55 protein-coding genes (2 of these 55 cut by a window edge) are annotated in these 57,671 nt (G+C 35.6%); 19 read left to right on the top strand and 36 right to left on the bottom strand.

Annotated elements, in window-relative coordinates; all coding sequences use genetic code 11:
* The 5 genes in view from JR347_RS13010 to JR347_RS12990 are tightly spaced (at most 33 nt apart) and all read right to left on the bottom strand, a layout consistent with a single transcriptional unit that may run on beyond the window.
* Positions 1–533: the 5' portion of a hypothetical protein gene (locus JR347_RS13010; protein WP_205721031.1), read on the bottom strand. It extends 316 nt beyond the left edge of the window; only the first 533 of its 849 coding nucleotides appear in the window; it begins with the start codon at positions 531–533; its stop codon lies beyond the left edge, outside the window.
* 33 nt (positions 534–566) lie between these two features.
* Complete coding sequence (locus JR347_RS13005; RefSeq protein WP_205721030.1) at positions 567–2,279, bottom strand: hypothetical protein; 1,713 nt, start codon at positions 2,277–2,279, stop codon at positions 567–569.
* Positions 2,276–4,228: a hypothetical protein gene (locus JR347_RS13000; protein ID WP_205721029.1), complete on the bottom strand. Its 1,953-nt coding sequence runs from the start codon at positions 4,226–4,228 to the stop codon at positions 2,276–2,278. The genes JR347_RS13005 and JR347_RS13000 overlap by 4 nt, the downstream gene beginning before the upstream one ends.
* The gene (locus tag JR347_RS12995) at positions 4,229–5,002 is read right to left on the bottom strand and encodes a tyrosine-type recombinase/integrase (RefSeq protein ID WP_205721028.1); all 774 of its coding nucleotides are present in this window, start codon (positions 5,000–5,002) and stop codon (positions 4,229–4,231) included.
* Positions 5,003–5,021: 19 nt separating this feature from the next.
* On the bottom strand, positions 5,022–5,645 hold the full coding sequence (locus JR347_RS12990; protein WP_205721027.1) for a hypothetical protein: 624 nt from the start codon (positions 5,643–5,645) through the stop codon (positions 5,022–5,024).
* Between the two features lie 238 nt (positions 5,646–5,883).
* On the opposite strand from JR347_RS12990, the gene JR347_RS12985 reads away from it, so the two are divergent.
* Entirely contained in the window at positions 5,884–6,831 is a 948-nt protein-coding gene (locus JR347_RS12985; protein WP_205721026.1) for a hypothetical protein, read from the top strand.
* A 137-nt stretch (positions 6,832–6,968) separates the two neighbouring features.
* Here the strand turns inward: JR347_RS12985 and JR347_RS12980 are convergent, their stop codons facing one another.
* Positions 6,969–7,715, bottom strand: coding sequence for a DUF2971 domain-containing protein (locus JR347_RS12980; protein WP_205721025.1), 747 nt, complete (start codon positions 7,713–7,715; stop codon positions 6,969–6,971).
* Between the two features lie 52 nt (positions 7,716–7,767).
* On the opposite strand from JR347_RS12980, the gene JR347_RS12975 reads away from it, so the two are divergent.
* Together JR347_RS12975 and JR347_RS12970 are read left to right on the top strand one after the other, a co-directional pair.
* On the top strand, positions 7,768–8,520 hold the full coding sequence (locus JR347_RS12975; RefSeq protein WP_205721024.1) for a DUF3800 domain-containing protein: 753 nt from the start codon (positions 7,768–7,770) through the stop codon (positions 8,518–8,520).
* A 192-nt stretch (positions 8,521–8,712) separates the two neighbouring features.
* Positions 8,713–14,511, top strand: a complete 5,799-nt coding sequence (locus JR347_RS12970; protein ID WP_205721023.1) for a carboxypeptidase-like regulatory domain-containing protein — start codon at positions 8,713–8,715, stop codon at positions 14,509–14,511.
* Positions 14,512–15,163: 652 nt separating this feature from the next.
* On the opposite strand, the gene JR347_RS12965 is transcribed toward JR347_RS12970, so the two are convergent.
* The 8 genes from JR347_RS12965 to JR347_RS12930 all read right to left on the bottom strand — a co-directional run bounded on the left by JR347_RS12965 (position 15,164) and on the right by JR347_RS12930 (position 21,053).
* Positions 15,164–15,529, bottom strand: a complete 366-nt coding sequence (locus JR347_RS12965) for a DUF6527 family protein (protein ID WP_205721022.1) — start codon at positions 15,527–15,529, stop codon at positions 15,164–15,166.
* 25 nt (positions 15,530–15,554) lie between these two features.
* Positions 15,555–16,721: a ThiF family adenylyltransferase gene (locus JR347_RS12960; protein ID WP_205721021.1), complete on the bottom strand. Its 1,167-nt coding sequence runs from the start codon at positions 16,719–16,721 to the stop codon at positions 15,555–15,557.
* On the bottom strand, positions 16,696–16,956 hold the full coding sequence (locus tag JR347_RS12955; protein WP_205721020.1) for a multiubiquitin domain-containing protein: 261 nt from the start codon (positions 16,954–16,956) through the stop codon (positions 16,696–16,698). The genes JR347_RS12960 and JR347_RS12955 overlap by 26 nt, the downstream gene beginning before the upstream one ends.
* A 264-nt stretch (positions 16,957–17,220) precedes the next feature.
* Positions 17,221–18,228 carry a type II TA system antitoxin MqsA family protein gene (locus JR347_RS12950; protein WP_205721019.1) on the bottom strand — a complete coding sequence of 336 codons (1,008 nt, stop codon included), beginning with the start codon at positions 18,226–18,228 and terminating at the stop codon, positions 17,221–17,223.
* Positions 18,228–18,584 (bottom strand): hypothetical protein, encoded by a 357-nt coding sequence (locus JR347_RS12945; protein ID WP_205721018.1) that lies wholly within the window; start codon positions 18,582–18,584, stop codon positions 18,228–18,230. The genes JR347_RS12950 and JR347_RS12945 overlap by 1 nt, the downstream gene beginning before the upstream one ends.
* 305 nt (positions 18,585–18,889) lie before the next feature.
* Complete coding sequence (locus tag JR347_RS12940; protein WP_205721017.1) at positions 18,890–19,327, bottom strand: NUDIX domain-containing protein; 438 nt, start codon at positions 19,325–19,327, stop codon at positions 18,890–18,892.
* A gap of 116 nt (positions 19,328–19,443) precedes the next feature.
* On the bottom strand, positions 19,444–19,998 hold the full coding sequence (locus JR347_RS12935; protein ID WP_205721016.1) for a hypothetical protein: 555 nt from the start codon (positions 19,996–19,998) through the stop codon (positions 19,444–19,446).
* Between the two features lie 122 nt (positions 19,999–20,120).
* Positions 20,121–21,053 carry a DUF2797 domain-containing protein gene (locus JR347_RS12930; RefSeq protein ID WP_205721015.1) on the bottom strand — a complete coding sequence of 311 codons (933 nt, stop codon included), beginning with the start codon at positions 21,051–21,053 and terminating at the stop codon, positions 20,121–20,123.
* Positions 21,054–21,083: 30 nt separating this feature from the next.
* Between JR347_RS12930 and JR347_RS12925 the strand changes: the two genes are divergently transcribed.
* Complete coding sequence (locus JR347_RS12925) at positions 21,084–21,269, top strand: hypothetical protein (RefSeq protein WP_205721014.1); 186 nt, start codon at positions 21,084–21,086, stop codon at positions 21,267–21,269.
* Here the strand turns inward: JR347_RS12925 and JR347_RS12920 are convergent.
* From JR347_RS12920 to JR347_RS12905, 4 genes are read right to left on the bottom strand one after another with little or no spacing between them, the layout of a single operon-like run.
* A complete protein-coding gene (locus tag JR347_RS12920; RefSeq protein WP_205721013.1) occupies positions 21,266–21,769 on the bottom strand; it encodes a hypothetical protein in 504 nt (167 codons plus the stop codon). The genes JR347_RS12925 and JR347_RS12920 overlap by 4 nt on opposite strands.
* Before the next feature lie 15 nt (positions 21,770–21,784).
* On the bottom strand, positions 21,785–22,480 hold the full coding sequence (locus JR347_RS12915) for an ABC transporter ATP-binding protein (RefSeq protein WP_205721012.1): 696 nt from the start codon (positions 22,478–22,480) through the stop codon (positions 21,785–21,787).
* Positions 22,477–23,736 (bottom strand): ABC transporter permease, encoded by a 1,260-nt coding sequence (locus tag JR347_RS12910; RefSeq protein ID WP_205721011.1) that lies wholly within the window; start codon positions 23,734–23,736, stop codon positions 22,477–22,479. Before JR347_RS12910 ends, JR347_RS12915 begins: the two co-directional genes overlap by 4 nt.
* A gap of 2 nt (positions 23,737–23,738) precedes the next feature.
* The gene (locus JR347_RS12905) at positions 23,739–24,854 is read right to left on the bottom strand and encodes an efflux RND transporter periplasmic adaptor subunit (RefSeq protein ID WP_235689672.1); all 1,116 of its coding nucleotides are present in this window, start codon (positions 24,852–24,854) and stop codon (positions 23,739–23,741) included.
* Between the two features lie 308 nt (positions 24,855–25,162).
* Here JR347_RS12905 and JR347_RS12900 point away from each other — a divergent pair, with 308 nt between their 5' ends.
* Together JR347_RS12900 and JR347_RS12895 are read left to right on the top strand one after the other, a co-directional pair.
* Positions 25,163–27,133, top strand: a complete 1,971-nt coding sequence (locus JR347_RS12900; protein WP_205721010.1) for a DUF3352 domain-containing protein — start codon at positions 25,163–25,165, stop codon at positions 27,131–27,133.
* A 37-nt stretch (positions 27,134–27,170) separates the two neighbouring features.
* Positions 27,171–28,808 (top strand): ABC-F family ATP-binding cassette domain-containing protein, encoded by a 1,638-nt coding sequence (locus JR347_RS12895; RefSeq protein WP_205721009.1) that lies wholly within the window; start codon positions 27,171–27,173, stop codon positions 28,806–28,808.
* A 58-nt stretch (positions 28,809–28,866) separates the two neighbouring features.
* Here JR347_RS12895 and JR347_RS12890 read toward each other — a convergent pair whose 3' ends face one another.
* From JR347_RS12890 to JR347_RS12880, 3 genes are read right to left on the bottom strand one after another with little or no spacing between them, the layout of a single operon-like run.
* Entirely contained in the window at positions 28,867–29,337 is a 471-nt protein-coding gene (locus tag JR347_RS12890; protein ID WP_235689671.1) for a DUF2061 domain-containing protein, read from the bottom strand.
* Positions 29,337–29,735, bottom strand: coding sequence for a hypothetical protein (locus JR347_RS12885; RefSeq protein WP_205721008.1), 399 nt, complete (start codon positions 29,733–29,735; stop codon positions 29,337–29,339). Before JR347_RS12885 ends, JR347_RS12890 begins: the two co-directional genes overlap by 1 nt.
* 58 nt (positions 29,736–29,793) lie before the next feature.
* A complete protein-coding gene (locus JR347_RS12880; RefSeq protein ID WP_205721007.1) occupies positions 29,794–30,366 on the bottom strand; it encodes an RNA polymerase sigma factor in 573 nt (190 codons plus the stop codon).
* Between the two features lie 110 nt (positions 30,367–30,476).
* Here JR347_RS12880 and JR347_RS12875 point away from each other — a divergent pair, with 110 nt between their 5' ends.
* From JR347_RS12875 to JR347_RS12860, 4 genes are all read left to right on the top strand, one after another.
* On the top strand, positions 30,477–31,103 hold the full coding sequence (locus tag JR347_RS12875; protein WP_205721006.1) for a hypothetical protein: 627 nt from the start codon (positions 30,477–30,479) through the stop codon (positions 31,101–31,103).
* Between the two features lie 71 nt (positions 31,104–31,174).
* Entirely contained in the window at positions 31,175–32,272 is a 1,098-nt protein-coding gene (locus tag JR347_RS12870; RefSeq protein ID WP_205721005.1) for a L,D-transpeptidase family protein, read from the top strand.
* The gene (locus JR347_RS12865; protein ID WP_205721004.1) at positions 32,269–32,913 is read left to right on the top strand and encodes a L,D-transpeptidase; all 645 of its coding nucleotides are present in this window, start codon (positions 32,269–32,271) and stop codon (positions 32,911–32,913) included. Before JR347_RS12870 ends, JR347_RS12865 begins: the two co-directional genes overlap by 4 nt.
* Positions 32,913–33,689, top strand: a complete 777-nt coding sequence (locus tag JR347_RS12860; protein WP_205721003.1) for a hypothetical protein — start codon at positions 32,913–32,915, stop codon at positions 33,687–33,689. The genes JR347_RS12865 and JR347_RS12860 overlap by 1 nt, the downstream gene beginning before the upstream one ends.
* Before the next feature lies 1 nt (position 33,690).
* On the opposite strand, the gene JR347_RS12855 is transcribed toward JR347_RS12860, so the two are convergent.
* Both JR347_RS12855 and JR347_RS12850 read right to left on the bottom strand, forming a co-directional pair.
* The gene (locus JR347_RS12855) at positions 33,691–34,155 is read right to left on the bottom strand and encodes a hypothetical protein (RefSeq protein ID WP_205721002.1); all 465 of its coding nucleotides are present in this window, start codon (positions 34,153–34,155) and stop codon (positions 33,691–33,693) included.
* A 23-nt stretch (positions 34,156–34,178) separates the two neighbouring features.
* On the bottom strand, positions 34,179–35,114 hold the full coding sequence (locus JR347_RS12850; RefSeq protein WP_205721001.1) for a TerC family protein: 936 nt from the start codon (positions 35,112–35,114) through the stop codon (positions 34,179–34,181).
* Between the two features lie 104 nt (positions 35,115–35,218).
* Between JR347_RS12850 and JR347_RS12845 the strand changes: the two genes are divergently transcribed.
* The gene (locus JR347_RS12845; RefSeq protein WP_205721000.1) at positions 35,219–36,877 is read left to right on the top strand and encodes an SLC5/6 family protein; all 1,659 of its coding nucleotides are present in this window, start codon (positions 35,219–35,221) and stop codon (positions 36,875–36,877) included.
* 93 nt (positions 36,878–36,970) lie between these two features.
* Here the strand turns inward: JR347_RS12845 and JR347_RS12840 are convergent, their stop codons facing one another.
* Positions 36,971–38,077 (bottom strand): hypothetical protein, encoded by a 1,107-nt coding sequence (locus tag JR347_RS12840; protein WP_205720999.1) that lies wholly within the window; start codon positions 38,075–38,077, stop codon positions 36,971–36,973.
* A gap of 172 nt (positions 38,078–38,249) precedes the next feature.
* A complete protein-coding gene (locus JR347_RS12835; protein WP_205720998.1) occupies positions 38,250–38,498 on the bottom strand; it encodes a hypothetical protein in 249 nt (82 codons plus the stop codon).
* Positions 38,499–38,591: 93 nt separating this feature from the next.
* Here JR347_RS12835 and JR347_RS12830 point away from each other — a divergent pair, with 93 nt between their 5' ends.
* Positions 38,592–40,628 (top strand): glutamine--tRNA ligase/YqeY domain fusion protein, encoded by a 2,037-nt coding sequence (locus JR347_RS12830; RefSeq protein WP_205720997.1) that lies wholly within the window; start codon positions 38,592–38,594, stop codon positions 40,626–40,628.
* 6 nt (positions 40,629–40,634) lie between these two features.
* On the opposite strand, the gene JR347_RS12825 is transcribed toward JR347_RS12830, so the two are convergent.
* The 6 genes from JR347_RS12825 to JR347_RS12800 are packed head-to-tail and all read right to left on the bottom strand — an operon-like array spanning position 40,635 to position 45,709.
* Positions 40,635–40,895, bottom strand: coding sequence for a hypothetical protein (locus tag JR347_RS12825; RefSeq protein ID WP_205720996.1), 261 nt, complete (start codon positions 40,893–40,895; stop codon positions 40,635–40,637).
* 52 nt (positions 40,896–40,947) lie between these two features.
* Complete coding sequence (locus JR347_RS12820; RefSeq protein ID WP_205720995.1) at positions 40,948–41,676, bottom strand: DUF1295 domain-containing protein; 729 nt, start codon at positions 41,674–41,676, stop codon at positions 40,948–40,950.
* A 23-nt stretch (positions 41,677–41,699) separates the two neighbouring features.
* Positions 41,700–42,107, bottom strand: a complete 408-nt coding sequence (locus JR347_RS12815) for a DUF2177 family protein (protein ID WP_205720994.1) — start codon at positions 42,105–42,107, stop codon at positions 41,700–41,702.
* Between the two features lie 45 nt (positions 42,108–42,152).
* Positions 42,153–43,016, bottom strand: a complete 864-nt coding sequence (locus tag JR347_RS12810) for an MORN repeat-containing protein (protein WP_205720993.1) — start codon at positions 43,014–43,016, stop codon at positions 42,153–42,155.
* Between the two features lie 13 nt (positions 43,017–43,029).
* Complete coding sequence (locus JR347_RS12805) at positions 43,030–43,851, bottom strand: DUF2490 domain-containing protein (RefSeq protein ID WP_235689670.1); 822 nt, start codon at positions 43,849–43,851, stop codon at positions 43,030–43,032.
* The gene (locus JR347_RS12800; protein ID WP_205720992.1) at positions 43,844–45,709 is read right to left on the bottom strand and encodes a hypothetical protein; all 1,866 of its coding nucleotides are present in this window, start codon (positions 45,707–45,709) and stop codon (positions 43,844–43,846) included. Before JR347_RS12800 ends, JR347_RS12805 begins: the two co-directional genes overlap by 8 nt.
* Positions 45,710–45,993: 284 nt before the next feature.
* On the opposite strand from JR347_RS12800, the gene JR347_RS12795 reads away from it, so the two are divergent.
* Together JR347_RS12795 and JR347_RS12790 are read left to right on the top strand one after the other, a co-directional pair.
* Complete coding sequence (locus tag JR347_RS12795; RefSeq protein WP_205720991.1) at positions 45,994–47,034, top strand: helix-turn-helix domain-containing protein; 1,041 nt, start codon at positions 45,994–45,996, stop codon at positions 47,032–47,034.
* A gap of 76 nt (positions 47,035–47,110) precedes the next feature.
* A complete protein-coding gene (locus JR347_RS12790; protein WP_205720990.1) occupies positions 47,111–48,187 on the top strand; it encodes a type 1 glutamine amidotransferase domain-containing protein in 1,077 nt (358 codons plus the stop codon).
* Between the two features lie 44 nt (positions 48,188–48,231).
* Here the strand turns inward: JR347_RS12790 and JR347_RS12785 are convergent, their stop codons facing one another.
* The gene (locus JR347_RS12785; RefSeq protein WP_205720989.1) at positions 48,232–48,621 is read right to left on the bottom strand and encodes an Hsp20/alpha crystallin family protein; all 390 of its coding nucleotides are present in this window, start codon (positions 48,619–48,621) and stop codon (positions 48,232–48,234) included.
* A gap of 162 nt (positions 48,622–48,783) precedes the next feature.
* Between JR347_RS12785 and JR347_RS12780 the strand changes: the two genes are divergently transcribed.
* Entirely contained in the window at positions 48,784–49,155 is a 372-nt protein-coding gene (locus JR347_RS12780) for a hypothetical protein (protein WP_205720988.1), read from the top strand.
* Here the strand turns inward: JR347_RS12780 and JR347_RS12775 are convergent.
* Complete coding sequence (locus JR347_RS12775; RefSeq protein ID WP_205720987.1) at positions 49,152–49,490, bottom strand: zinc ribbon domain-containing protein YjdM; 339 nt, start codon at positions 49,488–49,490, stop codon at positions 49,152–49,154. The genes JR347_RS12780 and JR347_RS12775 overlap by 4 nt on opposite strands.
* 4 nt (positions 49,491–49,494) lie before the next feature.
* Complete coding sequence (locus tag JR347_RS12770; protein ID WP_205720986.1) at positions 49,495–50,454, bottom strand: ATP-binding cassette domain-containing protein; 960 nt, start codon at positions 50,452–50,454, stop codon at positions 49,495–49,497.
* A 101-nt stretch (positions 50,455–50,555) separates the two neighbouring features.
* Here JR347_RS12770 and JR347_RS12765 point away from each other — a divergent pair, with 101 nt between their 5' ends.
* Both JR347_RS12765 and glpT read left to right on the top strand, forming a co-directional pair.
* Positions 50,556–50,720, top strand: a complete 165-nt coding sequence (locus tag JR347_RS12765) for a YqaE/Pmp3 family membrane protein (RefSeq protein WP_205720985.1) — start codon at positions 50,556–50,558, stop codon at positions 50,718–50,720.
* 21 nt (positions 50,721–50,741) lie between these two features.
* Entirely contained in the window at positions 50,742–52,070 is a 1,329-nt protein-coding gene (glpT, locus tag JR347_RS12760; RefSeq protein ID WP_205720984.1) for a glycerol-3-phosphate transporter, read from the top strand.
* Here glpT and JR347_RS12755 read toward each other — a convergent pair.
* On the bottom strand, positions 52,067–52,597 hold the full coding sequence (locus JR347_RS12755; RefSeq protein WP_205720983.1) for a HEAT repeat domain-containing protein: 531 nt from the start codon (positions 52,595–52,597) through the stop codon (positions 52,067–52,069). The genes glpT and JR347_RS12755 overlap by 4 nt on opposite strands.
* A 13-nt stretch (positions 52,598–52,610) precedes the next feature.
* The gene (locus tag JR347_RS12750; protein ID WP_205720982.1) at positions 52,611–54,752 is read right to left on the bottom strand and encodes a hypothetical protein; all 2,142 of its coding nucleotides are present in this window, start codon (positions 54,750–54,752) and stop codon (positions 52,611–52,613) included.
* 166 nt (positions 54,753–54,918) lie between these two features.
* On the opposite strand from JR347_RS12750, the gene JR347_RS12745 reads away from it, so the two are divergent.
* Both JR347_RS12745 and JR347_RS12740 read left to right on the top strand, forming a co-directional pair.
* On the top strand, positions 54,919–55,338 hold the full coding sequence (locus tag JR347_RS12745) for a hypothetical protein (protein WP_205720981.1): 420 nt from the start codon (positions 54,919–54,921) through the stop codon (positions 55,336–55,338).
* A gap of 110 nt (positions 55,339–55,448) precedes the next feature.
* Positions 55,449–57,671, top strand: partial view of an FG-GAP-like repeat-containing protein gene (locus JR347_RS12740; RefSeq protein WP_205720980.1) — the 5' portion only. 2,052 nt of this gene lie beyond the right edge of the window; only the first 2,223 of its 4,275 coding nucleotides appear in the window; it begins with the start codon at positions 55,449–55,451; its stop codon lies off the right edge, out of view.

Here is a 57,671-nt window from a genome sequence, read left to right as displayed (position 1 = left end):
AACATATATTCTTGATAGCCAACCGTGTATGTGCCGTTATTATTCGTATAATCAAATATTATTTGTCCCTCAAGTTTTGGGTTTGCTTTGTATTGTTCAATAAATGCTTTATTATCAGCTTCAATTTCTAATCTATATTTTTCATCATAATATTCTATATCAATTTTAGCATCTTTCAATTTCCTAACTCCTGCTAGATAAATTTTTGGATTTGGATCGAGCATACCAATGTATATTTTTGAAATTCCTTTTTCAATTATCCAGTCTGCACAAGGTTTATGAGTCTTTCGTGAAGTGCACGGCTCAAGTGTTGTAAAAAGAATTGCACCAGAAACATCAATATCTTTTAATTCTTTTTCAAACAACGTATATTCTGCGTGATCTCCATCATTATGTTGACCTCGATGTGCTACACCTAATAATGCCCCTTCTTTGACAATTGCAGCCGAAACTCTAGGGCTAATTTTACCCTGTTCGGATTTACATTTTTTCTCTTCCTCAATTGTTAGTCTAAAAACATCTTCTTTTACCATGATCATAAGTTTTGTTCATTTTGCAAATACTTCTTAAGGTTTATTAAAGCAAAATCTAGTGTTCAACAATTGCCTCCATGAATTCGGAAATACATATGTTCTAAAATGCCGATTTGCTAGATATTCTATGTGTTGAAACCCCTTATTATTATGTAGAAACTTAGTTTCATCGAAGAAAATATTACGCTCCTCTACCATTTCCATTTCATATTCAATAGGATTTTTTGGCAGTTTAATAGAACTCCGTGTCGATCCTGTTTCTCTCATGGCATTGCTATTGAATAAATTTTCTTCTGTATTTTCTTCAGGATGCCAATGTTGTAAATCTATATTCGGTAAACTTTGTTCAATTAGCTCGATTAGGTTTTTATATAGATTATCTTCTTTAAGCATGATGCACCAATCAGCGAGGCATGTTATCAATATTGAAGAAGAAATTTCTTCCTTATACCCCCCTACTTCAATTTGAATTAATTTTTCATAGTCTGTTATAAACAAAGGGATGAATTCTTTGAGTAAGTAATTGTCTCTTAGATACGAAATTAATTTTTCCAACCATTGGATTGCGATATCGAATCTTTCTGTTTGATAGAAGAGTATCATGGCCAAATTGATTTCTATGCAGTGCTCATCATATTTTGGATAGCAAGAAGCGGGATTATTAAAAATCAATTCACCCAAGCTTTGCGATACTTGCATTGCATTTTTATAACAAGTTTCTGAATAATTTGGGTCACTAGGAAAATGAACCATAGCCTCATAAAGTTCTGACATTCCGATTGTAGCTGAAATTCCAATTTGCTCGTATGTGATTAAACTATATTCTAGTAAATTACCAATACCAAATGACAATCCGTCTTCTGAATAATAGCTTGTTTGTACCTTAGCAAAATAAATTCTATTTATCTGAATCTTGAAAAAATGGTAGCTAATCAATTCCTTAATTGGTTCTTTTTCATTGAATGAATTTCTTTTTTTAAACCAATCCCAGTACAATATTAAAACCCTTTCAGAAGCAATAATTGCTGGTTTTATGTTATTCATTTCCACACAACCCTTTAATAAAATATTTGAAATTAATCTTAGGAGTCTTAAATTTTTAATGAGTTTCCTGTTGTTTTTTAAAGGCAAACATTTTTGAAACAACTTCTCATTTAATTCATAAAAATGTCTTAAATCATAGTCAGGTAGATCCAAAAAAGAAAGAGTTTTTCTAAGCAGCAATCTATGATCTTCTGGAAATAATAATTCTGAAAGTAAATTATCTTCGGTTAATTGAACTAAGTCTCTTATTCCCCAAAACACAAAATTCAACTTATCATTTTTTGTCCCTTGTTCCTTCGTGTAAGAAACCCAATTATCAATAACTCCTTCACTTAACTCTCCATTGCTGGCTACTACAATATTAATTTTACAATTATTGTATTGTTTGCCAAGACGGTTAGGTATGTAAACATCAATAATATCGTTAAGAGATTGTCTAATCGAGTTTTTACCTGAATCCCAATTATTTCTGTCAAAATTTCCTTTTTTAACCGTTATTAGAAATACTTCTTTATTCTGATCTTCTATACTATTTTGAAAGTTCTTTCCGTAAGCCGCAATGTCAACTCCATATTGCCTAGTTCCTTTATTAGGACGTGTAAATATTTTTATTCCCACACTCCAAAGTAGATCAGTTAGCAAGGAATCTAATTCCCCTTCCTCTTTTAGAGATTCAATGTAATCCTTTAAAACCAGCTTCATTTAGGTTTCTTAATTGTTCGATAAAAATACCTTAATCTCGTCTGGCCAATTGGATCTATCAACTCCTTCCTTGGAATTTCAATTTGCGAACTAAAATGGCCCAGACTTCCTTTTTTTGTATACTCCCCTTCGAACTTTGAAAACCATGTTCCCCCTGATTTAAGACTGACATTATTGAATAGATTAAATATTTCATTTTTTGTTTTACTTTCTTCATAAATGTTGGTGTTCACTTTTTGTTGAGCCTTCCAATAAAGATTCATTCTTTGCTCCGAAGGCCTTACTTCCGATAGCTGAGTAATACTTTCATAGTCTTTAAAATAGGTTTCAATATCTTCAAGAAGAGCATTAATAAATTTAAGTTTAATGCCTTTTGTGGATTCCTTTTTATCGATTAAGAATTCTTTTAATGAAGGGTAATCAAGTGCAATTGTGAAGGTAATTTTTCTTAAAAATTCAATAGTATTTTCATCCTTTATATCGAGTTCTATAAATGAATTCAACATGGATTTTAGCTGATTGATATTATGTACAAATGCAAACATTTTGCAAATGATATATTGCAGATCAACTTCGTTCAGGGCTTTTAAATAATCTAGATTGAGATTGACATTTTCGGTGCTTTTTAATAATAATTTCTCTAATGCTAAATGAAACTTAAGTTCTCCTTTATTTAACCAGTCTGTAATAAACCAAGAGTATTGGTCGTAATAATTTTTCCTAATTTCTCTGAAAATACCTTCTAAAAGCATAATGTCTTCTGGCTTAATGCCAGGCATTAAAATCCACTTTTCAATAAATTGAAATACCGTTGATAGCGAATCTTTCATCACTTTCTGAAGAGTTCTTTCAATATTCTGAATAGTTCCTCCAAATTGTGGCTCTACAGAGCACAGGTTCATTAAGACATTCGTAAACCAGATTTTATCATTATTATAATCAACCTTTCTCCAAAGAATATCAGCAATGATAAATTGTGTATGGGGGTTATGGCTATATGACAATTCAAATATTTTCAACTTTGAATCAGAAGTAATTACTAAGAGGTTACCATATGTCTCTGCGAGAACAGGTTCTAATTCCTCTTGTTTTTCTTTATAAATCTTGATTAACGAATCTGTGAGTAGTTTAATTTGACTCTTGTTTTCAATGGGATGTAGTTTCATTAACGAAGCTCCAAGAATAGCGCTTTTTCTAACTTCAATATCATCATTCTCAATTAGGCTCATTGTTTTGATAAATATTTGTTCAATTCCGACTGATTTCGCTAGACCACTCAAAGTCTTTGCAATAAACATTTTTAACTCACTCGGCTTTGTTGATATTGATTGGAGAAAATTGTTACCCAGTTCAGGGTTAAGTTCTGCCCATTTCTCAACAGCGTTAAATATCATTCCTCCTGTTAAGTCGTTTTTGGTTTTTCCGAGTATAATTGGCAGTAGAATTTCCAATTCACTGATCTTAATATTGAGAAAGGGCAAGGTATCAAGAAAAGGATGGTACATAAACCAAAAATCTCTATCGTTTTTACTAGTAAACCATTCGGCAAAATTTAGATTAAATTTTTCATGGTAAATAAGTACGATCAGTTTTGCATTAGGCTGGAGAATTTTTTCCCATTGATAATATACTTTTTTAAAATTCTTTCTTCCTTCTTCATCTAATACTTTGTTTCGTTTAAAAAAGTCAATTAAATAATGGTATGAAAGAAAAAAATGAAAATGCAGGCTGTCTTTAAAACTAAACTCCCCTTCAGTTACACAGACAAATTTTGAATCAGTTGTAATGCTCGGATCCAATTTTTGAATTGCACTTAATGTTTTTGAATTAGAAGAATGAAGGTTGTATGCACTACTTGCTAGTTTTTCCGATTCTTCATTATTTTCTAAAACGAAGTTTATTAAGCTATGAATGTGGATTTCATTCAGATTATTAGTTTTATTTCTCATTTAATGAATACTTAGATAAGCCTCCTTAATTTGATTCCTCTTTATACCAAGGTACTTTCTAGTATAATCTATTGAGGAATGACCTAACACCTCACCTACAAATATCAAAGCCTGTTCATCTTTACCTTTATTGTCAAATACGCGATAAGCAAAAGTCTTTCTTAGTGTATGGCTTGATGGATTGTCCGTTATTACATTATAATTTTCGAGTACTTTCTTAAATGCTTTATTGAATGCTCTAGTTGAGATCGGCTTCCCAGGATGTTTAGGACTTTCCAATATGAAATCATGAACATTGTTGGGATCAATGATTTTGTAATTAGCCGAAATCAGTTTCAATAACTTCTCATTGAAATAGATCTTTCGATTCTTCTCAGTCTTAAATTCATATACGTCCTTTTCAGATTTACCCAGGAAATCAAACCAAGTGAAATGCAAAAGCTCCTTTGCTCGTGGACCAAGATAACCACCTATGGCTATTGCCGTTTGATACCGGGCCAAGGTAACTTTCCTCTCCCCTTCCGCCTCGTGTATAGCCACACTCAATTCCTTCAAGAGTTTCTGAAATTCTCTATCCCAATCTAACGGACTACAGGCTGTTTGACCAACGCTCATTTTGGCAAGTTTGAAGTAAATAATGGTTCCACATTTTAAATATACAGTTAAAAAGTGGTACTTGATATATTTCTCTCCTATTTGAAAGGAAGGAAAAACAAGGTTTGATGAGAGTGGAGAAAGAAATATGAAAAAAGGAAAGTGGTTCCACCTTAGCATAAAGTGGAACTATAGTGGACTAATTTCTTAAATACTCACTAACTCTCATATTAACTGCCATTACACTATCAAACGATCCTTGAAAGCTGTCATCAAGTATAGGGTTTACTATTATCCTACCTCCCTCTTGAATTCTAAATTCTTGTGTTCTATTAACTAAAATTTGCAGATTGGAAATATACCACATGAATAAGTCTTGTAGTACTAACCTTCTATGATTATCAGCAATATCAGCACTTAACATAGTATTGGCCAAATTTTGATATTGGTTAATTATTGATAAAAAATAGTTTAACTGAAATTCATTAGTTCTTACCTTACCATGAATATCAGTACCAGCATTATCCGTAAAGCTTATAAAACTTGACTTAAGCTCTTTTATAACGTCAAGGAGAAACTCTACATATTGAAATCTATCTTGGGATTCAATACTTTCTTGTTGTTTTCGAAAAGTATAATAAATCAAAAATGCACCAATTAGTCCTACAAAAGGGGCTGTAATTCCGCCAATTGCAGATCCTATTGTTGCAGACTCACTACCTAATGGGAAAAATTTAAGTTTGGTCAAAAGAACAATTGGTATAAATGTGAGTATTACACCAGCAGATATTGGAAATATATATTTTAAAAAGAATTTTTTCATGAAATTGAAATTAATATACTATGTATCCAATGTAGTAATAAACAAGCAACATCATGCTTTTGTCATGGGTAAAAATACCTATGGATAAATCACATATCTCTTCTTTGGACAAAAGTGGAACTATCAATGCATGAACTTGAAAGATCATATTTGCTATTTTTTCTAACTTAATATTTAATATGGGAACTTGATCACTTTTTAGTTGTTATCATTTTAATAGATAAGTCTAATTTATTTCATGCCAAAACAAAGAAAATATACTAAAGCAATCGGTACGTTTAAATGGGCTACAAATGTTACTGAATATGATGTCGAAGGACTTCCAAACCCTGAAAAAGGTATAAAGGCACTTGATCCTGGCTTTGAAACTATATGGAATTATGAATTTTTAATGCCCTTAGTTGAAAAAGCAAGAAAGAAATTCTTCAAGAAAGTCACCAATAAATTGCCTCAGAATGATTTGATTAAAATAAATGATGGAATCAGGGATTATGTTAAAAGTTCAACTAAAACATCGAAAAGCTTAGATATATTAAAAGCCAGTATTCTGAGAGCACATGATGAAGATTTACTTACGAGAAATTATGATTTTGCAGATTCTGAGGTTAAACAAATAATCAAGCCGAACTACTTTGAGAACGTTGGGCCATTGCTGTCAATTGATAAGAGTCTTTTAATAAACCCTGATTCCATCTTAAAATATCAGAAACTTGCCATTAAATACACAAAAAAGGTTCTCTACCGATTTATAAAGGCGGATCACACAATTTTCAATGATATTGATGATATGATTGTCTATAGAGGCCAAGGAAATGTGAAGTATTATAAAAATGACATTTCAAAAAATTTTGCAGATACCATATCAATATATACCGGTATAGGTATGGAAGGATTTCCCTATTTTGAAAGACAGATCATCAATTCATTCTCAATAAACAGTCGTGTTGCAGAAGCTTTCATGGTGAGGGATAAAAATAATAGGCGAGCTTTTATTAAAGCACGATTTATTGATGTGATGGACAATCTTTTTTCTTCTTTTATTGTCAGCGATCTGTTTGAGGAAGGACAATATGAATTGTTGTTAATTCCAGGTAAAGAGCAACTATTTATTCAAGAAGTCATTAATGATGAACGATCAGCAGAATTTCGTGTCAGCGCCCAAATCGATCTTAAGGTTAGATACTAAGATTCATTCTTTGCACAATTCGCCAACCAAAGAATCACTTAAAATAGTGGTCTCATAAATAATTAAATTGATAAATTTAACTTGGGGCTACGAGTACCACCGTACCAACTTGGACAAAAGTGGAACTCTAGAGTCATTTACCAATTACTAAGTTTAGCTCTTAATGTTTCTTCAGTGAGTAAACCTGATCGGATAACACTTTTTTCCTCAAACCCATAATTGATAAATGTGTTTTTATAAATCTTGTAAATATTTTCTGGCATCCTCGGATCAAGTAATAACCGGTCGAATAATTCATAAGGATCTATGTTCAATTCAAATATGTCGCTATTGACATGTTCAAATTTTTCATCATTATATATTAAACGTATTTCATTCTCATGAGAATATTGATTGAGCTTTATGAAAAGTGAATATATATGGCCGTAGGGAAGTTTTTCCATATAGATATTTTCCACATAAGGTAGATTTTCACCAATCCATTTTTTAACTAACCTTATTGGTTTATAATCAACTTTACCTATAAACCATGTATTACTATTGGACGTTATTGTCTGATCTAATAGTTTAATTAATTTACCAAGTGTTGTTCTAACTCTTACCCCATTATGTAAAGGAGCATATTCGTTCCAAAGGGCATAAGACTCATAGCTCATTGTCCAACATTGAGAAAAGAACTTAGTCCATTTATTACCTGAATGTCCTTTTTGGCCAGCTATGTTAAACGAGGCATCGAAAATGATAGATTCCATTGGATCCTTCCAGAGTTTTGGTCTCACCAATGTCAAAGACTTTTTTTCAAGCATCTCTAGAAATCGATCCATAGGATAAATACGATAAATGTGTTGGTCTAAATCTTTTTCCTCAATTCTTATTTGTCTCATATTCTTGTTTAACTCATTATGAACTATTTAAAATTACAATAAGTTGAGAGATATGGCTTATATATATTATGATGAATCAAAGCATGATCAAGCTGGGTTTTATTTGGGTGCTTTTGTCTATTCAAAATATGATCTTAATAAGGAGATATCAAATATCTTAAAAGAGACGGGGCTAGATCCAAATGAAATTGAATTCAAAAGTAGATTGGCAAATTCAAATCCTGAATTGAAAATTGTCAGAGAAAAACTTAGAAGACTCTTCTCAAAAGTAAAAGTCTTTATTGTTGTCTCTAATAATATCCCCAAAGAATTTGCTGAAGCAACAGAGTTGGGCTTGAAACAATTATTAGAGTACAATAAAGAAGAAATTGAAGACAATGTGGAGATATTTTTAGATGAAGGTATTTTCAGAAAAGAACATAGGTTTGAGGGTGTAAAACAAACCATAAATATTGAACAAGATTCAATGAAAATAAAGGGCATCCAACTAGCAGATTTAGTAGCTAGTGTATCTTCTACAATGCTTAAAGAACAATTAGGTTTAATAAATAAAAAAGTAAAAGCTGGACCAAAATCTGGATATGATCCTGAGATGGAAATTGAGATAGGTTTTGAATTATGGGCTGGTTTAAGATTTAGATTTTTTGGATATCCTCCCCCTAACCCAGATAAATGGGAGTCTCAACTTGATTTTGTATCCGTTGTTGGTAAAAAAGGACTATTTATCTCGGATAATTGTGACCCTAAGATTAAACAAGCTGCTTACGATCGATTTGGTGAAATGTATTTAGGTTGTATACACTAAACACAGTTCCACCTTCATCAAAAGTGGAACTTGTTTTTCAAGCACAATTAACATTATACTCATATCTTCGCATCCATTTTTTATTCGAGAACTCGCAAATCACTTCAAAAGAATTTCTAAAATCCCCTATATAACGGGAGTAGTTCATAAATCTTCTACCCTAATTTGGATTAATATATTTACCAGTAATTTATGAGGATATTTTTCACATTCATTTTATTAATTATTTGCTTCAAAGCACATGCTCAAGATCTTATAAATGGAAGAAGGTCAAGTCCATTTACATATATCTATCAAATAACCAATGAAGAAGCTGAAGCCATTCACAAAAAGTCAATATCAGTTGTTGGTGATATTTTTTTTCATTCCCTGGTTGATTCAGTTCATACTGACAGTGTTAAAAATAAAGCACGTGAAGTAGGACATTATCTGTATGTTGTTGCCTTAGGTAACCAATTAAATATTGACTACAGGTCAGTTGATAATTTGGAAATAAGAATCATAAATAATGAGCAAGATTTTCAAGTGGTTTTGCTTGATGAATTCGGTGAAAATATTGACAATGCTTCTTTACATGTAGATAATAAAAATATTAAGTACAATCAGAGTAGAAATACTTACTATCAACATAAAAGTAATTTAGATGGGCTATTAAAAGCTAATTATAATGGACATACTACATTCTTACCAATTGGTAGATCAAGAAACAATAAACTAGCTGCAAGAATCTATCGGAAAATCAAATATAAAAGTCCAATAAAGTATTTGTGGAAGCCATTTGTTGATATTTATAGGTCTGTTAGATGGGGATATCCAACCGGATTTATTGGCACAATAGTGAGTTGGTTTAATTCAGATAATTCTGAGCAAAAGTATGGTGGTTATATTGCTTTGAATAAGCCTAAGTATAAACCAGGAGATACCGTCAAATTTAAAGCTTACATTATCAAAAAAAACTACAACGGTTTTAATAAACCTTTAACTCTTACAGTAGGTAATTATGCTAATAAATTTAAAAATCTTGGCAAGATTAAGCCAACTCGTAGGGGCGTATATATTCATGAATTTGTTCTTCATGATACATTAGACTTTGATCTAGATAGGTATCAATATATCAATCTTGAAAAAAAGAAATATCATACCGTAATTTCAGAAGGATTCGATTATGAGGACTACGAATTGAATACAGCTTATTTCAATTTAAAAAGTAAACATAAAAGTCATTTTAGTAGTGAGCCGTTAGAGCTTATTCTAACTGCCAAGGATGATAATGATTTGAATTTACCTGATGCGAGAGTTGAATTAATTATAACTTTTAACAGATTGAATTCATTCGAGCAAAATCAAGTTTTTGTTAACGATACGCTATTCACGCATAAGTTCAAATTAGATCCTTTAGGAGACACTTATTTTACTTTGCCAGACTCCATTTTTCCAGCCGCAAATATTGGATACAAGGTTAATGCTAAATTTTTTACAAGCGACAATGAATGGTCGATCAAAGAGTTGGACTTGGAATATAAGAGCAAATCATCCGAAGTGAAGTTTGAGTTGAAAAATGATTCCATAAATTTCAAATACATAAAGGATAACCAAAGCTATAGTCAAAATGCTAAACTCATTGTAAGGTCTGGGGCTAATGATATACTAACCAAATCGATCATATTACCTTATTCTGAAAAGATATTGCCGATTGCATCGTCCTATCATATTGAAACTAGTGAAGGCATCTACTCATTTCCAATTTATAATGAGGATGATGGTGTGCATATTAACTGGAATAGGACAAATGATTCGTTATTTATTAAATTGAACAATGAAAGGAGTCTTCCATTTTGGTATACAATATTTGCTGGTAAAAAAGAGGTATTAAGTGGTTTATTGGAAGATAAATCTAAAGAACTTAGAATCTCAACTACTACCAAAAAACCTTACTTTATTTCATACCAATACCTTTGGGGTGGTAATGTTGAGGAGAATCAAATGGAGGCTCCCTATTACGATAAGAATTTGAACATCTTAAGCAATGAGCCACTTGTTATTAACCCAGGTTCAAGTGTTTCAATAGATATACTAGTAAAAGACCAGAATGGAGAACCGGTACCTAATATTGATTTAACAGCATATTCTTACAAAAAGAGCATGAATAAACATGGCTCAACGCCTGAAGTACCCTACATGGGGAAAATCTATTCTGGTAGAAGTATGTTTAACTCCTTTAGAGAAACTTTTGGGAATAGGCTTTCGGAAAATAGATATTTGGATTACTCTAATCTATATAAAGAGTTAGGACTTGATAGCATTGCCTACTATCACTTTCTCTATCCAGATAGTATCTATACTTATTCATTTCCAATAACAACAGGAACTACAGAGTTTGCCCCTTTTGTAGTCGATGAGAAAGGAAATATTCAAAAAATATATATCATTTATGTAGACGAGTATCCTGTTTATTTTAGTTCTGCTTTAAATGCAAACTATTCATTTCACATCTCTCCAAACGTTGAACATGATATCAAATTGAGGTTAGCTGATAAAGAGATATCCTTTGGCAATATCTCATTTAAGGAGGGGTTTAAGACCATATTTAGTCTTATGGACAAGGATTCACCAACAGTTAAAATTGAATCAAAAGAAAGGCGATTAAGTCAGAATGAACAAAATACTTTGGCTAATTACTTCATCTTAATTAATGATAACTTCAAAAACCAATTTGCATATTTAAAGCAATATGAAAGGGTTGAATTAATTTCTAAAAACCAACCTTCTTATTATCGTAGAAACAATCCACTACTGTCAGGCCCTTGGAGAAGTGATAGTGCCAAATTAACTGTATTAAATGATTTCAGCTCAGGCTTTATCGTTGAGCCAGGTAATGAATATCTTTTCTCAAATGACTTAATTAAACTTAAAGAAATTAGATCTAATTATTTTGATAGATGGCTAAATCAGATTCATTGGAACTATCGAAATTTTGAAGAATTGGCTCTTTCAGAGGCTGATATAAAATCTTCATGGCAGGAATATTTAATTGAGTCTGAAAGAAAAAGTGATAAATATGAAACTCCACAAGAAACTCAAAATGGACATGGCAGATTAAATATTCAGTTATCAGATTCTGTTAGATTTCTCTCTTTATTTACTGATCGAGTAATATTAAAGGGTGTAACAGATCCTAACCAATTACGGGTCTATAATCCATCTGTGAAAAATATCGAAGATCTACCCCCTGGCTCCTATTCTCTATTATACCTTTTGGAAGACGATAAGTATTTTGAACAAGAAGTTCATGAGATTAAGGAAAATGGTACATTGTTTATAAATATTAGCGATGCAAATATACTTCCTTTCGATTCGATGATTGACTCCATTTCATCCATTCTAAAAAAGAATGTTGGTCAAACAAATTATATAAAAGGCGAATTAGATAAGAATATTAGAGTTATAAAAGAGCTTGTAAATAATCAACCAAACAGGTATAGTTCATTCGATAATAAGTTATCGGGAAGAATCACTTCAATGGAGGATGGCAGTGGGCTTCCAGGGGTAAATGTAGTAGTTAAAGGCACAAGAATTGGTACTGTTACTGATATAGATGGGTACTATACACTTTATGCACCAAAAGGAAGTGAGTTAGTATTTAGTTTTATAGGGTTAGCTACCGAGGAAATAGAAGTCGGTAATAGAAGATTTATTGACGTTCAAATGTCACCGGATGTTCAGCAATTATCCGAGGTAGTTGTTACAGCTGTGGGTGTTAGAAGAGAGTCTAAGGCTCTAGGTTATAGTGTAACTGCCTTACAAGGCAAAGCTCCTGGAGTAGCTGCGGGTGCGTCTGATAATATTATAATACGTGGAAACACCTCCATTGTAGGAAACTCAAAGGCTTTAATTATTATCGATGGAGTGCCTTACTCTGGTAAGCAATCCGATTTAGACCCAAATTCAATTCAATCAATTGAGACACTATCCTCAGAAGATGGCGTTGCATTATATGGTTCAAGAGCGTCCAATGGTGTGATTTTAATAAAGACAAAAGCTCCAGGATCTAAAGGAATTAATGCACCAGAGCAGGATATTAATGCAACTTCGGTCAGTCAAGCCAATTCAATTCGGTCAAATTTTTCAGATTATGCCTATTGGAAACCAGATTTATTAACTGATCAGGACGGTAAAGCCACATTCGAAGTAACTTATCCAGATGATATCACAAATTGGAAAACCATTATTCTCGGTATGGGAAACAAAAGGTTTTCAGGTAAATATGAAGGTTCAGTCAAATCAGTCAAATCGGTTTCAACTCTTTTAAGCCTTCCTGATTTTATCGTAGAAGGTGATACAACCATGGCCATCGGTAAGATCACTAACTATACAATGGATACCTTAGGAGTCAATTATGACTTTTTAGTGAATGGATCAAATGTTAAAACTCATACATCTAAACTTCAAAGATCTTTGATCGATTCAATAAGATTAACAAGTGACACCAATGATTCCTTGATGGTTACTTTTAAAATGAAAAGCCTAAATGGGAATTACTTTGATGGTGAGGCACGTGCTATTGAGATAAAGAAAAAAGGATCTGAATTGGCAAAAGGTTATTTCTTTCAAATCAAAAAAGACAGCACCTATCATTTAACTTTTGATAATAACTTAGGTGATGTGAAACTGAAATTTTTAAAAAGCACTTCCGATATAATTCAGGAAGAAGCAGTGTCACTAAGTAGTTATATCTACGATTGTAATGAACAAATGGCCTCTAAGTTGAAGGGATTACTCTATCTAAAGAAAATCACTGAGGCTAATGTACAATCGTTTAAAAAAGAACGAGAAGTAAAAAAGCTAATCAAAAAACTAGAATCAAACCAAAATGAAAGTGGCATGTGGGGTTGGTGGGGTAATTCTCAATCAGAAGACTGGATTACAAAACATGTACTTTCAGCTTTAATTATAGCTAAGCAAAACGGTTATTCCGTGAGTTATAAATCAGAGGCGATCACTTCCAAGATTAAATGGAATCTTGAAGATTATGAGCCAACTGATAAATTATGGGCCCTAAACACACTCTATTTATTAGGTGAAAATATTGACTATGAAAGTCATCTGAATAGGTTCAACATAGATTCCTTAGGCCTCCATGATCAAATTAGTTACTACCAACTAAAGAAAGATTTACAACTTGATTTAAAGTTGGATACGCTTATCAATAGACACAAGGAAACCTATCTTGGAAACATATATTGGGATGATAATAACTCCAAAGTATATAATAATGGATTTGTGAATACCGTCCGAATGATTAAACTTTTATCTAACATCGACACCCTTTCTGATTTAAGAAATGGGGCAATAAATTACTTATTCGAAAAGCGTTCTTTAGGTAAGTGGAAGAATACTTATGAATCAGCGCAAGTAATTGAAACATTATCCAAAATAACTGAATCAATAGTTGGTGAAAACAGCTCACCATCACTAGTAGTTAATGGGAAAAGAGTGGATGATCTAGAAATTGAAAGAACTATCAAAAATGATAGTTTATTAAGTCTAAGTACATCTAGTAACTTGCCGGTGTATATTTCTGCTTATCAAAAAAAATGGATTCAGAACCCTGCAATTAATGATAGGAATATCAAAGTGAGTAGTTACTTTGATGGTAAAGATTATGTTATTAAAAGTGGTGAAGAAGTGTCACTTATTGTAGACCTAAATATTAAAAATGAAGTTGATTTTCTTATGATCGAAGTGCCAATTCCTGCCGGATTTAGCTACTCAAACAAATATTCGAAACACTTTAATGAGACGCATAGAGAGTATTATAAAGAAAAAACCAATATCTACGTAAGAACATTGAAACCTGGTAAACACCAATATGAAATTAAACTTATGCCACGTTATAAAGGAACATACACTATGAATCCTGTTAAGGTAGAATCAATGTATTTCCCAGCGTTTAATGGAAATAATAAAATAGAAAGAGTGATCATAAACTAAATTTCACTTTGATTTTTAAGTCACCAAACTTGATTACTTTGTTTTATTATTCACCAAAATGTCAGTTTACTTGGATTTTTAAGTCACCGTTTCAATCACACGTGCTGCGCTCCTTGATGTACAGTTTGAAGTTCACGACAATTGTTACATAATTAGTCGTTATATTAAATAGCCGCTCGGCCAGCGCGCTATATCATCCGCACGGCTTGCCCTGTCCAAACAGCTATTAATAGTTTTACCCACCCGCTGTCAGGCTGATGCCTGATGAGCCTACGCTTATGCAAGAGATTTCCAGGCAAAGCTCAGCGCTGATAATTTTAATATTCAAGGAATTGTACGGTTTGATTTCAAATACGCGATTCTCAGCGATTAGGAATTTGCCTGTAAAACACTTGCTAGCCAACGCTTTGTTAAAAGCAATAATTGCTAAGTGTATAATGGCTCACAGGTTTGAATGTTTTGAATTGTGTTCGCTTTACGCTCATGCCGCTAGGCAAATACTTTTGGCATCGCCCCAAAAGTATTCAAAAGGTCTAGGCAAAATAATGCTGCAGCCCACAGGCCTACACACACCCCGCTATTTTGCCTTGCAGCCCTCCTAAGTGTTTTTAGGAGATTCTATTTAACATAATGTAATTCTTTAATATAGATTTTAATTAAATAGCCAATCTATAATTCTTCTTAGAATTGATTTCTTTGTTTGATTCCTATTTCGTTTAGCAAAATATTGTTGTCGCCTTAGTTCTTCATTCTTCCAACCTTCTTTAATCTCTTCATCAGTCCATTGCCCAGACCAAAAAATATTACCATTCCTTATCCAATAATGAGATCGACATTGTAATTGCCAATTCCCTATAGATGGTTTTAAAGAAGGTTTACCTTCCTTTTCGAAATAAGTCCATTCGGTTGATCCAAGTGGTGTTATAACCTTATTTCCACAACCACAAGCACATAAATGGCCTGCCACATTATACTCATTAGATAAATATAATATGCCAGGTTCAAGATTTGAAGGCAAAAATTTGACCTTTTTTAGCTGGAGGCTACTGATTGATTCCATGGTTCTTAACACTATCAATATTGAATAACATATGGTAAAAATTACTATTGTCATTATAAAACCCCCGCAATTGTTTAAACTTAATAATAGCCAAACAGGCACTCAGAGCATTCAATTCAGCTATTTGGATATTACTTTTATAAATATCATCAGGTATGTCACTTAATGGAACGTGTTTATTCTTTAGTACTTTCTTTACAGAATCTTCTGAACAGTATGTTGTTCTTACAGAACCTCCAATTGTGTTTTGTGTTCTATCGAGTCCCATTCCAACATCAATGAATGGAATTTTCATTTTGACTAATAGGTCAAATATTTCAGATCTTGAGGCTCCTTTATCAACGCAAACAAAAGCAAATGTAATTCCTTTTAGTTTTGATTCAGACCCTGAAAGGATATAATCAGGTATGACCTTTATCCCCTTTCTGAAATTCCTGTACCTATTTTTATAAATATCTGCTTTTTTCTTGCCTAGTTCCTTTGCGAACAATCTTCCAGGCGAACGATATGAATTATGAACATGATACCAATCGCCATCATAAGCCCTTATTTGTTTTACAGGTGTTTTAACAAGAAAGTCTAACAAATAAGAGCCAGTACCACCAAGTCCAATAATTGCTATTTTATCATTCTTAAAATTGTTAGTAAGGTCTCCTATTTCTGCTCGACTTGTTAATGTATCGCTAAACTTAAATACTGAATCATTCTTCTCCTCAATCACTCTAAAAGTAAGTGGGTTCGCATCATACAAATGAATAGCAGGACCTGAAATTATCGTAACATAATTCTCTATTTTATCATACCAGTTCTTGAATCCATTTGGAGGTTTATTTGAGAATGATCTCTGTACGGAAAGATCATCGGAGCTCAATTCTAATTTTACTACTCCACCGCCCAGATTTTTAATTTTGCTTCCATCTAACTCACAAGGATGATATCCACAAAAGAATATTTGATGATCTTCAATTTTCACCTTGTTTTTATCAACAAAAACTAGTTTAGAAACAATTGCACCCCACTGTAGATCTTTATTATTGTCTAAATAAGGAATGTCTCTAATTACTAGATAATTGTTATCAATAGACAAGGCATATCCCTTGTCTATCAATAACTTTATATCATCATTATGATTGGCCAGTATGCTTAACATAAAATATCATTCCTTGTTTAACATTAACTTTACCTCCTGGAGATAATATACCCTCAGGCTTATTCCCCTGCCCTCTCTCGTAAGTAACCGAATATGTCCTTTCGGGATGTTGAGGGAAATCAGGAAATGCTAGTGTAACTACCTGATCATAACTAATTTCCGATTTTTCTACTTCATGAGGAGTTCCGTTGACAATGATTGTCACATCCTTTTTTACTTTCTTTAAATTTTCCATTTCAACTAATTATTAATTCTACTTAATAATCCTTCAAGCTTTTTAAGATTGATGGAAGGAAACCTCATCAAACCCAGACGAATGGCTGTTCTGGGCTCAATTTTGCAGAAATGGAGATTTATGCATAATTTGGAGCACAGAATAAAGGTGATGTATTGAGATGATAAGTCTCAATGAAGTCGGCAAAACTTTACACCTTATTAGAACCCAATTATCTGCGTCACCAGAGAAATTGGGTTTTTTTATGTTTTATCAGCTGATCATTTATAATTCCTTTAATTCAAATCCATAATCTTTATAACTAATTATTTTTCTTTCTTTTTCATTGGCCTTCCAGGCCTTTTCTTTATGACTTATTTCAATGATATCACTTGTTCCCATGCTTTGGAATTTTGTGGCAACAGTATTTAAAACTTCTAATTCAATTTCACTGAATACTTTTGAATTGAACTTTCTATTCTTATTTGTCTTAAACTGCTCTCCAACGGCACCACTTGGAAATTCAGTAATCCATATGTCAATAAAATTTTTGTTTGCCATGTATTCAAAAATACTGTTGTAATTGTTTGGTACTGGCCCCATATTAATGGCGCGATATCTAGCTCCACTCATTGAAAAGCATGTTTTTTTGAAGGTTAAAAAATCAGCATAAAAAAGAAGTTTATTTAACTGAGTTTTCCATGGCTCCAGCTTTTGGCTAAAATATATAACCATTTCTGTCAATTTATCTAAGCTTGGTTTTTTATAACCTGAAAATTGATCTGAAATATGTTCTCCTAATAGGTAGTCTTGAAATTCAAATGAAAATAAATTTTCTTCTTGGTCTTCTACTAGTAAATCAATTTTTTCAAGAAGTTTCGTTCTATAATCAGATTCAATAGTTTCAGAAAGATCTACTAAATCTCTGAATTTCGCGGGATCACTTGCCAACTGAATCAATCTTGCATTTGCCAAGCTTGGAACTTCTCCGCCTTCATAATTTCTATAGCTGTTGATTCCAAAGCCTAAAATTTCTGACATCTTAGTGGCAGGCAATCCATATTTCTCCCTGATTTCTTTTATTTCATTGGGAAATGGCAAATTGTGTTTCTCTCTATACTGATTGTATAATTGAATCATATTCAATTCATCTAATTCAGTTGTTGTGAATTGCTCTTCACTTTCCTCACATAAATAAAAGTGATAAGCCACAGTAAATGACTCCTTTCTAAATTCAAGCTTTCTCAACTCGAATTTCAGTAACATTTCTTTTCCTGTAATTGGGCTTTTCATTATTGTTGTCCTTTAAATGGATAGTTCATTGGTCTTTCAGCTATATGGAATGAAATACATATTACACCTCCTTCACCAAAACCAATAGAAATTTTAATATATATCTCTTTGTCTTTTATTTCTTTACCAAATACCCACATGTCACTTTTATTATAGAGTGTATCTTCAAGTGGACCTTCAGCATAATCCTCAAATTCTAATTCTAATAGTGTTTTCTCTCTATCAATTGGTCTAATTTCTAAATCGGCCAAAGTTTGAGCATTCTTTCCTCTATCATCTCTAAAATAGACTTTAGTCAATTTCAATTTTTCTTTGAATTCCTTTAAAAATTGCTCAACCTCCGATTTTGTAGCCATTTATTCGACATTACAGTGCAAAATTATAAATTATATACACCTATAACAACTATAAAGTTTAAAATAGTTCCAATAAAATAAAAATAATTCACTTTAAAGTTAAGCACACATTTGCCATTCCCCTCTCACCGTCCCTCCTGTTCCATAAATGCCAAAAGAGTGCTCTTTTACAACCAAGAAATAAGGGAAGTTTTAAAAGGAAAGAAAAGGGCTTTGGCTCAAACTATTTCCGCCAATGGTAGGACAAGAATACTACTCACAACACCAAGCCAATTAACACAACCCACCTTAATCACCCCTCACCATCAAAGCAAATCAGAAGCTTTTAACTTCTTTAAGGCTTTATCCAGAATAGCATGATGATCAAAAGCTAGTTCCGGTAAATCGTTGATATCAAACCATTTAGCTTGTTTGGCATCAGTGGCTGCTTTTAGTGGATGGTCATCGGCACGAACCAATCCAAAATAGGCTACGGATACTGTTCTTTGGCGTGGGTCTCTGTTTGGTTCACCAAACGCGTACACCTGTTCCAAGTCTTTAACTTTAATGCCTGTTTCTTCCTGTAGTTCCCTGCTGGCGGCCTCTTCAAGGGGTTCAGTGTCTTTTACAAAGCCACCTGGTATAGCCCACCTTTTCGCAAAAGGCTCGTACTTTCTTTCTACTAACAATACAGAAATGCCTTGCCCGGAGTGATAACCGAAAATAACGGCATCTACTGTGAGTTTTATGTTTTGCGTTGCCATGTCGCTCAATTTGTAATCAATTCATTAGTTGTATAAAAAATACACAAATAAATGATCAAGACAGAGCCACACACAATTAACTCACCATAGCAACGTCTAAAACAAGCAAGCCGCTCCTATTGCTTCCATGAGTCTATTCGCTTTGCTTCATAGAACATGGTTTTCTCTACAACGGTACCATCTTTATAAATAAAATCTTGTTTCCATTCATAGCTATTGGAAGTAATGTTGTAAAAGGTAATTCGCACCCGGTAGTTGCCGTATTGGTCGTTTTGCTCTTCATCGAAATACAATACAATGTTGTCCCCTTCTTTTGAGCCTGAGGCCGTGGAATAGGACAAATTTCCTGCAACCAGCCACATGAGTTTCAATTTTTTACTTGCAGGATCGTATCCTCTAAACGTTGTGCCGCGTATTTCGCTGCCGTCCTTATTTTTCTTGTAAAATTCATCGGCATAGGTAAGTCCGTTATGTATGAGCGTTACCGATGAGTACGCCTTGCCGTCATCTACATATTTTCTGGTTTGAGGGTCGAGATGGTGCCATGTAAATTCCCAATTTCCCAGTGTAAAGGCTAATGGGCGTAAACCCTCTGACAAGGTTTGTTTTTGTGCGGATGTAGCCGTAGCAACCAACATAAATGCGCACAGCAATAATTGTTTTTGTAGCATAGTTATAATCCTTTAGTAAAGGCCTAAAACTATTGCTTACATCATTTACAGTTGATTTTTAGGATGTTGCATTACTCCCAATTTATTAAGTTGGAGTAACTTATCGTGAGCTGATCTACCGGTTACGTAGTGAGTTCCAATACCAGGCCTTCATTACCACGTACATTAAATACGGTTTCGTTCTCAAAAATGAGGTATTGGCCCTTGATGCCTACGAGTGTATCACGAAACTCGGGGGTTTTGGCCAGGTTCAGGCTCTTTATTTTCACAGGATATTTGTGTACCGGGAAATCCAATAACCATTTGTCTGTATTCTCCGATAAAAAATAGGGTTGTACTTCTTCCGGTATATGTTGGGATAGCTTATCACGAAACTCGAATAGATCTTCTTCTGCCACTTCATTCTTTAGCATCTGTCGCCAGTTGGTTTTATCGGCTACAAACTCCTTTAAGGCTACTTCAGCTACACCGGCTAAATACCTGTTGGGTGCTTCTACAATTTCCAGTGCTGAAGTGGCTCCCTGGTCGATCCATCGTGTGGGCACCTGAGTTTTACGCGTTACACCAACCTTTATGTTGCTGGAAAGTGCCAAATACACAATATGGGGCTGTAATTGCACTTCTTTTTCATAGGCTAGGTCTCTATCCTCAATGTCAAGGTGTGCTTTCGAGAGCTCCGGTCTGATCACCCAATCGGCTGTTTGTGGCAATTCGTAAAAGCAATTATAACAATGTCCCATACGGTAGATCTTTCTGTCCTTACCACAATTAAGGCATTGTTGCCCTGCATAGTTCATTTGCAATGGCCGGCCTAATAGGTCATTCATATGGATGGACTCATCGCCAAGATTCAAATAATAGTTTATAGGCGAACCAAATTCAGTCCGCATTTTGGTTAACACACCTTTGTACATTCTTTCGTTTTTAATGAGAGAAGGTAAAACTATTAAATGTTTGGCTGCCAGCGAATCAAAATAGTTGAATATCTCTTTTTTATTGTCAATTAAAGGTATGCCATTGCCTTTGAAAGGTGTATCTTCTAAATTAACAGTCAAACCTAACCCTCAAACAAAATAGATCAACCCATGCTACAAATCGATTCGAGCTACAAGCCCCTGATGCTGGAGGCATTAGAAGAAATGATGTACAAGCTTTCGTTAGAGCTTAACAAACTAAAAGGCGGCCCTATGGATAAGCAACGAAAATTGCTTACCGACAAGCAGGCCAAAATTGAGAAGCTACAGCACATCATTTCCATATCGGAAGACTAGCTGATTTCAACTTTGTCTTTGGTGATGTTTTCATAAAAATGATGAATATCGAACATCTGTTGTGCAGCCATCTTTTGCCCGAATTGACTAGCCACATACATGATAAGTGCGATGATGCCTATCACAGGTAACGCCCACAGTATTTCGGCTCCCTTGCCCAAACTCCATACGCTAAACCCCCAAATACTTACAAAACAGGCTACCAGGCCAAGTATTAGATAGCTAAAAAAGAATATCGCCCAAACGGTTGGGTTAGGCCCATATAGCCCTCTCACAATGGTTTTACCCTCTTCTTCATCAAAACTAAGGTGCAGCTGTGGCGACCAGAAATGCTGTAATGCCGTATTAAATTTGATATAAATATGTCCAGGCAAATAATGCGAGCTAAACTGCTTATGTTCTTTCAGTTGTTCGATGATGCGTTTTTCCAGCGCCTCCTTTTTTAAGGGAATTTGATGTTTAAATCGAGGCCTAATTCTAAAGCTTGACATGTCTGACATTAAATTATTAATGTATCAATAGTGTGATAATATTTTACCATCTTCCATCGTAATCACTCGGTCTGTGCGCTTGGCGAAATCGTCATCATGCGTAACCACCAACAAGGAAAGGTTTTCGCTATGGCTGAGGTCTTTTAAGATATTAAACACATTATCGGAGTTCTTACTATCCAGATTGCCCGTAGGTTCGTCAGCCATAATTATACTCGGGCTGTTGATAAGAGCTCGTGCAATAGCCACACGCTGTTTTTGCCCACCCGATACCTTTGATGCCAGCTTATGTGCCTGCTCGCCAATATCTAAAAGATTGAGTTTGTCCATGGCATCACGTTCTATCTCTTCCCGTGTTTTCTTACCTAGTTTTAATGCGGGCAACATCACATTTTGTAAGATGGTGAACTCGGGTAGCAAATAGTGAAACTGAAAAATAAAGCCGATATGTTCATTGCGTACTCTTGCCAGTTCATCTCCTGTTTCACCATTCAGTAATTTATCTTTCAAATAAAGATTACCAGTGTAGTCTGTATCCATCGTAGATAAAATATAGAGCAATGTTGATTTGCCACAGCCCGACTTACCCATAATAGACACAAATTCGCCTTTTTTAATTTCTAAAGAAATATCCTTGAGCACATGAAATTCCACGGGATCATGAAAATATTTGTTGATATGATCTGCTCTGAGGATGCTATCTGGCTTGGCTGTACTCATTGGCCTCTAATTATTTCGACAGGATCTATTTTTTCAGCCCTTCTGGATGGCAGATAGCCAGCCAAAAAGGTAGATACCAACGCAAAGGTTATTCCTATGCCATAATAAACAGGGTTCCAGTTTACCGGAAATGTTTTTACGGTAGGTAGGGCTTCGGTTTCAAAGGGTGTATGATCGATGACGGTAGATATGCCATAGCCAAAGATGAGCCCCAGCGTACCTCCTACCAAACCAATAAGCATGGCCTGGGTGATGAATATATACTTCACATCGCGACCGGAAAATCCAGTGGCTTTGAGAATGGCAATATCATTCATTTTTTCATAGATCAGCATGTTAAGGATGTTATAGATGCCAAAGCCCGCCACAATCAACAATGTAATGGAAACGGCATAAGTGATGATATTACGTATGGATGTGCCTGTCTCAAATTGTGCGTTGGCCTCTTTAATGTCTACCGCGGTTAGCTTATAGTTTCGTTCAATTTCTGCAGCCATGGGAACGGCATCTTCTATGTTATAAAGCTTTAGGTTAAGGTCTGTAATGTAACTTTCGCCCTCGCCTAGTATCTGTTGTGCTGTTTTTAGGTTGACATAACTCTGAGTGTTGTCAATTTCTGCTAACCCACTTTGGTAAAAACCGACAATTTTGAGTGGAAAAATGTCACCTTTACTTGAAATTATCTGCACATTGTCCCCTACTTTGAGCGATAATTTTTGCGCTACTCCAATGCCCATGAGTATCCCGTTGGAAGTACGCCTTAATGCCTGGGCATCGCCTTCAAAAATATACTCGTCAAGCTTAAAAAGCCTCACCTCTTCCAATATGTCAATTCCGTTGAGAACGCCATTAATTTGCAAAGAGCCTGCAGAATAGAATGCCTGCGCCCGAACTAGTGGAGCAACACCTTTTACGCGTTCGTCTTCTTTCAGGTGGTTTAATAAAGGCACTGCATTATGAATTCTCTCCTGGCTCCATTTAGGTTTGATAGAGTATATTTTATTAATCGTTTGATCAACATCAGAAATGTAATCGATGGGCTGTTTTTCGGTTGGTTTAATTTCGTTATAAATGTGGATGTGAGGCGTTCTGTTAAGTATTAAGCCATCTAACAAGTTGTTGAGTCCTGTCATAAAACTTACCAGTATAATGAATGTACCAATACCAAAAGTTACACCTAAGGCCGCAATGCTCGATTGTTTCAGCCTTGATACCAGGTGTGTTTTTGATATGGATAAAATTACCGGCCAGTTCATAGCTATGGTAAGTAAATCTGGGTGGTTGAGTCAATACCAGAAAGAATTTCAACGAATTCCATTGTAGCTATTCCTGTTGTAACAGAAACTTCGCGCTCTTTTGTTTTTACTTTATTACCCTCCAACAAATACCTTCTGGGGATGACTAAGGCCTCTTTTCTGCTGATGATAATATTTGCTTCGCCCGATAAACCGGAGTACAAATTTTTTGGTGGCGATAGAAAATCAGCTTCCACGGAAAAGGTCTGGGTGCGATTGTTTTTTTGAGGTAGTATTCGGGTAATATGAGCTTCAAATGGCTGGTTATCAAAAGCATCGAGCAGTACTATTACTTTTTGTCCGGCCTCAACCTTTACAATGTCTACTTCATCTACGAGCATGTTAATTTTGTAGGAGTTGCTATTGCCTATAGTGGCCAATGGCTCTTGCGGACTAATCAATTCCCCGGGTTCTTTGAAAATTTCATAGACCCTGCCGTTCAGTCGGCTGGTAATAGTAAAGTCTTCTTTTCCTATGCGCGCATTTTCGTAATTATTGCGTGCATTCTTCACAGCCGATTTTAGTTCTGTTTCTGTTCTGCTGTATTCTTTCTTTAATGCAGATAAGTTTTGCTTGGCTATCTCATAGGCCAGTTTGCTTTGGTCGTATTGGCGGGCTGTACCAATATTTTGTTCCCAAAGTCGTTTTTGGCGAAAATAATCCACTGAATCCTGCTCATATCTCAGTCTTGCCGATTCGATTTGATCCTTCATGCTCTTAAGTGGTGAGCCTGTCCCTTGCAGGTTGTCTTTAGCCAGCTGAAGTGCCAGCCTCGCATTGTCTAAATTTAATTTACTCGATGAATTTTCTATTTGTACGATGGGTTGGTCTAAATCCACCGTATCGCCTTCCTTCACCAGTATGTTGGCAATAATTCCACTTACCACCGAATGAACCTCATACATACTGTCTGGTTCAATGGTTACAGAAGCATAAACCGATTCCGTGATTTGCTTCAATGAAGGTGTAACTGAGTTTTCATCCTTTGAACAGCCGGATAAAAGAACCAATGCGATGAGAAAAGAAACGAGTAATCCGCCTACTGTTTGAAGGCTGGAAACAAGCTTTATTTTATTCATAGTAGTTGATTTCTATTGCTAATATCGGCACCTATTATTGATTTAATGGTTCGCTAGGTCATTCTTGTTAATGATAATAATCAGCTTGTAGAAAAACGGAAACCTTTAAATCAAATGAGCCTGTTGTGGGTAAGACTCAAAATATACCTGAAAGGATCAATTGAATTCAAATTTATTTTACTTCTTCTTACCGGAGTGTCTGTAACCGGCAATACAACTTAACCTGTTGGCTTGAATTCATGTGAATTACAAGTGCGCCTGTCAACAATATTTTATAAGATTGTACGATATTATTTCCAATATTTTCCATGAAGAAATTCCTCATTGTTTTTGTTGTTTTGGTGGGCTTGTTAGGTGCTGTGTATTTCTACTTCTTTCAGCTAAGCCCGGTAGAAAAGAATAATCCTATGAATGCGGTACCTGCCAGTGCTGCCCTCATTATCAGTATGGAGGAGCCGCTCGCGCAATGGAAAGAATTAACCAACAACGAGATTTGGGAATATTTAAAATCCAATCCGGTATTGGCTTCAATAGGCCAAAGTGTGGATAGCCTGAATGCTGAAATTAAAAAGAATGAAGGCCTTTGGAGTCTTGTGGCTAACAGGCCTATAGTTTTGTCGTACCATCCTGTAAGCAGCAATAAATACGATTTTCTGGTCACCTGCGATTTGCAAAAAGCTACCCAGTTGGGTTTTCTCAAAAACTATCTCGACAAGTTCATTGGTGATGAAGCCAAGATTTTCAATAGAAAGTATCTCGATTCTGAGATTATCGAATTTTCGTATTATGATGACCCGGAAATCTATTACCTAAGCCTGGTAGATAACCTACTTCTATTTTCAACCACGCATACACTTATTGAGGAATCTATTAAGCAAAAATCTAAACCATTGATTGCCAGGGATTTGAATTTTGTAGAAATCAGCAAATACATGGAAGTAAACTCCCCTACTATCTACTTTCATCAGAAAAATTTCAAGACCTTTTTAGAGAAATTCACATCAAGTGAAGCACAAAAAGAAAACCTGCAATTTCTAACGTACTCAGATTACGTAGGCCTGAATCTTGCTGTTGGTGATGATTATATTAGCGTACATGGCTATTCTGATGAACCTGATAGCAAACCGAACATGGTGCAGGCGCTGCTAAAAACAGGCAAAGGAGAAATTAACCTGGGGGCCATCGTACCGGAAAATGCTTCTGCGTTTACAAGTCTGGGTTTTAGTGATGCGCGCAGCTTTTATGCGAACCTCGAAAATATCCTCAAAAACGATGAAAGTGAAGGGGAATATGAATCCAATAAAGAGCGATTAGAGAAGTTTTTGGATATTTCCATAGAAGAGAACATTATCAGCTGGATCGACAATGAAATTGGGCTAATACAACTCAATTCCAGTAGTAACAGAAACAGCATAGAGTTAGCTGTAGCCATCAGGTATAACGATGTAGATGATTTAAACGAAAACCTCGATTATATTGAAAAGAAAATCAGACGTAAGACACCGGTAAAATTTAAGGGTATTGATTATAAAGGCTATCAGATTAAGTTTCTATCCATAAAAGGCCTTTTTAAATTGGTTTTTGGTAAGATGTTTTCCTCTATCGAGAAGCCTTACTATGTGATACTGGAAGACTACATTGTGTTTAGTAACTCCCCTAAAACATTGGGTAAAATCATTACCGCTACGGTTGAAAATAAGACGTTGAACAGCACCAAAGAGTACGCAGAGTTCATGGAAGAGTTTAAGCACGAATCGAATCTGTTTTTATATGTATCTGCCCAAGAACTACTCACTGATGCTAAAAATGTGATGGATAACGAATCCTGGGCGGCATTATCAAAGCATAAGAAGTACATTGAGGGCTTTCCCCTCTTGGGCATACAGTTGCTGCCTGAAAATGATTTGCTAGCCTATCGTTTACAGATGAAGCATTTAAATAATATTGAACAAGATAATTGGAAGTCCTTGCTTCAAGAGCTTTCGTTGGCTACAGAACAAGATACTGCTGAAGAGGATGCCATGGAAGACGATTATATTATTGCAGTGGAAAATATCTTACCTGAAGATCTCAACGACAAAAAACTAACTCAGGAGTTTGACAACGGCCAATTGAAATTTGAGGTGTCGTTAAAAGATGGCCTAAAACACGGGCGCTATAGCGAATATGATAGTTTAGGGAATCTGATTATTAAGGGCAGGTATAAAGAAGATAAAAAAGTAGGCACCTGGAAGTTTTATGATAGCGAAGGGAATTTGGTGAAGAAGATAAAGGAGTGATAGAAAACAATATCTTTGCGGCCAAATTTCAATTCATATGATTTCAGTTGATGCTGTTGGTGTAGAATTTAGTGGCTCCACCCTATTTAGTGATATTACTTTCAATATTAATTCCAATGATCGCATTGCCCTCATGGGTAAAAACGGTGCTGGAAAATCCACACTATTAAAAATAATTGCTGGAGTAAATAAACCTACCAAAGGCAAAATTTCAGCTCCTAATGATGCCGTTATTGCTTATTTGCCTCAGCATTTGCTCACTGAAGATAATTGCACGGTATTCGAAGAAACGGCTAAAGCCTTTGCAGCCATTACCAGCATGCAGAAACGCATGGAGGAGCTGAATGTACAACTTGAAACCAGAACGGACTATGAGTCAGACGCTTACAGTAAAATTATTGAAGAAGTATCTGAACTAAGCGAAAAATATTACAGCATAGCCGATACTAACTTCGATGCAGATATTGAAAAGACATTGCTTGGTCTGGGTTTCTTGCGTAGCGATTTCAAACGCTCTACCAGCGAATTTAGTGGTGGTTGGCGTATGCGCATTGAGTTGGCTAAAATTCTGCTACAGAAGCCTGATTTAATTCTGCTCGATGAGCCCACGAACCACTTAGATATAGAATCTGTACAATGGTTGGAGGATTTTTTAAAGTCGAGCGCCAAAGCGGTAATTGTCATTAGTCACGATAAAATGTTTGTGGACAACCTCACCAACAGGACCATAGAAATTACACAAGGCCGCATTTACGATTATAAAACCAACTATACCCACTATCTTCAGTTGCGTAAAGAGCGCAGAGAACAACAGCAAAAACAATTTGACGATCAGGCCAAGGAAATAGCTGAAATTAAGCAGTTTATAGAACGGTTTAAAGGCACTTATTCTAAAACGCTACAAGTGCAATCGCGCGTAAAGATGCTGGAGAAGATGGAGATTGTGGAAGTAGATGAAGTAGACACTTCAGCATTGAACCTTAAGTTCCCTCCTGCTCCAAAGTCGGGCAGTTATCCGGTAACTACCATTGATTTGGCTAAAAGATATGATGATCATCTGGTGTTCAAAGATGTGAGCATGACTATTTCGAGAGGTGAAAAAGTGGCATTTGTAGGTAAAAATGGTGAAGGTAAATCCACGATGGTAAAGGCAATCATGGGTGAAATCCCTCATGAAGGTACACTGCAACGTGGGCATAATTGCTTAATTGGATATTTCGCGCAAAATCAGGCTTCCCTACTCGATGAAAGTTTAACCGTATTTCAAACCATCGATCAGATCGCTGAAGGAGACATCAGAACAAAAATCAAAGACATTTTAGGTGCATTTATGTTCAGTGGCGATACCATTGAGAAGAAAGTAAAAGTGCTGTCTGGAGGTGAAAGAACTCGTTTGGCGATGATTAAACTGTTGTTGCAACCAGTAAACCTGTTAATATTGGATGAGCCAACCAATCACTTAGATATAAAAACCAAAGACATTCTCAAAGATGCGCTCAAAGCTTTTGACGGCACGCTAATCCTCGTTTCTCACGACAGGGATTTCCTTGACGGACTTGTCAACAAAGTCTTTGAATTTGGCAATAAACAGGTAAAAGAGCATTTTGAAGATATTAATGGCTTCTTGCGTAACAAGAAAATGGAGAATTTAAAGGAAATCGAAAGAACGAAGTAGTTGGTTTTCTATACGCTTTATTTATGAATGCCTACAGCTACATCACTACCAAAGTGGATTATTGAAGTGGTTCTTTATGTAAATCAGCGAATTTAAGCCCCCATTTAATGTTGCTCCATACCCGTTCGTGCAAATAAAAGAGCGCTATTTTAGTGGAAGTTTCAATGCCACCTATGGTAAAAGCCGCAAAGGGATCGCTGGTATATAGCATGGCAATCACAATGGTATCAATAGTGCCTACAACACGCCACGAAATACTTTTTATTAAACTTCTGAGATGGCTGGCAACGGCCCCTCCTTTCCACCTGATTTTGTTCCAAATACGTTCGTGGATGAAGAAAAGAAATGTTTTTGATGCCAGTTCTGTAAAACCTATACTCATCGCCAGCGTGGTGTCGCCAAGTATAAGATAGGAAAGAAGAATGGTGTCAAGTGTTCCTATAATCCGCCAGGTAATGGCTTTTGTAAGGCTTCGGTAATAGGTATTAATTATTACTTGCTGCTTGCCTTCAGCTGAAACTGTGTTCATCAGAGTTTTTTATGCTCTATTACCTGCCCTAGATCAGTAAGAAGAATCATAAAGCGCACATGGTCTGAATCTCTATAAATGACTTCATACAAAATTTCATTCCCTCTATTCAGAAGCACTCGATTCATAATTTCGCCTTTTTCTAGTATTAATTGCCTGATAGAATGTGGTAAAAATCCCTGAGGCACCGTTCTTCTGTACTCAATGAGTTGTCCATTTTTATGAAATAAAGCAATATGCTCCAAGTCATCTTTGTAAAAGATAGCCTCATAGACGGCACCCTGTTCAAACCACTCAACACTTGTCGACCCATTGAATTGCTCTTCAAAAGCTTTAGCACAGGCTTTAGGCGGGTTAATTCCTTGTTTTATTAGTGCTTTGATCAGTCCTTCACTCATATTAACCTAATTCTTTATTTAGACGATAAATTACTATTTGGTAACATATGCATATTACTTATCCCTTGATATAGCGCATTGTATAAAGATATAATAACCGGGTTCTGGCCCTTTTCAGTCGCATTTTCGCTGCACTTTCTGTTATTCTTAAAGCTTCGCCTATTGTTTTTAATGACATCTCATCCACATATTTCATGCGTATAAGTAGCTGCTCTTCGGTATGTAATTCTTCCAAAACCAGCATCAGCTTATCATAATTTATATCCTCTGCCAGTTCCTCCGTAGTATCGGCCACGATAGCCATTTCCTGATCATTATCCCATTTCGGATAATGCAGGTTTTTTTTAAGTCTCAGATAATCAATACAATGATTATAAGTAAGTGAATAAACCCAAGTCGAAAATTTAGAAGTGCCCTTATACGAATCGAGCTTCTCATAAATTTTAACCATTATCTCTTCCGCCAAGTCAAGGGACTCCTGCTTATTTTTTACAATTGAATAGCATTTATTTTTAACCTTGGTATGATAACGATGGTATACAATTTCAAAATACCTTGAACCTGTCCCTCCCTGCTTAATAAGGCCTATTAGTGCATTATCATCCAACTTCTCCTCTCCGGGGTCTTTCATGTTTTGCTCACAGTTTTCAGGCTAAAAAATTATTTATTTGAATGATGCGTTACTTACAGTTACTCTCACGTCTAAAAGGCAATTAAGAGTTCTTTACATCGCCAGTAAACATGGCGGATAAGTTAGGAAATCACATAATGAAAACAAATATTTTAATTCTAAGTGCTATTATACCAGGTATTTTAGTGCTTACAAGTTGTCAGGAGTTACCAAAAGAAGCTATTGATAAGGCAAGTGCTGCAGTGGAAAATGCTAAAACAAGCGGAGCTGAAATGTATGATGCTGAAAACTATCAGTTACTTGAAGATTCGTTGAAAAATGCTATGACATCAGTAGATGCAGAGAGCGGTAAGTTCTTTAAAGACTACCAAAATGCGATTAAAAACTTAGAAGGTGTTTCTTCATTTGCTACAACGGTTACTACCAATGTTGAAGTGAAAAAAGAAGAAGTTAAAGCTAAAGTAACTGCCACTATTAATGAGGTGAAAGCACTTATTGCTGAAAATCAGCAGCTAATTACAGAAGCGCCTAAAGGCAAAGAAGGTACAACTGCCTTATTAGCAATGAAAGGTGAGCTTTCTGTTCTTGAATCTACTTTAACAGAAACTAATACTTTACTTGAGCAAGGTCAGTTACAACCTTCATTGGAAAAAGCAACAGTCGCTAAAGATAAAGCTACAACACTTAATACTGAGCTAAAAGATATTACAAGCAAGTATAAATCTGCTAAAAAATAATTTGGTAGTGGAGTTTTGAATAATGCCCCTTTGGCTAATAACCAAGTGGGGCATTTGATTTTTTAGATACTATGCGCAAATACCTCATCATAAGCATTCTGATTATTCTGGTCTTCGGATTAGTCATTTTCATAGTAGATTGGCCCCAGCCACCACTTTCTTTGCTGGAAGAAGCAAGAAGCGGTTTACTAACTGCCAAAAGAGCCAAGGCTGAGGCGTTAGCCACAGACCAGTTTGAATTAGCTCAAGTAAATTACGATTCTGCAATGCTATTGTTGGATAGTGAAAATCAGAAAATGCCATTTTTCAGAAGGTATGACAATGTAGAATTGCTGCTTAATGAGGCTATCAAGAACACCAATTTATCCCAAAAAATAGCCCTTGAAAAGGATAAGAACTTCTGGCTGACCAGTCAGAAAAGCTATGAAAGAGTAAGGGATTTGCATGAATATTTTAAACACACTTACTCGAATTTTCCAATTAAAGAAGCTGAGCGTAAAACAATTACAGAAGCCAACCTCATGCTTGACGAAATGCAATTGGCTTTAAAGAATAAATCAGTCATAGATATTAATAAACTGACTGACTATGAACATTTTATAACTGAAATGATCAATAATTCAGGCTTCACATTGAAGCAGTATTTTAATGATTTTGAATTATGGGAGACATTGCAACGTAATGCCTTAAAAAATGCAACCGACAATTATTCGTATGTCGTGATAGTCGATAAGCTGAACAGGGAATGCAAATTGTATTATCGCAGCAAGTGCCTAGCAACACTCCCCATTGAGTTAGGTTATAATTGGATTGGCGATAAACAACATGCCGGGGATAAAACTACGCCTGAAGGAATATATCGGGTAATTAAGAAAAAGCAGAACGCAGAAACCAAGTACTACAAAGCCCTCCTACTGAATTACCCCAATGAAGATGATAAAAAAAGGCATGCGCAGAAAATTAAAGATGGTGCCATTCCAAAAAACGTAGCCATTGGTGGCGAAATAGAAATACATGGGCATGGTGGTAAAGGTATCGACTGGACTGACGGCTGCGTTGCGCTAACAAATAATGATATGGATAAAATGTTCGCACTCATTCCATTGAACACACCAGTCGTTATTGTTGGATCTACTCGGCCATTGGAAGATTTAATGGTGGTAAAATGAACATACCTGCAATTCTTTCCAAACCTCAGCTAATAGCTGTGGCCTTACTCCCACTTGCCATTTACCTGGCAATTAAAGTAGGAATTTCATTACTTACATTAAATACATCCACTCCGGGTACTGCTCTTGCTGACTCGCTTACCCAAGCGATTAATTCAGAGCTAAAAGTTATAGATAAACGGCTGACCAAATTGAAGCCAAAATCTAACTACCTTGTTGTAAACAGTACTGCAAACGAATTTTATTTGTACGAGGCTGATACACTTCTGGCGCAAGGTAAATGTTCAACCGGCAGTTATGTGTTACTCAAAAATGGCGATCTGCAACAATGGATATTTAAGACACCCAAAGGTGAATTTAAAATTCTAAACAAGAAGAAAAACCCGATTTGGAAAAAGCCAGATTGGGCATTTATTGAAGAAGGATTACCTGTGCCTGCTATCAACCATTCTTCCAGGTTTGAATATGGTGTATTAGGCGATTATGCATTGAGTCTTGGTGACGGGTACCTCATACATGGCACTATATATCAGCGGTTTATCGGTTTGCCCGTAACCCATGGCTGCATTCGTTTAAATGATGAAAACCTCGCGCTCATCTATAAAAAATTAAATATTGGTTCTAAAGTATATCTATTTTAATGCTCCCCGATTTATCTCAACTTAAAATGAAGCCCGGCTCATTAAAAAAGCTGGCATTAGTCCTTTTAGCGATTGTATTTGTGCTTGTATTAGTTCAACTCATTGCAGCGCCATATAAAGTCAATAAGCGTTGGCAGGGAGTTAATTCAGAAAATTATGATTATGAACATCCGCAGGATTCATTAGTCAGGCATTTGGCCTATTTAAGGGCATTAGACATTGGTAGCACTCAGGATTCAATTTATCTCATTATTTCGCTACCAGATAGTTCGGTTTCCATTGCCATTAATGGAGTGAAGTTTTACAGCACTCATATTGGTGAATATGATATAGATAACTTTTTAACTTCGATTAGCACATCTACTGTTTATAATCAGTTTCAGCGGCCATTACATTCAAAAGAAGTAGCTGCAACCATTATAAAAGAACCTATAAAGGTAAAAATTGCTCCAAAAAATGCGGAAGAAGCGGCTAAAATGGTCACTCTACCTGATTCAGCCATTTTTGAAAATGCAATCATCCATTACGCTACAGAAAATGGTATGCTTCTGACATTAGAAAGCAGCAATACAGAAGGTTGGTTCATCCAAAGTTGGAATTATTTAATCGATCGGCTGACTTCAATAACTGCTACTACTTATCGCATCATGGTTGGTATATTACATCTTGAAATCTATGAATATCAACCTGAGTTAACCATTACAATCGATAATGTTGCACTGACTTCTATTTACAGGGCATTACCAAAGGAACCCTATATTGTGGTTTATTACTAGGTTAAGCCGCCTTCTTTGGAAGAGTTTTAATGTCTTTATTTAGCAAGTCTACCCACTTTTTAGCCAGTAATAAATGATATCCACCATTTAGTGGCTCATCAAATAAGGTGTTAAAGATTTCGAGGTTGATGGCTTCGCGATTATGTTTTAGAAACTGTATTGTTACAACATCTCGGTTGGTAATAATCTTTATTTCGTGAACATCCAGGATACTGATATACTTTTCTGTAACTATTTGGTTTTGAATAGCGATGTAGATAAGTGACTTTTTGGATATATCATAACCCAATCCTTTGTCATTCCAAACTTCTTTTTCAGATAACTGTAAGCTATGAATCTTGGCTAAAGATTGCAGTGCATTCACCATTTTAGTCTTTCTTCTGTTAGACCAATGATATAGATAAAACAAAGGTCCAAAAATTGCCGCTGTAAAAAATATTCCAAAAATTATTTCTGCTGTTTTCATTCGTTTATTGTTAAGTAATAAGGTTATTGTATAGGTATTTCTGTGTTATTGGCCAGTCTTGGTTTTATCATTAAAGATCCCACTATCGAACCAACAAGTACCGTTAATACTACTCCCAGAGAGTATAAAGTATCGATATGATAAAAGTCTTCACAGAATATTTTCACTCCAATAAATACCAGAATCACACCCAGCCCATATTTAAGTAAGTGAAAAAGGGACATAATACCCGACAGGGAAAAGTAAAGTGCTCTCAAGCCAAGAATGGCAAAAATATTAGAAGTGTAAACAATGAAAGGATCGACAGTAATGCCTAGAATGGCAGGAACAGAATCCAAAGCAAAAATTATATCCGTAGTTTCTATGGCAACGAGTACAATGAACAAAGGAGTGGCATAAACTTTCCAGTTTCGAGTAACGAAAAATTGATTTCCATTATAATTTTTCATCACCGGTATGATATTGCCAATCAGTCGACCTATTAAATTATTTTTAGGATTGATTTTAGACTCTTTGCCAAGTAGTAATTTGATACCTGCTATAACCAGAAAAAGGCCCATAATGTAAAGTAGAAAATCAAAATTTTCTATCAGCTTAACTCCAAAATAGATGAAAATGGCACGCATGATAATAGAACCTACAATACCCCAAAAGAGTACTCTGTGCTGTAATTTGGCGGGTACTAAGTAATAAGTGAATATGATTTGAAATACGAATAAATTATCTACACTCAATGACTTTTCGATAAGATAAGCCGTTAAAAATTCGCTGCCACTTTTGCTTCCGAGAGTAAAATAGATTACTACATTAAACGCTAATGAAATCAGAATCCAGATACCCGTTTCTATTAACGAATGCTTGAGTGAAATTTCTTTATCCTTTCGGTGGATAACAAATAAATCAATGATGAGAAGTAGTACGATTAGGATCGAAAAGAATATCCACAAATAAGTTAGCATGCCAGTATTTTTCAACTATTGAGACGGCTGCTGAATTAAAAGTAACTAAGCAAACAGTAATTTATTTTGTGTTACTTTTTGTGTTCATCTCGTCTTACTAAAGTATGAGTTCAACAAAAGAAGCCTGGGGTTCGAGATTAGGTCTGATCCTGGCGATGGCAGGTAATTCTGTAGGTCTGGGAAATTTTCTCAGGTTCCCAGTACAGGCCATTAATAACGGTGGGGGTACATTCATTATCCCCTATTTAGTTTGCTTTGTTTTAATGGGTATACCGCTACTATGGATTGAATGGTCGATGGGTAGGTTTGGAGGTAGACATGGCCATCATTCCACTCCATTTATACTGAACTCAATGAGTTCTAAACCTATATGGAAGTATATAGGGGTGTTTGGAATATTTACCAACATTGCAGTGGCTGCCTACTACTGTTACATAGAATCATGGACTCTGTCATATGCAATACATAGTATAAAAGGTACCTTTTCATCATTGTCTCAGTCTTCAATTGCCTTATTCTTTGATGACTATATTAACCTATCAACCTCGTTTTTAGGCATACCAAGTGAAGCAGTATTTTTCTTTATAATCTGTGTAGTTATCAATACATACATACTTAGCAAAGGCCTAGCAGGTATTGAAAAAGTAGCAAAAATAGGTATGCCTTTGCTTATCTTATTCGGCATTTTTTTGGCCTTTAAGGGTCTTACTATTGGCACCACCGCTGTGTCTGAGCAGTTCCCGCTTGCCAATGCATGGGACGGACTCAACTATTTATGGACACCACAATACGACTCATTACTGAGACCCGGCATTTGGCTTGCAGCTGCGGGGCAAATATTTTTTACCTTATCGGTAGGCATGGGCACTATTCATTGCTATGCAGCCTATGTAAAAAGTAAAGATGACATCGCACTAAATGCTACAACAGCCGGATTTACCAATGAATTTGTTGAGATAGTTTTGGGTAGCTTAATAGTAATACCCATTGCTGCAGGTTACTTTGGTCTCGATTGGATAAAGGAACACATGAGCTTTGGTATGGCATTTCAAACCATGCCTTTTCTTTTCAATCAGTGGGGTGCCGTGCTAGCTTCTGTAGCAGGTGTTTTTTGGTTCGGACTACTCTTTTTTGCCGGAATTACGTCATCGTTGGCCATGGGAACACCATGGATGGGTTTTATGAGCGATGAGTTCGGTTGGAACAAGATAAAAGGAGCCATATCCTTCGGTTTAATGGTCTTGGCGCTGGGCCTACCTTGCGTGCTGTTCTATAAATACGGCTATTTCGAACAATATGATTATTGGGCAGGTACCGTATCGTTGGTAATTTTCGCTTTGGCCGAAACTATTCTTTTCGCCTGGATATTTGGGCTCACCAAAGGCTGGAAGGAAATAACTACCGGTGCTGACATGACTGTGCCAACGATTTTTAAATTTATTATAAAATACATTACTCCTGTACTGTTAATTGGAGTGTTTTTAGGTGCATTAATTACGCCAGTCAATAACAATTGGATCGATGCGTTTAGTTATCTAACAACAAATGGAAGCTGGCCTTTTGATGGGCAGTCGTTAATTCTTCAAATCACTAATACTGAAAAATATCACGCACTAAGTCTAGCAACTGATCCTCAAGCCATTGAGCTCATTAAAAAGGAAATATTTTATTCAAATTTAGCAAGAACGGTACTGTTGCTATTATTTATTGGCATAACTGCGTTGGTTTATTTTGCACATAAACGTAGAAGTAAGAGTATATGAAATTAGAACCCCTATTATTTATGTTAAGTGTTCACTTGGTAGTGACCTGCATAATGATTTACTGCTTTAAAAAGGTTTTAAAAAAGCGATAGTTTACCAACCTAGAGATTGTAGAATTTCAGATCTCAGCTTTGGGTTAGAGGCAATAGCTATGGCTATAGATATTATTAAACCTGCAATGGCTTTGGACGCGTCATTAGCAATGAGAACAAATGTTTTGGTAAGCTTTTTTCTTTCTGTGATTTTAATGGCCAATTCACGCCCACTCAACAAGCCTATGAATACCCAGGTGGTACTCATTGGAACAGTATTGAACAACGTAAAAAACACTAAAATTAATGTATAAACTAAGTCAATGACTGTCGCTGGCCTTACGTCCTTTACATTAGATTTTTCTTCAACAATAGACTGTATTTTATCGCCTTTTAAGTAAAAAATTAGGCCCAGTCCAATGAATATAACGAGACTGAAGATTAAGAATTCCAACAAATTCAAACTCCTTGGTAAAAAGACAGCAATGTTGGCGGCATCTTGAATGATCCAAAGAGCCCATAAACTCCCACTGGTTAGCCATTGTAAAACGAACCAGTAATTACTGGCCTTATTTACGAACAACTTTTTCATTTTATGTTCCAGCACGAGCCAGACTAACATGGCTCCAATGAAAGCAATGAAATAACCGATCAAGCTTTTCATTAAAATGCCCTGAATTGCACCACTGTTCATGCTAAATGAGCTAAGCAAGAGGAAAGTTGTTGAAACGGGCATTTTAAACCTCGTTAGGATAATTAGGAAGATTGGGGCAGAAATTTGTAGAAAATGAAAAGAAGTTGGCGGTTCTGCAAATCCTTTGGAAGCCAAACGTTGAAATGAAACATCTCCATCAAACAGGATCCAACTAACACTAACAGTAATAAGAAATATAATGCCAATATAAAGCCACAAGAGCCACCATTTCCGTTCTGAATTGGAAGATATAAATGTACCTATAGTTTGAATACTGTCATTGGCAACGGCTGAATAGGCGGCAAAGATAAAGCCTAACCACATAGCTATATGTGGGAATGGATATACGATTCCGGCCATTAAAAAACAAGCTCCTATGAAAAACAGGAATTTCCTTTCTTTTCTGAACAGAAGATTAATGAGTGAAAATCTTCTTTTAGAAATTAAACTTTTCGTTTGAAGCCAGTTCTTCATTGCTTTATTATTAATAACGACAGTATGCGCGCTCTTTAAACACTAATGTAAGAGCTAATTGTGTTCTGATTCATTATTACATGATCATTTCTGCTTAGAATATGGTTATAATAGGCTTCTTAGATATGAAAACAAAAGAATTGTGCACAATTTCTATCAATACTAAGTTCGGTCAGATAGTAACTTTAGACTCAGAATACAGATCATAGGCGGCCACAACAACCTCGGTTAAATTAGAAATATCGGTTAGTTCAGACAGTTGATCCCTTCTTTCTAAATAGATTGGTTTAAATTCCTCTTCCATAGTAAGCCATACTACAACCATATACTCGTAACCCAATTTGCTATTTCTGCCAGCTTCCAGCCAGCTATCAAAAACATCTTCTTCCAGAGATTTAGAAAAATTGTGTGTGTCGAACATAGCTACAATATTATAGAATTAAACTTTTATGGATCAATATAAACATTGCAATTGAATGCAATTGCACTAATTTTGCCATTCAATTTTTTAAACATGAAAGAAGCGCCAGAATCATTAAACTTTATTGAACAAATTATTGAAGAAGACCTAGCGAATGGCCTGCCTCAAGAGCAGCTTCGTTTTCGTTTTCCACCTGAACCCAATGGCTATCTACATATTGGCCACGCTGCTTCTATTTGTTTAAATTTTGGACTTGGCGAACGATACAATGCTCCTGTTAACCTTCGATTTGACGACACCAACCCCGCTAAGGAAGAGCAGGAATATGTTGATGCTATTAAAAATGATATTGAGTGGCTTGGATTTCAATGGGCCACAGAGTGTTACTCATCAGACTACTTTCAACAGTTATACGATTGGGCCATTGAGCTTATTAAACAAGGCAAGGCTTATGTAGATGGACAGTCTTCAGAAGCCATAGCCGAACAAAAAGGAACACCCACCACGCCAGGCACGGCTAGTCCATTTAGAGATACACCCGTGGAAGAAAACTTAGCCATTTTCGAGAAAATGAAAAATGGAGAGTATGAGGCAGGAACATATGTTTTGAGAGCAAAAATTGATATGGCTTCTCCGAATATGCTCATGCGCGACCCTCTACTCTATCGAATTATTAATAAAGCACATCATAGAACAGGTAATGAATGGTGCATTTATCCCATGTACGATTGGGCACATGGTGAATCGGATTACATAGAACAGATATCGCATTCATTGTGCACACTTGAATTTAAATCACACAGAGAGCTGTACGATTGGTTTTTGGATCAGATTTATGATAAAAGTAAGTTGAGACCGAAGCAACGTGAGTTTGCAAGGCGTAACTTGAGTTACACCGTAATGAGTAAGCGTAAGTTGTTAGAATTAGTACAAACCAAAACGGTTTCTGGTTGGGATGACCCAAGAATGCCAACCATTTCCGGATTAAGAAGAAGGGGTTACACTCCTGCATCAATCAGAAAATTTAGTGAGGTGTCAGGTATTTCTAAGCGTGATGGCGTAACGGATGTTTCACTACTTGAGTTCTGTATACGTGAAGATTTGAATAAGACTGCTACACGGGTAATGGGCGTAATAGACCCTGTAAAACTGGTTATTACCAACTACCCTGAAGGAAAGGAAGAATTACTCATCGCAGAAAATAATCCCGAAGATGCAGACTCAGGGACTCATGAAGTTCCCTTCTCTAGAGAACTGTATATCGAAAGAGAAGACTTTAAGGAAGATGCCGGCAACAAGTTTTTCAGGCTAACTATTGGTAATGAAGTAAGGCTAAAGAATGCCTACATAATTAAAGGTGAGACTGTGGTAAAGGATGCTGATGGTAATATCACTGAAATTCATTGTACAGCTGACCTGGATTCTAAATCAGGCAGTGGAACAGAGGCCAGTATGCGTAAAGTAAAAGGCACACTACACTGGGTTTCTATTAAACATGCTATTAAAGCAGAAGTGCGCGAGTATGATCGATTGTTTTTAGATGAAGCACCTGACAGTCATGAAGAGAAGGGTTTCATGGAGTTTGTTAACCCTAACTCTTTGAATATTGTTAAAGAGGCCTATTTAGAGCCTTATTTAATGAATGCTCAATTGGATGATAAATATCAATTTCAGAGGTTAGGCTATTTCACGTTGGATAAAGATTCTTCACCTAGTCACTTAATATTCAATAAAACCGTTGGATTAAAAGATACGTGGGCTAAGCAACAACCTGATAACAAACCTCAACAGCAAAAAACTGCTAAAAACCCCAATCAAGGTCAGGGACAGAGAAGTGCGATTAACGAAATTCAGAAGATAGCTAAAAAGTATACGAACCTTTCAGGTGACAAGCTTGAGGCGGCAAGAGCGAACATTCTGGAGCTATCGGAAAACGTAACTTACGAAGAGTTGGAGCCACTATTTAATACCGCAGCTAAAAAGGTCGGTACGAGAATAGGCGTTACCCTTGCTCTTGGAGTACTTTTAAAAGGTGGCTTGGATCGTAATGAACAAATTGATGAATTTATTCAAAAGGGTTTGGAAGATAAGAATGAACTTTTAGCAAAAGAAGCAAAGAAGTTGGCTTAATCGCGATCATGATTTTTTTGTCTCTAAAACGGCTATATTAGATATTTCATCAATCTCCATTCTGTAAACTCCCCATCTTCTACCTTGCACAATTAATGCAGGTGGAAGGTGTGGCACAGTTAAACTGTCATAGTTTTTTTCTTCAACCGCGTTGGTATCATGGCTTGACAAAACTACATCGAGAATAGTCCCATCTTTTTTAATTATTTCCAGTTTTGAGCCTACGGGAATATCTTTTATAATTTCCTGAACTTCAGTCTCTGTCATAATTCTAACTGTTTGTTATAATAACAAGCAAGATGGTAAGGTGTTTTACGTATTAAAACAGTTTGGGGAAAATGGCTGGTGTTGAATCAACATACTCCTGATACTCCTGATTCTTTTTATACTTCTCCTCTAGCATCGGTACACCGGAAACATTGAATAAGAGATAGGTGATTAAAATAGGACTTATTATACCTAATAAAGACGATCCAAAACTTAATGTCAGAAAATAGAGCGACCACCACATTACAATTTCTCCGAAATAATTCGGATGCCGGGAATACTTCCATAGCCCTGTCTTCATTACCTTTCCTGAGCTATTCTTCTTAAAGATAAAGAGCTGGTAATCGGCAACAGCCTGCCAAACAAAGCCTATAAACCATACTAATATGATTAACCATGTCAGAGCATCAGGTGATTTATTAATTGAACCAGAGGCAAGCAATAGTAGCGGGGCTGATATGATCAGCAAAATTAACATTTGTAGCAGATACACCTGGAGGAATGACCGCCAATAGAAATTAGTCCCCCACTCATCTCGCCATTGTTTATACCTAAAATCCTCTGAATTTTTGCTATTCCGAATAGCAATGTAAATACTGAGCCTTAAACCCCAAATTATAACCAACGAGCAGCTTATAAGTAATGGAGTTGTTATATCTGACTTAATTAAAAGGTAAACACATACCAATACGAAGCCTAAACCCCAGCTAACATCAGCAACATCATTTCTTTTTAGAATTAGGGACACTGCAAAGCTCAGTGCAGCGAAAACAAATAGCATAATGGCTATTTGCCAGACATAATTCAAGACAGCCATCTTGTAATATAATAACCAGAAACACTCACACTTGCAGTGAGAATAATACCCCAGGCAATATCTATGAATACAATTTTTAGAGGCCAATCCTTCAAGGTTGCAAGGTTGGTGAGATCATAAGTCGCATAAGTGAAAAACCCAAACAAAGCACCCAATAAAATGGCTTTCCAAGCCGATTCTTTCTCAATAGCTGGGAAAATGGCAAAGATAAATATGCCTATAATGAATAGTAGATAAAAAATGATGGCCGCTGTCCAATTTACGTTTGGAGCCAAAAAATTACCTAATAGTCGATTATAAAGATCTTTAGCAATAATGCCCAACCAAAGTAAATCAATGGCAAAAAAGACTATAGTCGTCAGCAAATAGCTTAATATGAGTTTAGGTATTGGCATTTCATTGTTTTGTAGTAGAACAATTCATAGTGTAAATAGTTAAATCTAATTCTTAACGACAGTCACTAACTCATCATTTTTCCAGATTCCTTTAGCGATTACCTCACCCTCTTTATTATAAAAAACACCCTGACCGTTACGCATATCTCCTGCCCACTCGCCTTTGAAACGATCTCCATTAGGCCATGAATAAGTACCAATTCCGCTGCGTTCATCATTTACATAGGAGCCTTCATAATATTCACCATCCGGCCAAAAGAATTTACCCTCACCATGCCGCATATTATCTTTCCAATAGCCCTCATAACGACTTCCTGTATTCAACAAACCAATTCCTTTTCCATTAGCCATCTTGTTTTTCACTGAACCTACATAATGTACCTCGCGGCCTTTTTTAGTCTTAAAAGTAATGTAATCGCCTCTGGTGTCTTGTTTTAATTGCCTTTCAAGGTTATTTATTTGATGATTGGCTTTATCCAAGGCAAAAATTAATGAGTCGTATTTTCTTACTTCAGCTGGCGTGGCATATCGGGTTGACTCTGCATCCGCACCTTCATCTGCCTGTGTCGTATCCTCTTCAACTATTCTTTCCTGCGATTTAGCTTTTAGCATATTCACAATGGCAATTCGCTGATCAATCGCATCTACTAACCAGGAAGGTATGGAATCTTTATGGGCATTCTCCTTTACCTTCATTACATCAGCATATCTACCTTGTTGGATAAGTGAATCAAGATAGAGAAGTGCTTTTATATCTCTTTGCAAAGATTCATTACTATTTTGAAGGGTTTCGAGCTTTGAAGAATCACTCTTATCTTCTGCAGTTTGAGTAAAGAAATAAAATGCCAATGCTGCGAATACAATTGTCAGTAAATAACTAAATAAGAGCCGTTTAGGTTGGTTGAACATACTTATTGTTTAATTAATCACCAGTATGGATTGATGGCAACTTATGCTTTACTTTTCTTAAGTCAGGAGAAAAATATACATGAAAACGCATCGTCCATTTTTGCTTATAAATAGTCCCATCGGAAATATCCTGACCATGCGAATGCATAACACCTGTAGCCACGCTGAGTCGTGGGTTGATGATGTAACCAAACGAGGCATGAAGCCTTAAATCTTCCATAGGACTGTCAATTACAGGCCCACCACTCTGCATAATGAGCTCAGCTTCAGGAGAAAAGTAAAATGTGTTTGATCCTAATTTAGGTTTACCAACCGGCATTTTTAGTTTAAACATATAGCGCCATCTGTTTCTGAAAATAAATTCACTATCCGGATTAAACCCTTTAGTCCATCTGTGTTCCACCCTCAAACGATGGTATACCATTAGCCTATCAAATGGCATAGCAAACATATATTCATGCCATATCCGCCATTCAGGAACAGTGGATTTTTGGCCTTCTGTGTTTTTTGCGGTATTCCAATTAACTCTAAGTACACCACCCAGACTAACATTAAACTTCTTTGAAAAAAGATAACTCAGAGCATGGCGATTGTAGATTTGAGCGATCTGACCTGCAAAAGGAGTTCCATCCTTTTCCTCAGTTCTAAAATGTGTTTGCGCTATCCAAAATAAATGATTACTGATGCGGATATTGCCATAGGTGTTAATCCACATGGCAGTTACAGGTTCTTTATAAACCGATTCTTTAGGACGATCTTGTGCCATCAGACAGCCAGACGTTGCTGCCCAAATCATCACACACAAGGTGCAAAATATGACTGACTTATTAATCATCCCCTTCAGTTTGTAAAGTATTTTTAATTGAAAATAAACTTAGAATTTCAACAGCATCATTTTCTTTTTTGAGCTTGCGCTCTAATTTTTTAGTATCAGCATTACGTAGCTGTTGCATCTGAATGAATAACTTATCAAAAAGATCGGCTAAATCTTGGGCATTGGCACAATTGAGTTTTAATTCAATAGTTTCATATAGATATGGCTGTAGAATATTGAAATAAGCATTAGTAATTCGCCTTTTAACTTCCTCATCCATTAAGGTTGCTGTAAACGGATTCCAGACCTCATCTAAGTAGAGCTGTTTTATCTCTTCATCTCGTTGTTGCTGAAGGGCTAGTGTTTCAATCAAAATCTCCAATTGGTTAAAACACTTAATCAACTCTCTAGCTTTCGTTGGTTTATCTGCCATATTTTCAAATGTAGAATACTGGCTTAGGCTGCCTTTTGCAAATGATTTAATGGTTTGAAAAGACTTGGCAGTGGATTGTGCACTCTTTGTCATCAGTGTATCAATCATAGCATTAAGCGTATCATTTTCCTTAATTATCTGCTCCTCTAGTGCCATTAACTCCTGTTCCTGCAGCTCTCTCGTAAGTTTATTCGATAAGGTCTTATTTATATTTTCTATTACAGTATCCAGGTATTTCATCCATTCGCTCAAGCCTTCTAAATCTGTTTTGGCCAATTCGAATTGAGTGTAATTATTAGATAAGTGGGTTTGTGTAAAAGAAGAGTCGTTAAATTCATAACTCACGGTAAATGACGCACGAAGGGAGTCTTGTGCAACTTTAGAAAGAATACTGTTTCTTGGTACATATTTTAGTAAATCAGCACTTTGATATTCTAAAATCTCTTTAACAGTTTTTAGATACTGTTTATTAATCAGCTTTATAACGCTAGTTAAAAACGCTACTTCCTGATCTGATAGTTTTAATAGGCTCAGTTGTGTGCTTGCCAGTAATGAAGTGGCAATTTCACTCGATTTCTCATACAATTCTTTTGTTTGATTGATATACCTTAACTCCTTGTTTGTTAATGGGTTAAGATTCAATTTAACCTTAAATTCAGGTCGATATTTTGTATCTCCTAGTGCACTTAGAACGGAAAATATCTTATCGTACTGATCCGCATTTTGGCTTAAGAGACTATTAACGCCATCTTCTATTTGAGCATGGTTATCTGAATTGAGTTTTAGAAATAGATTAATAACAGCCAGATAGTTAGCATCTAGATTAACCGATACTGGATTAGTGATTGCATCATTAAAAATAGTTGTTGTGTAGGTAGTGTCTGATGATTTAACTTTCACATGCTTGAGTATTCCATCAATAAACTGCCAGGTTTCAATAGAACTTGGATCGCTAGATGAGTACAGTTCCCAAACATCATGAGCGAGTCCATCTCTTAAAAATCTACCAATAAGTGTATTGGTTTCGTTTTGTATCTCAAAACTCTTTTGAGGAATGCCATTGGCAAAATCTACCTGACTTTTGAATAATGTTGATTCGGCCTCTCCTTCTTTAATTTTATTGATAGAATGCTCCCATTTACCGTTTGGCTTTCCATTTTGCAACGAACCGTAAGCTTCATGCTGCGTGCCATTTAAGGCTACTTGATATTTAAAATCGTTAAGATTTACATTTTTGGTGGTGCTGGCCTTATACTCACCGAATGTAAATCGCCAGTCGCCAACAGGCACATTATTATCAAACCTTCCTTTGAAATTAAAGTAACTGTCCTTCCCTTTTATGAGCTGCTCGACATTGGATTGAAAATGTTCAAAATCACCTGTTAAAATTGTATCTCCATCAGAAATTTGAAAATCAAACTGAGCAACTCCCTTGTAATCAAGCACTTGGTATGGCCCTTTATATTGCAACGCAAATTGGCCATGAGTCATCGAGACACAGAGTACTATTAGTGTGGATGTGAATAAGATTTTCTTTATGAAGATCATTTCATAAAGAAAGTAAAATTTAGGGAAAGGTATATGCAGCAAGTAAGAAACTCGCATACTTTAAAGGGTTAATGTTGAATACGGGTTATTTCCGGAAAGAAAATCTTTCATTATTGATCATTCAGATGTAACCTTTGAGTCGCACCAATGTATATCCATTCAAATTCATTTAATTTACACCCATGCCTTTTAGCGATATCGTATTAGTAATTATTAGCGGATTAGGGGTTATTCACGGCCTTTTTTTAGCAGTGTTTCTATTCACCTATACGAAAGGCAACTCACTGACCAATAAATTGCTTGCCTACTTGCTTTTGATCCTCTCATTCAGAATTGGCAAATCAGTATTTCTTGAGTTTGCTGAAGATTTACATACAAAAATCATTTTCATAGGTTTAGCCACAATGTTTATGATTGGCCCATTATTTCTAATGATGGTAAAGACTTTAACGGATCAATCGTTCACTGTAAAGTCAAAACACTATTTACATTTTATTCCGGCACTTATTGGTTTGATTTTTGGATTTTGGATGGAAGAAGTCTATTTATCCATCTATCCTATTTGGCTATTTGCCATCGCTTTTCTTACGTACTACCTGCATTTATTGATCTATTTGTTAATTGGCTTTCTTACAGCCAAGAAAAATAGTGACAACCTCAACCAAAGTGGTTTTAAACTCATCAAATTGTTATTTTTTGGTTTAATTATAATCTGGTTTGCCTATGTTCTAAATCTATTCGATGATGACATTCCATATATCATTGGTCCGATTTTATACTCAATGGCAGCGTATACGATTAGCTTTATTGTTATTAAAGAAGGTTTAATTGAGAAAGTAAATTCTATAAAATATAAAACAACTTCTGCGACTGATGAGCAAATAAATGAATTGTATCATAAAGTGGAAAAGCTAATCGAAGAAGAGAGCTTATTCGAAAATGCTGATTTAACGTTACAATCATTAAGCAGCTCCATGAGAGTAAGTCCGCAATTGTTATCAATGGCTATTAACAAGAAGGCAAATCAAAACTTCAATAGTTTCATCAATCAATTCAGAATTGAAAAGGCTAAGTCTCTTTTCGAAAATGAGGCGTTTAATAATCGCACCATCTCCTCTATTGCATTCGATGTTGGATTTAACAGCATATCGAGTTTCAATACTGCATTCAAAAAACTAACAAAGGAAACCCCAAACAGCTACAGAAATAAATTCATCAAATGATCATTAAGTCTTTCGAAATGATCATTCAATAAGATTATTACATGTTATAAGACTTCATTTGTTCAAAAAAAGAAAAATGAAAGTCAAAAAAATTATCAAGTGGTCGTTAGGCGGAATAGCCACATTTATTATCCTATTGGTTGGATTTGGTTTTTGGTTCATAAGCCTAATAAAAACCGATGCCTCTGAAAAAGTAGATTACTCAAATATTACACCTCAAGAGATTCCTTACTTGTCTGAAGATTCAATCAGACACCGAGGCAGAATATTAGCAGTTGTTACAAGTATCGATAAAATGGGTACTAGTGGAAAAGGAACAGGTTTTGAATTTACTGAGCTGTCTAGAGCATATTATGTGTTTATTGCTAATGGGTTTGAAGTTGATGTAGCTAGTCCTAAAGGCGGTGAAGCTCCTGTGGTGATGGATGATATGGGTATGTATGACTATGCATTTCTAAATGATAAGGTAGCTCAGTATAAAATTAAAAACACAATTCCTATCTCAAATATCAATTCAAAAGATTATGAAGCCATTTACTTTGTGGGTGGCAAAGGGACCATGTTTGATTTTCCAGACAACGCTCAATTACAATCAGTTGTAAGAGATTTATACGAATCTGACAAAGTAATTGGTGCTGTTTGCCATGGCCCTGCAGCCTTGGTAAATGTTCAATTAAGCAATGGTGATTTGCTTATTAAGGATAAGAAAGTTTCAGGCTTCACCAATGCTGAAGAGCTATTACTAATCAGTGATGCTCGTGAAATATTTCCTTTTTTATTGCAGGATAAGTTATCACAAAATGGAGCTCAGTTCATTGAAGGTGCTAAGTATTTAGAAAATGTAGTGGTTGACGGCCGTGTGGTAACTGGTCAAAATCCATGGTCTACATGGCTTATTGCCGAAAGCATGATTAAGCAAATGGGTTATGAACCTAAAGCCCGGGAAATAACAGGTGAAGAGAATGCCGAAGCTATTTTAAGCGTATATGAAACATATGGCTACGAACGCGCTGTTAATAAACTTGAGCAATTAAAATCTCAGACTGTAAAAGTCAATAAAGCACTCATTGGAGGTCATTCACTTATTGCTATTTGGCAGCTACAATTAGGACGAGCGTACGACATGGTTGGTTTGTTGAGAAGATTAAATTAAAACTGATATTTAATAAACAAGGCACTCTGTTGAGTGCCTTGCAATTAAAAATTAATATCAATGTGCCGGTTATATCCTTTGTTCAAATCATTCCAGGGCAATCGCACTTCTAGCCTTTCATCCACTTTGCGTGCTTCAATGTTTTCATAATCAATGCCATTTGTGATAGGAAAAGCAGCAACTACTTGCGGAACAGTTAATATGCCTGAATCAGAATCGAAAAGCATTGGATGATGCACAATTACTTTCCCGTTCAATATTTCTACCTGAAGATCCAGAATATCTACACCTGGAACTCTGGCCGTTAATAAATAGGATTCACCCTCTTTTCTTATTGCTATTTGAGGCTCACTTCGCCCACCGTTTAATGTATTATTTATGTCTACTGATTTTAATATCTCGTGAACTACTTTAATATCTCTGTCGTATCTCATAGTATACTAATTTAATGTTGCAACATCATATACAAAGTCAATGCCTATTCATATTTAACGACAGACTGTCATACAAACCTGCCATTTAGGCTTAATCAACTCTTTTTGGTAAATTTAAATACGCATGAATTACAGTTTTCAATGAGTTAACTTTTACCTGATTTGGAACCTTATACACTTACCATAAAAGACGATTATTTACTAATTACCGGCAATGGTTCTAGGAAGGATGTAGTCCAATTCATTCATAGCATTGATTTACTCAATAAGCTCGCACAACATCATGGGCTCGATAAAATGCTAGCCGATTATATGAAAGTTTCTTTTGATTTTGAGCCATCTATGGCCTTAAAACAAATAAAAGAACTCCATATTGAGCCAATTGATAATACCTTGAAAATTGCCTCGATAATAAACGAAGAGATGTTAGACCTAAAGCATATTTGGGAACTGGCTTGTAAAAAGAAAGGCATTCATACTAAAGTGTTTATTGATCCTGATAAAGCTAAAGCATGGCTCAATTCTCTTAATTAAGCTTTCCTTACAAACTCTGACTTCAAGGCCATAGATCCAAAACCATCAATTTTGCAATCAATATTGTGGTCACCATCTGTAAGTCGGATATTCTTAACCTTAGTCCCAGCCTTAATCGGTTTTGGTGCGCCTTTCACTGGCAAATCTTTAATTACTACAACGGTATCTCCATCTTGTAGCACATTACCATTAGAATCAATGATAGTTATGTCTTCAGGTTCTTCTGTTTGTGATTCAGCATTCCATTCATGTCCGCACTCAGGGCACATCATCAAAACTCCTGTTGAATATCCATAAGGTGAATTACATTCCGGACAGCTATTTTTATCTGACATATTATTATTTTTTAAAGTCTTCGAATTTTAAACTAACAATATCGCCCAGTTGATAGCTCATTTTTGAAGAAACAATAATTAGTTCCTTATCTACCTGAACCACGACCTCAGCATAATTACCTAAAAACTTATTCATTATAACTTTCCCTGCTAGTCCCTCATCTACCTTTTCTTTAATTGCTATTTTATCAGGTCTTACAATGAGATTTTCTTTAAATGATGTGCCATTGGTTTTTAGCAAACTCGGATTAATAAGATTATAGGCACCTAGTAAACTAGCTACATATTCATTTATAGGATCATAGTATACAGTTTTTGTCTCATCATCTTGAATTACTTGTCCGTTCTTTAAAACAATTATTCGCTCTGCCCATGGTAGAATGTCTGTAGGTTCATGAGCAACCAGTATTAATGAGGTTCCAAGCAAATTTTCAATAGCATCTAAGGCGTTCTTAATAATTCTTTTATGTGCGTAATCCAGATTAGAAAAGGGTTCATCAAGCAACAACCATTTTGGTTTTTTCAAAAGCTGTTTGGCCAAAGCTACTCGCTGTTTTTCCCCACCAGATAGTTCTTGAGTTATTCTAAGTCTTAAATCTTTTAATTGACAAGCGGCATAGATCTGATTGAGATCTTCCTCAGAAAACGAATATTCATCGAATAGATATTCTTCAACAGTAATGAATTTTGGTAACTGATAATGCTGCGATAAGTATGCAATATCTTTATGCCCTGCGATGAGCCTCTCGTGAGCACCTTCTACCCTCTCGTTACCAATAAGAACTTCCCCATCATCCGGCTGCTCTAAACCGGCCATAAGCTTCAATAAGGTCGATTTACCTGAACCAGTTTCACCAACCAGAGCTGTACGAACCCCGTGCTTAAAGAATAAATCAGTCTTAATTAAGGCCTTCCGGTCTGAATTATAGTTCTTCGATAGGCTCGATAAGGTTAAATCGCTCATGCCACGCAAAGCTGCACAATATGATTAAATACCTGCCAGATTTCAACATTAAATACAATCCAATAAATCCATTATCTTAGATTAAATCAAACCGTAATTCTATGAGTGTTATAAGACTGATATTTTCAATATTATTACCCCCTGTTGGTGTTTTTCTAACAGTAGGAATAGGTGGTGCATTTTGGTTGAATATTCTCCTTACTCTCCTTGGGTACCTCCCAGGTATTATTCATGCTGTATGGGTGATTGCTAAACATGACAAGTAAACTTCACTATTACTACATATAATGTTTTCTCTAAAACCATCACCTCCTGCCCCAAAGCTGCCAGAAGATAAAATTGATGCTGAGTACAAAAGACAAAGAGTTAAAGTCTTTGCTGGAATTTTCATTGGTTATGCAGCCTACTATCTGGTAAGAAAAAATTTCACTTTGGTAATGCCTGATTTAATTGAACAGGGTTTTAGCAAAACAGAGCTTGGTTTTGCTCTTTCCGGAGTGTCCATTGCTTATGGGTTAAGCAAATTTTTGATGGGCAATGTGAGTGACAGAAGCGATGCACGCAAGTTTATGTCGATCGGCTTGGCGTTGTCTGCCTCATTAATGATTGCTATGGGACTCATACCCATTCTGACCTCATCAGTTACAATCATGTTTATCATTCTTCTTTTAAATGGTTGGTTTCAAGGCATGGGTTGGCCTCCAAGCGGAAGAGTAATGGTACATTGGTTTTCCATTAAAGAGCGTGGCACAAAAATGTCAATATGGAATTTAGCTCATAATATTGGTGGTGGACTCATAGGCCCATTAGCGATACTAGGTGTTTCATGGTTTGGCGAATGGGAATCTAAATTTTACCTACCTGGCGTAATCGCCCTGGCTATAGCATCAATAGTTTATTTGTTGGTTAGAGATAGGCCCACCGTATGTGGTTTGCCCCCTATTGAAGATTATAAAAAAGACTATCCAAAAGATAAGCTAAAGTCAGACGAGGATACAAATTTTAGTGCCAGGGAAATATTCTTTGATTATGTATTTAACAATAAAGTATTATGGCACATAGCAATTGCCAATGCCTTTGTTTATCTGATTAGATATGGAGTTTTAGATTGGGCACCAACCTATCTTTCTGAAGCCAAACAATTTTCATTGACACAAACCGGATGGGCTTATTTTCTTTATGAATGGGCCGGAATACCAGGCACCATCTTGGCCGGATATGTGAGCGATAAATGGTTCAGAGGCATGCGCGGGCCTGTGAGTGTTATTTACATGGTTTTAGTTTTACTGTTCATCCTAATTTATTGGCAAAACCCCGCAGGAAACCCATTGATTGATAGTATTTCCTTAGTGGGTATTGGATTTTTAATCTATGGCCCAGTAATGCTTATTGGTGTTCATGCACTTGATTTAGTGCCGAAGAAGGCTGCTGGTACTGCAGCTGGGTTTACGGGCTTATTTGGCTATTTAGGAGGCGCTGTGTTTGCTAATGTAGCAATGGGTGCTATTGTTGATAGTTATGGCTGGGATGGCGGATTTATCACCTTAGTATCTGCTTGCATACTATCAATAGTACTTATCCTTTTTGCATGGAAACTAGAAATTAAGCTCGATTAGTCAGTACTATCCAAAAAGTCTTGTAAATCGTCAAGAATCTCTTCTACTTCTTCTTTTTTAAGCAGGTAAGCGTCATCCTGTTTGATATTGTTTTGATAATGATTCCAATGCTTTTTTGCTTTTTTTAGAACTCGAGGCGTAATGTTAAATTCCTTATAATCAAGTAGTTCTTTAGCCAATTTAGAAACCTTGAATGAACCAAAAAGATACAGTTTGAAAATTTCAACATAATGATCACTTACATCAAATCCATCAAGAGACATTAATAAATCGCCAGCAATTGCAGAATTGTCCTTCTTATTGACGGCTTCTATCAGCGGTTCAAGAGCTGCTCCGTTATTCTTCATTAACCCAAGCGTTCTGGATGCAAGAAATTGAACATCAGGATTATTATTTTTAAGCAAAGAGACAAGGTGATTTAATGTCTCATCACCACCTATTGCTCCTAATGAATCTGAAGCCTCAAAGGCTTTTTCATCATCTCCTTTTTCAATTATTGAGAGAAGTTCCTTTTCGTCTATTGGCATTTATAATCTGTGCTTAGTTACTAAAGCTTTCTTCCAAAAATTTTAATGTTTTCATCGGGTCTTTCAATTTCATATGCGCCTTTTGTTCATCACTCTCTAGATCATGAAATTCAATACAGCCTCTCATAAATCCTTTCATCTCGTAGGTATTTCCAATGGTCAAACCATCAGGTAAATACATACCCCTACTACCCGTTTCAATATTCATTACTAAATGTTCTTTTACATACATGTTTTCGAACAGCGTTGAATTGCCGAATTTAATTTTTTCCTTGGATAAAAAGTCATTTAAATTACGTTGGTCTTTTTCATCCCAATCACCTTTTTTCTGTTTATCAATAGCATTTTTTATAGCTGCTTTATCCATTTCATTATTCAGGAACTCACTTGCTTCTTCGTTTGCCTGATCCATAAATTGGTCAGCTAAAGCTCCTGCAAAAGATAATGTAGTGGGGTATGGATTTCTAAAATGAACGAATTTACCATAACTCTCAAAAACAGGCACATACGCTCCATCACATTCAACAAATTTATTTTCCTCACCATCATTAACCACAATTAGCTTGATGGATTGGTCATTTTCATAATTATACACCTCTCCTGCTGCAGTCTTCATTTGCACCACATTATAGAAGAATTTATTATAGTTTAAAAGTGACAATTTACCCTCAATTTTTTCACCATTATCTAGTACGATATACCCGTCAACCCCGTTACTTGAATCAAACTGAATTGGCTCGGGTTCATTCTCGGTCTTAGCGTTGTTTGTTTCATTTTTAGTAACAACTTCTTCTTTTTTCGTAGCCTCCACGTTATTTACTTTCAAGAATTCCTCATAAGATAACTTATTATTCTTATCCAGTAGTCCATATCCTTTATGCCTATTCATTTTGCTGGTATTACCATTGTTATCTGTTATTATTAGCGTTACGCCAGCATTATTATAGGCCTTTACTTCCAATTCTCCTATAAGGAGTTCATTGGTTTTAAAGTCTACTACATAACCAAAATGAGGTGCATAAACAGTTACCAACTGATTTTCTTTTTCGATTTTCCATTCTTTATCGCCCAACCTCTTGTATCCATTTAAATATTGATCTTCATAATTCTTATTCGACTTGGCCATTAACACCTCTTGAGATACCTCTTGCTCAATTTCATCTACCTGATTGCTTTCGTAAAAAATCACATTTGATGATTTATCTTTAGCAAATAGAATATCTGAAGACTCCGATGTGTTTGCTTTTGCAACTAAACCTTTAAGGGTACTATCATCACTTAATTTTATAATTCCGGGAGCAAATAAAGTCTCTATTGGGTTCGAATAAACATTATTGGGGTCATTGTCTTCACTGATATAGGCATAATAATCATCAATTTTGAAGGCAAACCCATACTCTTTTATGTCAGCATAATCTATTTTCTCCTCATTTACCTCAACATCCTTCATGATATTCTCTTTTTTATAAACTGTGAGGAGACCTTCTTTTCTGCTACCATTATTTAGTATCATATACCCCTTAAATGAATATGACTTATCATTTGATAAATCACTGGCACGGGGCTTCCAGTTCACTAACTTCCAGGGTCCAACAAACTTTTCGTCTTTAAAAAGCTTAGCGCCATAACTGGTAATGTTCTCAACATCAATTTTGCTTTTATTTTTATCGTTATCGCGTAATTCAATGGATACTAATTTACTCTTGACTTCACGGAGTTCAATTCTACCTTCCATTTGGCTACCATCTTTTAAATTTACATAGCCATAAGGTGCATAGCCCTTTCTCACATCTATCAATTTGGTATCTTTCTGCACCCATGTAAAATCATATGGAGTTTCATTTATTACGCCATCTCTTAAACCAAATTCTTTAACGCTATTATCAAAAAGAATCAATTTTCTGCCTGATGTTGTGATGATCTTAACTCCCCAAATCTTATCAAATGACGCTCCGTAGATAGATATTTGTCCTTGAAGTTCTGTACCATCGGTTAAGATCACATAGCCATTATCATATTTAGTGGAATAGGAATATGATATACTATTTCTTGTTTTGTAATTATTTTCCTGACTTGTGTTCTTCTGTGCAGTGACGTCTATATTAATTAATAAGGCGATCAGACAGATCGTAGTAATGTTCAGAACATTCTTCATAGTATCAGATTGATTTTGAGTTGCTAAATAAAATTTTAACAATTTGATTATTAATTAATTATGTTCCTAATAATCATTTGCTTAATAAATTTTAGTACGGATTTTTACTGACTAAACAAGTAGTTATCATCCATATTGCTATTTTTGGTCTGAAACCCGAACCACCATGGAATTTCCAATATTTTTAGAATCAGAAGAAGATAAAGTTGCATGTACTCATTCATGCGAAGCCATAGAATCTTTTCTAAAACGTAAAGGTGAAAACCTTAAATACCAGGAATTTAAAGACTTCATGAACTCTCAAACCTATTCATCTCAGGAAATTGAGTTGGCTACATTGCAGGAAGTGTATAAAGAGCTGGCTCGGGTTGGACTTTGTCTGAATATCAATCTCGAAGGCTCAGCACAATATGATGTCACTTTTAAAATGGCTGAATCAATGTGGATAATAGCACATGTAAAATACATGGCCGAATACATTCGTGACAAAGGGGAAACGGAATTGTTGGATTATGTTGCCTCCTGGTTGAAAGTGCTAACTGAAAAGCAGATCAGTGAGTTTTCAGATATTGAGAAGTATATTTAGGTATAATTCGGTTTTAAAATTTGTTTCAGACCTTAATTTCTTACAATAAAATATTTTCGGTTAATTAATTAATTCTAGGGAACTTTGCATTTGTTTCACAAAATAGAATTATGAGATTAATCTTATTCACAGCCTTTATTTCTCACTTAACATTCATTTCTTTTGGTCAATCATTTGAAAGTCTTAGTGTTCCTGAGTTAGTTAAACATGCGGATGAAGATATTCAATGGATAGATATTGATGGTGATGATGATTTAGATTTATTTATAAGTGACTACCCTTTCGGACCTGCAAAAACACTTGAAGTATACCAAAATAATGGTGGAAGTTTTACCAAACTTACTGGAATTGGTCTTACACCTTTAAGGAAGTCGCATAGCGCATGGGGGGATTTAAATAATGATGGGTATTTAGATGTAGTTAGGATGGGTATTGAAACTGCAGATGTTGAGGGGCCAAATGAGACTTTAATAGGAGTTAATAATGGAGATGGCACTTTTACAGAATTAGATGTTGATAGTGAGCATTCCTATTTTAATGGTAACATAAAAATGGCTGACTTCAACAATGATGGTATTTTAGATATTATTTTATTCGGTTACAATGAAGTCTATAAGCTGAGAACTGTCTTATATAAAAATAATGGTGATTTAACATTTTCAAGGATAACAACATCACAATTCCCAGGATTACAATATGGTAATTTAGATGTGGGTGATTATGATAAAGACGGAGATATTGACTTTCTTCTTTCTGGTCAAGAGAGAACTAATAATAGTTTAACAAATTATATCGCTAACATATATACTAATAATGGCGATTGGGAGTTTTCCGAAGCTCAAATTAACCTTGGCGATAATTTTGAACCTGATTTCAGAACTAGATCATTCTGGCATGATATCAATAATGACGGTTTCTTAGATATCCTAACAGTAGGTGCAGTAAGTACTCAGTCTTATTATTCAACACTCCAATTGGGTTCTGTAGCGGGTTTTAACTTCAAAGAGAACACTGGATTACCTGGTATTTATGAAGTATTTGAACTTAAATTTAGCGATTTAAATAATGATGGAAATGCTGACATTGTTTTAAGTGCATCTTTTGATGACGGATCTGGAACAAGAATTTACTATGGTGATGGTAGTGGAAATTTTAATATTGATTCTAATACTGGAATAGTAAATTATACTTATTCAAGGTTTGCACTAGGTGATTTTGATAATGATTCTAAAGTGGATATAGCAACTACGGGATGGGATTTATCATTTCAACAAGAAACTAATATTTACAAAAACTTGACAGGAAGTAATAATTCCGCTCCATCTGCTCCAACAAACCTCGTAAGTGATGTAAACAATAAATCCGCTGAGTTATCTTGGGACGCCTCAAGTGATGATAATTCCGGGAGTTCTGGTTTGTATTATAATATCAGGATAGGAACAACAGAAGGAGGAATTGAGTTTATTTCTCCTAATGCTAATCTTTCAACTGGATATCTTCAGAATCCAGTGATTGAAAATTTCATCGCTAATAATGGTATCATTTTAAATGATCTACCTGATGGCACATATTATTGGTCAGTACAAAGTATTGACAATGGAGGTAATTTCTCTGAGTTTTCCACTGAAAATACGTTTATTATATCGAGTGCTGATGATCTACCAAATACACCCTCTAATTTAACAGCTTTATATGCAGTAGATGGAAGTGTTGAGCTCACTTGGAACGATCTATCTAACTCAGAAGATGCTTTTGAAATTCGAAGGTCAGTTGGAGCAAATGACAACTTTGAATTATTAGAAGTGTTAAGTGCAAACACAACTCAATATAAAGACATTAATGTTGTTAACGAGGAAACTTATTATTATGAACTTGTAGCTTCTAACATTTCTGGTAACTCTGGGGCAATCGGCACATCAATTACATTACCAGTAAAAGGTTTTTTTAGTCTTTCCACAAACAACACAATAGAAGATTTGCTGTATGGCTCTACGTCTTCAAACATTATTGATTACAATAATGATGGTATGTTAGATATATTCATTTTAAATGACTTTAACGAAAGTCATTTATATAAGAATATTGATGGGGAAAATTTTGAACTGGTTAATAATGATTTAACAAACTCCAGCTTTCAAAAGCGCTCATCAAACTGGGGCGATATTAACAACGATGGATTTCCAGATGTCTTTGTTACATCATCCTCCGTCTATCAAGATAGGTTATATATTAATAATGGAGATGATAGCTTTACCAGAATTGGCGAAAGCGACTTTATTTCAGAAATAGACAATAATGGTTCTACATTTGGTGACGTAAATAACGATGGGTTT

Source organism: Fulvivirga lutea (assembly GCF_017068455.1).
GTDB lineage: Bacteria > Bacteroidota > Bacteroidia > Cytophagales > Cyclobacteriaceae > Fulvivirga > Fulvivirga lutea.
Note: the sequence above shows the minus strand (reverse complement) of the source record. Positions and strands in the feature narration are given on the sequence as shown.

What these genes read in the sequence shown, in the direction of transcription:
- JR347_RS12970 (WP_205721023.1), top strand. Translation starts at nt 8,713, where the DNA reads ATGAGGATATTTTTCACATTCATTTTATTAATTATTTGCTTCAAAGCA.
- JR347_RS12815 (WP_205720994.1), bottom strand. Translation starts at nt 42,107, where the DNA reads ATGCCAATACCTAAACTCATATTAAGCTATTTGCTGACGACTATAGTC.
- JR347_RS13005 (WP_205721030.1), bottom strand. Translation starts at nt 2,279, where the DNA reads ATGAAGCTGGTTTTAAAGGATTACATTGAATCTCTAAAAGAGGAAGGG.
- JR347_RS12865 (WP_205721004.1), top strand. Translation starts at nt 32,269, where the DNA reads ATGAACATACCTGCAATTCTTTCCAAACCTCAGCTAATAGCTGTGGCC.
- JR347_RS12955 (WP_205721020.1), bottom strand. Translation starts at nt 16,956, where the DNA reads ATGGAAAATTTAAAGAAAGTAAAAAAGGATGTGACAATCATTGTCAAC.
- JR347_RS12770 (WP_205720986.1), bottom strand. Translation starts at nt 50,454, where the DNA reads ATGAGCGATTTAACCTTATCGAGCCTATCGAAGAACTATAATTCAGAC.
- JR347_RS12860 (WP_205721003.1), top strand. Translation starts at nt 32,913, where the DNA reads ATGCTCCCCGATTTATCTCAACTTAAAATGAAGCCCGGCTCATTAAAA.
- JR347_RS12805 (WP_235689670.1), bottom strand. Translation starts at nt 43,851, where the DNA reads ATGATTAATAAGTCAGTCATATTTTGCACCTTGTGTGTGATGATTTGG.
- JR347_RS12840 (WP_205720999.1), bottom strand. Translation starts at nt 38,077, where the DNA reads ATGAAGAACTGGCTTCAAACGAAAAGTTTAATTTCTAAAAGAAGATTT.
- JR347_RS12880 (WP_205721007.1), bottom strand. Translation starts at nt 30,366, where the DNA reads ATGAAAGACCCCGGAGAGGAGAAGTTGGATGATAATGCACTAATAGGC.
- JR347_RS12875 (WP_205721006.1), top strand. Translation starts at nt 30,477, where the DNA reads ATGGCGGATAAGTTAGGAAATCACATAATGAAAACAAATATTTTAATT.
- JR347_RS12850 (WP_205721001.1), bottom strand. Translation starts at nt 35,114, where the DNA reads ATGCTAACTTATTTGTGGATATTCTTTTCGATCCTAATCGTACTACTT.
- JR347_RS12950 (WP_205721019.1), bottom strand. Translation starts at nt 18,228, where the DNA reads ATGAAAAGCCCAATTACAGGAAAAGAAATGTTACTGAAATTCGAGTTG.
- JR347_RS12945 (WP_205721018.1), bottom strand. Translation starts at nt 18,584, where the DNA reads ATGGCTACAAAATCGGAGGTTGAGCAATTTTTAAAGGAATTCAAAGAA.
- JR347_RS12765 (WP_205720985.1), top strand. Translation starts at nt 50,556, where the DNA reads ATGAGTGTTATAAGACTGATATTTTCAATATTATTACCCCCTGTTGGT.
- JR347_RS13000 (WP_205721029.1), bottom strand. Translation starts at nt 4,228, where the DNA reads ATGAGAAATAAAACTAATAATCTGAATGAAATCCACATTCATAGCTTA.
- JR347_RS12935 (WP_205721016.1), bottom strand. Translation starts at nt 19,998, where the DNA reads ATGCTACAAAAACAATTATTGCTGTGCGCATTTATGTTGGTTGCTACG.
- JR347_RS12985 (WP_205721026.1), top strand. Translation starts at nt 5,884, where the DNA reads ATGCCAAAACAAAGAAAATATACTAAAGCAATCGGTACGTTTAAATGG.
- JR347_RS12775 (WP_205720987.1), bottom strand. Translation starts at nt 49,490, where the DNA reads ATGTCAGATAAAAATAGCTGTCCGGAATGTAATTCACCTTATGGATAT.
- glpT (WP_205720984.1), top strand. Translation starts at nt 50,742, where the DNA reads ATGTTTTCTCTAAAACCATCACCTCCTGCCCCAAAGCTGCCAGAAGAT.
- JR347_RS12795 (WP_205720991.1), top strand. Translation starts at nt 45,994, where the DNA reads ATGCCTTTTAGCGATATCGTATTAGTAATTATTAGCGGATTAGGGGTT.
- JR347_RS12915 (WP_205721012.1), bottom strand. Translation starts at nt 22,480, where the DNA reads ATGAGTACAGCCAAGCCAGATAGCATCCTCAGAGCAGATCATATCAAC.
- JR347_RS12995 (WP_205721028.1), bottom strand. Translation starts at nt 5,002, where the DNA reads ATGCTAAGGTGGAACCACTTTCCTTTTTTCATATTTCTTTCTCCACTC.
- JR347_RS12900 (WP_205721010.1), top strand. Translation starts at nt 25,163, where the DNA reads ATGAAGAAATTCCTCATTGTTTTTGTTGTTTTGGTGGGCTTGTTAGGT.
- JR347_RS12920 (WP_205721013.1), bottom strand. Translation starts at nt 21,769, where the DNA reads ATGTCAGACATGTCAAGCTTTAGAATTAGGCCTCGATTTAAACATCAA.
- JR347_RS12845 (WP_205721000.1), top strand. Translation starts at nt 35,219, where the DNA reads ATGAGTTCAACAAAAGAAGCCTGGGGTTCGAGATTAGGTCTGATCCTG.
- JR347_RS12910 (WP_205721011.1), bottom strand. Translation starts at nt 23,736, where the DNA reads ATGAACTGGCCGGTAATTTTATCCATATCAAAAACACACCTGGTATCA.
- JR347_RS12960 (WP_205721021.1), bottom strand. Translation starts at nt 16,721, where the DNA reads ATGTTAAGCATACTGGCCAATCATAATGATGATATAAAGTTATTGATA.
- JR347_RS12830 (WP_205720997.1), top strand. Translation starts at nt 38,592, where the DNA reads ATGAAAGAAGCGCCAGAATCATTAAACTTTATTGAACAAATTATTGAA.
- JR347_RS12755 (WP_205720983.1), bottom strand. Translation starts at nt 52,597, where the DNA reads ATGCCAATAGACGAAAAGGAACTTCTCTCAATAATTGAAAAAGGAGAT.
- JR347_RS12975 (WP_205721024.1), top strand. Translation starts at nt 7,768, where the DNA reads ATGGCTTATATATATTATGATGAATCAAAGCATGATCAAGCTGGGTTT.
- JR347_RS12785 (WP_205720989.1), bottom strand. Translation starts at nt 48,621, where the DNA reads ATGAGATACGACAGAGATATTAAAGTAGTTCACGAGATATTAAAATCA.
- JR347_RS12820 (WP_205720995.1), bottom strand. Translation starts at nt 41,676, where the DNA reads ATGCTATTTGTTTTCGCTGCACTGAGCTTTGCAGTGTCCCTAATTCTA.
- JR347_RS12980 (WP_205721025.1), bottom strand. Translation starts at nt 7,715, where the DNA reads ATGAGACAAATAAGAATTGAGGAAAAAGATTTAGACCAACACATTTAT.
- JR347_RS12895 (WP_205721009.1), top strand. Translation starts at nt 27,171, where the DNA reads ATGATTTCAGTTGATGCTGTTGGTGTAGAATTTAGTGGCTCCACCCTA.
- JR347_RS12890 (WP_235689671.1), bottom strand. Translation starts at nt 29,337, where the DNA reads ATGAACACAGTTTCAGCTGAAGGCAAGCAGCAAGTAATAATTAATACC.
- JR347_RS12825 (WP_205720996.1), bottom strand. Translation starts at nt 40,895, where the DNA reads ATGACAGAGACTGAAGTTCAGGAAATTATAAAAGATATTCCCGTAGGC.
- JR347_RS12925 (WP_205721014.1), top strand. Translation starts at nt 21,084, where the DNA reads ATGCTACAAATCGATTCGAGCTACAAGCCCCTGATGCTGGAGGCATTA.
- JR347_RS12835 (WP_205720998.1), bottom strand. Translation starts at nt 38,498, where the DNA reads ATGTTCGACACACACAATTTTTCTAAATCTCTGGAAGAAGATGTTTTT.
- JR347_RS12745 (WP_205720981.1), top strand. Translation starts at nt 54,919, where the DNA reads ATGGAATTTCCAATATTTTTAGAATCAGAAGAAGATAAAGTTGCATGT.
- JR347_RS12940 (WP_205721017.1), bottom strand. Translation starts at nt 19,327, where the DNA reads ATGGCAACGCAAAACATAAAACTCACAGTAGATGCCGTTATTTTCGGT.
- JR347_RS12810 (WP_205720993.1), bottom strand. Translation starts at nt 43,016, where the DNA reads ATGTTCAACCAACCTAAACGGCTCTTATTTAGTTATTTACTGACAATT.
- JR347_RS12790 (WP_205720990.1), top strand. Translation starts at nt 47,111, where the DNA reads ATGAAAGTCAAAAAAATTATCAAGTGGTCGTTAGGCGGAATAGCCACA.
- JR347_RS12990 (WP_205721027.1), bottom strand. Translation starts at nt 5,645, where the DNA reads ATGAAAAAATTCTTTTTAAAATATATATTTCCAATATCTGCTGGTGTA.
- JR347_RS12855 (WP_205721002.1), bottom strand. Translation starts at nt 34,155, where the DNA reads ATGAAAACAGCAGAAATAATTTTTGGAATATTTTTTACAGCGGCAATT.
- JR347_RS12750 (WP_205720982.1), bottom strand. Translation starts at nt 54,752, where the DNA reads ATGAAGAATGTTCTGAACATTACTACGATCTGTCTGATCGCCTTATTA.
- JR347_RS12870 (WP_205721005.1), top strand. Translation starts at nt 31,175, where the DNA reads ATGCGCAAATACCTCATCATAAGCATTCTGATTATTCTGGTCTTCGGA.
- JR347_RS12885 (WP_205721008.1), bottom strand. Translation starts at nt 29,735, where the DNA reads ATGAGTGAAGGACTGATCAAAGCACTAATAAAACAAGGAATTAACCCG.
- JR347_RS12905 (WP_235689672.1), bottom strand. Translation starts at nt 24,854, where the DNA reads ATGAATAAAATAAAGCTTGTTTCCAGCCTTCAAACAGTAGGCGGATTA.